The organism is Pseudomonas sputi, from assembly GCF_021603585.1.
In the GTDB taxonomy this organism is placed as follows: domain Bacteria; phylum Pseudomonadota; class Gammaproteobacteria; order Pseudomonadales; family Pseudomonadaceae; genus Aquipseudomonas; species Aquipseudomonas sputi.
In genome coordinates, this window is the sequence record NZ_BQHI01000002.1 from 281,774 (window position 1) to 337,889 (window position 56,116).

At 61.3% G+C, this 56,116-nt stretch carries 56 protein-coding genes and 2 pseudogenes (2 of these 58 cut by a window edge); 43 read left to right on the forward strand and 15 right to left on the reverse strand.

Annotation, left to right across the window (positions count from 1 at the left end):
* The 14 genes from L6D81_RS03900 to L6D81_RS03965 form a co-directional block, all read left to right on the forward strand.
* Positions 1-489, forward strand: partial view of a TetR/AcrR family transcriptional regulator gene (locus L6D81_RS03900; protein WP_007950805.1) — the 3' portion only. It extends 150 nt beyond the left edge of the window; 489 of the gene's 639 nt are visible here — the last part of the coding sequence; its start codon lies beyond the left edge, outside the window; the stop codon is at positions 487-489.
* Positions 490-627: 138 nt separating this feature from the next.
* On the forward strand, positions 628-1,596 hold the full coding sequence (locus L6D81_RS03905) for a GTP 3',8-cyclase MoaA (RefSeq protein WP_236177964.1): 969 nt from the start codon (positions 628-630) through the stop codon (positions 1,594-1,596).
* Between the two features lie 122 nt (positions 1,597-1,718).
* Positions 1,719-2,324, forward strand: coding sequence for a DUF4823 domain-containing protein (locus tag L6D81_RS03910; RefSeq protein WP_007950810.1), 606 nt, complete (start codon positions 1,719-1,721; stop codon positions 2,322-2,324).
* 15 nt (positions 2,325-2,339) lie between these two features.
* The gene (locus tag L6D81_RS03915) at positions 2,340-2,900 is read left to right on the forward strand and encodes a DUF1285 domain-containing protein (protein WP_236177965.1); all 561 of its coding nucleotides are present in this window, start codon (positions 2,340-2,342) and stop codon (positions 2,898-2,900) included.
* 101 nt (positions 2,901-3,001) lie between these two features.
* On the forward strand, positions 3,002-3,718 hold the full coding sequence (locus L6D81_RS03920; RefSeq protein ID WP_236177966.1) for a FadR/GntR family transcriptional regulator: 717 nt from the start codon (positions 3,002-3,004) through the stop codon (positions 3,716-3,718).
* Between the two features lie 25 nt (positions 3,719-3,743).
* Positions 3,744-4,619, forward strand: coding sequence for an SMP-30/gluconolactonase/LRE family protein (locus L6D81_RS03925; protein ID WP_236177967.1), 876 nt, complete (start codon positions 3,744-3,746; stop codon positions 4,617-4,619).
* Positions 4,620-4,889: 270 nt separating this feature from the next.
* Positions 4,890-5,708, forward strand: a complete 819-nt coding sequence (locus tag L6D81_RS03930; RefSeq protein ID WP_236177968.1) for an SDR family oxidoreductase — start codon at positions 4,890-4,892, stop codon at positions 5,706-5,708.
* A gap of 143 nt (positions 5,709-5,851) precedes the next feature.
* A complete protein-coding gene (locus L6D81_RS03935) occupies positions 5,852-6,856 on the forward strand; it encodes a substrate-binding domain-containing protein (RefSeq protein ID WP_236177969.1) in 1,005 nt (334 codons plus the stop codon).
* Positions 6,857-6,912: 56 nt separating this feature from the next.
* Positions 6,913-8,457, forward strand: coding sequence for an L-arabinose ABC transporter ATP-binding protein AraG (gene araG, locus L6D81_RS03940; protein ID WP_236177970.1), 1,545 nt, complete (start codon positions 6,913-6,915; stop codon positions 8,455-8,457).
* Between the two features lie 12 nt (positions 8,458-8,469).
* Positions 8,470-9,438, forward strand: coding sequence for an L-arabinose ABC transporter permease AraH (araH, locus tag L6D81_RS03945; protein WP_236177971.1), 969 nt, complete (start codon positions 8,470-8,472; stop codon positions 9,436-9,438).
* A 118-nt stretch (positions 9,439-9,556) separates the two neighbouring features.
* A complete protein-coding gene (locus L6D81_RS03950) occupies positions 9,557-10,270 on the forward strand; it encodes a GntR family transcriptional regulator (RefSeq protein WP_236177972.1) in 714 nt (237 codons plus the stop codon).
* Positions 10,267-11,265, forward strand: coding sequence for an ADP-ribosylglycohydrolase family protein (locus L6D81_RS03955; RefSeq protein ID WP_236177973.1), 999 nt, complete (start codon positions 10,267-10,269; stop codon positions 11,263-11,265). Before L6D81_RS03950 ends, L6D81_RS03955 begins: the two co-directional genes overlap by 4 nt.
* Positions 11,266-11,500: 235 nt before the next feature.
* Entirely contained in the window at positions 11,501-12,967 is a 1,467-nt protein-coding gene (locus tag L6D81_RS03960) for a purine-cytosine permease family protein (RefSeq protein WP_236177974.1), read from the forward strand.
* Positions 12,960-13,889 (forward strand): PfkB family carbohydrate kinase, encoded by a 930-nt coding sequence (locus L6D81_RS03965; RefSeq protein ID WP_236177975.1) that lies wholly within the window; start codon positions 12,960-12,962, stop codon positions 13,887-13,889. The genes L6D81_RS03960 and L6D81_RS03965 overlap by 8 nt, the downstream gene beginning before the upstream one ends.
* Before the next feature lie 41 nt (positions 13,890-13,930).
* On the opposite strand, the pseudogene L6D81_RS03970 reads toward L6D81_RS03965, so the two are convergent.
* The 4 genes and pseudogenes from L6D81_RS03970 to L6D81_RS03985 form a co-directional block, all read right to left on the reverse strand.
* A pseudogene (locus tag L6D81_RS03970) lies at positions 13,931-14,020 on the reverse strand (Rho termination factor N-terminal domain-containing protein); the annotation flags it as partial.
* Between the two features lie 41 nt (positions 14,021-14,061).
* Entirely contained in the window at positions 14,062-14,316 is a 255-nt protein-coding gene (locus tag L6D81_RS03975) for a hypothetical protein (protein WP_011335416.1), read from the reverse strand.
* A gap of 52 nt (positions 14,317-14,368) precedes the next feature.
* Positions 14,369-14,713, reverse strand: coding sequence for a hypothetical protein (locus L6D81_RS03980; RefSeq protein WP_064598512.1), 345 nt, complete (start codon positions 14,711-14,713; stop codon positions 14,369-14,371).
* A gap of 82 nt (positions 14,714-14,795) precedes the next feature.
* Positions 14,796-15,464 (reverse strand): HD domain-containing protein, encoded by a 669-nt coding sequence (locus tag L6D81_RS03985; protein ID WP_236177977.1) that lies wholly within the window; start codon positions 15,462-15,464, stop codon positions 14,796-14,798.
* 110 nt (positions 15,465-15,574) lie between these two features.
* On the opposite strand from L6D81_RS03985, the gene L6D81_RS03990 reads away from it, so the two are divergent.
* From L6D81_RS03990 to L6D81_RS04015, 6 genes are all read left to right on the forward strand, one after another.
* A complete protein-coding gene (locus L6D81_RS03990) occupies positions 15,575-16,057 on the forward strand; it encodes a GNAT family N-acetyltransferase (RefSeq protein WP_236177978.1) in 483 nt (160 codons plus the stop codon).
* 192 nt (positions 16,058-16,249) lie between these two features.
* Positions 16,250-17,239: a 2-dehydro-3-deoxygalactonokinase gene (locus L6D81_RS03995; protein WP_236177979.1), complete on the forward strand. Its 990-nt coding sequence runs from the start codon at positions 16,250-16,252 to the stop codon at positions 17,237-17,239.
* Positions 17,240-17,258: 19 nt separating this feature from the next.
* On the forward strand, positions 17,259-17,879 hold the full coding sequence (locus L6D81_RS04000) for a 2-dehydro-3-deoxy-6-phosphogalactonate aldolase (RefSeq protein WP_236177980.1): 621 nt from the start codon (positions 17,259-17,261) through the stop codon (positions 17,877-17,879).
* A gap of 48 nt (positions 17,880-17,927) precedes the next feature.
* Entirely contained in the window at positions 17,928-19,076 is a 1,149-nt protein-coding gene (gene dgoD, locus L6D81_RS04005) for a galactonate dehydratase (protein ID WP_007950849.1), read from the forward strand.
* A gap of 105 nt (positions 19,077-19,181) precedes the next feature.
* Positions 19,182-20,492: an MFS transporter gene (locus L6D81_RS04010; RefSeq protein WP_236177981.1), complete on the forward strand. Its 1,311-nt coding sequence runs from the start codon at positions 19,182-19,184 to the stop codon at positions 20,490-20,492.
* Positions 20,493-20,552: 60 nt separating this feature from the next.
* On the forward strand, positions 20,553-21,356 hold the full coding sequence (locus tag L6D81_RS04015) for an IclR family transcriptional regulator (protein WP_007950852.1): 804 nt from the start codon (positions 20,553-20,555) through the stop codon (positions 21,354-21,356).
* 11 nt (positions 21,357-21,367) lie between these two features.
* Here L6D81_RS04015 and L6D81_RS04020 read toward each other — a convergent pair whose 3' ends face one another.
* Positions 21,368-22,420, reverse strand: a complete 1,053-nt coding sequence (locus L6D81_RS04020; RefSeq protein WP_236177982.1) for an NAD(P)-dependent alcohol dehydrogenase — start codon at positions 22,418-22,420, stop codon at positions 21,368-21,370.
* Positions 22,421-22,611: 191 nt separating this feature from the next.
* Between L6D81_RS04020 and L6D81_RS04025 the strand changes: the two genes are divergently transcribed.
* The gene (locus tag L6D81_RS04025) at positions 22,612-23,502 is read left to right on the forward strand and encodes an AraC family transcriptional regulator (protein WP_074688074.1); all 891 of its coding nucleotides are present in this window, start codon (positions 22,612-22,614) and stop codon (positions 23,500-23,502) included.
* Positions 23,503-23,568: 66 nt separating this feature from the next.
* Here the strand turns inward: L6D81_RS04025 and L6D81_RS04030 are convergent, their stop codons facing one another.
* Positions 23,569-25,233, reverse strand: coding sequence for an electron transfer flavoprotein-ubiquinone oxidoreductase (locus tag L6D81_RS04030; RefSeq protein WP_007950858.1), 1,665 nt, complete (start codon positions 25,231-25,233; stop codon positions 23,569-23,571).
* 525 nt (positions 25,234-25,758) lie between these two features.
* On the opposite strand from L6D81_RS04030, the gene L6D81_RS04035 reads away from it, so the two are divergent.
* The 10 genes from L6D81_RS04035 to L6D81_RS04080 all read left to right on the forward strand — a co-directional run bounded on the left by L6D81_RS04035 (position 25,759) and on the right by L6D81_RS04080 (position 35,199).
* Positions 25,759-26,508, forward strand: a complete 750-nt coding sequence (locus tag L6D81_RS04035) for an electron transfer flavoprotein subunit beta/FixA family protein (protein ID WP_007950859.1) — start codon at positions 25,759-25,761, stop codon at positions 26,506-26,508.
* On the forward strand, positions 26,509-27,438 hold the full coding sequence (locus tag L6D81_RS04040) for an electron transfer flavoprotein subunit alpha/FixB family protein (protein WP_236177983.1): 930 nt from the start codon (positions 26,509-26,511) through the stop codon (positions 27,436-27,438). It abuts the gene before it with no gap.
* An 80-nt stretch (positions 27,439-27,518) separates the two neighbouring features.
* The gene (locus L6D81_RS04045; protein ID WP_236177984.1) at positions 27,519-28,355 is read left to right on the forward strand and encodes a substrate-binding periplasmic protein; all 837 of its coding nucleotides are present in this window, start codon (positions 27,519-27,521) and stop codon (positions 28,353-28,355) included.
* Between the two features lie 9 nt (positions 28,356-28,364).
* Positions 28,365-28,721: a DUF4398 domain-containing protein gene (locus tag L6D81_RS04050; RefSeq protein ID WP_236177985.1), complete on the forward strand. Its 357-nt coding sequence runs from the start codon at positions 28,365-28,367 to the stop codon at positions 28,719-28,721.
* Positions 28,718-29,530, forward strand: coding sequence for an OmpA family protein (locus L6D81_RS04055; protein ID WP_236177986.1), 813 nt, complete (start codon positions 28,718-28,720; stop codon positions 29,528-29,530). The genes L6D81_RS04050 and L6D81_RS04055 overlap by 4 nt, the downstream gene beginning before the upstream one ends.
* Positions 29,531-29,730: 200 nt before the next feature.
* The gene (locus tag L6D81_RS04060; RefSeq protein WP_236177987.1) at positions 29,731-31,170 is read left to right on the forward strand and encodes an aminotransferase-like domain-containing protein; all 1,440 of its coding nucleotides are present in this window, start codon (positions 29,731-29,733) and stop codon (positions 31,168-31,170) included.
* Positions 31,171-31,244: 74 nt separating this feature from the next.
* Entirely contained in the window at positions 31,245-31,724 is a 480-nt protein-coding gene (locus tag L6D81_RS04065) for a translation initiation factor 2 (protein ID WP_236178107.1), read from the forward strand.
* Between the two features lie 166 nt (positions 31,725-31,890).
* The gene (locus L6D81_RS04070) at positions 31,891-32,145 is read left to right on the forward strand and encodes a YkgJ family cysteine cluster protein (protein WP_236177988.1); all 255 of its coding nucleotides are present in this window, start codon (positions 31,891-31,893) and stop codon (positions 32,143-32,145) included.
* Between the two features lie 41 nt (positions 32,146-32,186).
* Positions 32,187-32,792, forward strand: coding sequence for an START domain-containing protein (locus tag L6D81_RS04075; protein ID WP_236177989.1), 606 nt, complete (start codon positions 32,187-32,189; stop codon positions 32,790-32,792).
* Positions 32,793-33,105: 313 nt separating this feature from the next.
* Positions 33,106-35,199, forward strand: coding sequence for an LTA synthase family protein (locus tag L6D81_RS04080; protein WP_236177990.1), 2,094 nt, complete (start codon positions 33,106-33,108; stop codon positions 35,197-35,199).
* A gap of 61 nt (positions 35,200-35,260) precedes the next feature.
* Here the strand turns inward: L6D81_RS04080 and L6D81_RS04085 are convergent, their stop codons facing one another.
* On the reverse strand, positions 35,261-35,413 hold the full coding sequence (locus L6D81_RS04085) for a DUF3309 family protein (protein WP_003226960.1): 153 nt from the start codon (positions 35,411-35,413) through the stop codon (positions 35,261-35,263).
* 262 nt (positions 35,414-35,675) lie between these two features.
* Between L6D81_RS04085 and L6D81_RS04090 the strand changes: the two genes are divergently transcribed.
* From L6D81_RS04090 to csrA, 3 genes are all read left to right on the forward strand, one after another.
* Complete coding sequence (locus tag L6D81_RS04090) at positions 35,676-36,491, forward strand: SDR family oxidoreductase (protein WP_236177991.1); 816 nt, start codon at positions 35,676-35,678, stop codon at positions 36,489-36,491.
* Positions 36,492-36,555: 64 nt separating this feature from the next.
* Positions 36,556-36,888, forward strand: coding sequence for a YnfA family protein (locus L6D81_RS04095; protein ID WP_230732721.1), 333 nt, complete (start codon positions 36,556-36,558; stop codon positions 36,886-36,888).
* 138 nt (positions 36,889-37,026) lie between these two features.
* Positions 37,027-37,212 carry a carbon storage regulator CsrA gene (csrA, locus tag L6D81_RS04100; protein ID WP_039770603.1) on the forward strand — a complete coding sequence of 62 codons (186 nt, stop codon included), beginning with the start codon at positions 37,027-37,029 and terminating at the stop codon, positions 37,210-37,212.
* A gap of 6 nt (positions 37,213-37,218) precedes the next feature.
* Here csrA and L6D81_RS04105 read toward each other — a convergent pair whose 3' ends face one another.
* The 5 genes from L6D81_RS04105 to mnmC all read right to left on the reverse strand — a co-directional run bounded on the left by L6D81_RS04105 (position 37,219) and on the right by mnmC (position 44,504).
* Entirely contained in the window at positions 37,219-37,446 is a 228-nt protein-coding gene (locus tag L6D81_RS04105; RefSeq protein ID WP_003192759.1) for a YheU family protein, read from the reverse strand.
* 59 nt (positions 37,447-37,505) lie between these two features.
* The gene (locus tag L6D81_RS04110) at positions 37,506-38,696 is read right to left on the reverse strand and encodes an osmoprotectant NAGGN system M42 family peptidase (RefSeq protein ID WP_236177992.1); all 1,191 of its coding nucleotides are present in this window, start codon (positions 38,694-38,696) and stop codon (positions 37,506-37,508) included.
* Positions 38,697-38,757: 61 nt separating this feature from the next.
* Positions 38,758-40,503 (reverse strand): N-acetylglutaminylglutamine synthetase, encoded by a 1,746-nt coding sequence (ngg, locus tag L6D81_RS04115; protein ID WP_236177993.1) that lies wholly within the window; start codon positions 40,501-40,503, stop codon positions 38,758-38,760.
* A gap of 3 nt (positions 40,504-40,506) precedes the next feature.
* Positions 40,507-42,279, reverse strand: a complete 1,773-nt coding sequence (locus L6D81_RS04120; protein WP_236177994.1) for an N-acetylglutaminylglutamine amidotransferase — start codon at positions 42,277-42,279, stop codon at positions 40,507-40,509.
* Positions 42,280-42,524: 245 nt separating this feature from the next.
* Positions 42,525-44,504, reverse strand: a complete 1,980-nt coding sequence (mnmC, locus tag L6D81_RS04125; protein ID WP_236177995.1) for a bifunctional tRNA (5-methylaminomethyl-2-thiouridine)(34)-methyltransferase MnmC2/FAD-dependent 5-carboxymethylaminomethyl-2-thiouridine(34) oxidoreductase MnmC1 — start codon at positions 44,502-44,504, stop codon at positions 42,525-42,527.
* A 172-nt stretch (positions 44,505-44,676) separates the two neighbouring features.
* Between mnmC and pap the strand changes: the two genes are divergently transcribed.
* A complete protein-coding gene (pap, locus tag L6D81_RS04130; RefSeq protein ID WP_236177996.1) occupies positions 44,677-46,191 on the forward strand; it encodes a polyphosphate:AMP phosphotransferase in 1,515 nt (504 codons plus the stop codon).
* Between the two features lie 102 nt (positions 46,192-46,293).
* Positions 46,294-47,478: a thiolase family protein gene (locus L6D81_RS04135; protein ID WP_236177997.1), complete on the forward strand. Its 1,185-nt coding sequence runs from the start codon at positions 46,294-46,296 to the stop codon at positions 47,476-47,478.
* On the opposite strand, the gene L6D81_RS04140 is transcribed toward L6D81_RS04135, so the two are convergent.
* Positions 47,475-47,675, reverse strand: a complete 201-nt coding sequence (locus L6D81_RS04140) for a DUF6316 family protein (protein ID WP_236177998.1) — start codon at positions 47,673-47,675, stop codon at positions 47,475-47,477. The two genes, L6D81_RS04135 and L6D81_RS04140, sit on opposite strands and share 4 nt — an antisense overlap.
* A gap of 247 nt (positions 47,676-47,922) precedes the next feature.
* Here L6D81_RS04140 and L6D81_RS29805 point away from each other — a divergent pair.
* Together L6D81_RS29805 and L6D81_RS29810 are read left to right on the forward strand one after the other, a co-directional pair.
* Positions 47,923-48,260, forward strand: a pseudogene (locus L6D81_RS29805) (EamA family transporter); the annotation flags it as partial.
* Positions 48,261-48,383: 123 nt separating this feature from the next.
* The gene (locus L6D81_RS29810) at positions 48,384-48,848 is read left to right on the forward strand and encodes a DMT family transporter (protein ID WP_236178108.1); all 465 of its coding nucleotides are present in this window, start codon (positions 48,384-48,386) and stop codon (positions 48,846-48,848) included.
* Positions 48,849-48,885: 37 nt separating this feature from the next.
* Here the strand turns inward: L6D81_RS29810 and L6D81_RS04155 are convergent, their stop codons facing one another.
* The gene (locus tag L6D81_RS04155; protein ID WP_085668121.1) at positions 48,886-50,280 is read right to left on the reverse strand and encodes a class II fumarate hydratase; all 1,395 of its coding nucleotides are present in this window, start codon (positions 50,278-50,280) and stop codon (positions 48,886-48,888) included.
* Positions 50,281-50,473: 193 nt separating this feature from the next.
* Here L6D81_RS04155 and L6D81_RS04160 point away from each other — a divergent pair, with 193 nt between their 5' ends.
* The 5 genes from L6D81_RS04160 (at position 50,474) to L6D81_RS04180 (ending at position 54,811) form a co-directional block, all read left to right on the forward strand.
* Complete coding sequence (locus tag L6D81_RS04160; RefSeq protein WP_236177999.1) at positions 50,474-50,992, forward strand: DUF2059 domain-containing protein; 519 nt, start codon at positions 50,474-50,476, stop codon at positions 50,990-50,992.
* Between the two features lie 12 nt (positions 50,993-51,004).
* A complete protein-coding gene (locus tag L6D81_RS04165) occupies positions 51,005-51,304 on the forward strand; it encodes a BolA family protein (RefSeq protein ID WP_007950896.1) in 300 nt (99 codons plus the stop codon).
* A gap of 117 nt (positions 51,305-51,421) precedes the next feature.
* Positions 51,422-52,363, forward strand: a complete 942-nt coding sequence (gene trhO, locus L6D81_RS04170; protein ID WP_236178000.1) for an oxygen-dependent tRNA uridine(34) hydroxylase TrhO — start codon at positions 51,422-51,424, stop codon at positions 52,361-52,363.
* Between the two features lie 35 nt (positions 52,364-52,398).
* The gene (locus L6D81_RS04175) at positions 52,399-53,001 is read left to right on the forward strand and encodes a DsbA family protein (RefSeq protein ID WP_236178109.1); all 603 of its coding nucleotides are present in this window, start codon (positions 52,399-52,401) and stop codon (positions 52,999-53,001) included.
* Positions 52,994-54,811 carry an ABC transporter ATP-binding protein gene (locus tag L6D81_RS04180; RefSeq protein ID WP_236178001.1) on the forward strand — a complete coding sequence of 606 codons (1,818 nt, stop codon included), beginning with the start codon at positions 52,994-52,996 and terminating at the stop codon, positions 54,809-54,811. Before L6D81_RS04175 ends, L6D81_RS04180 begins: the two co-directional genes overlap by 8 nt.
* A gap of 1 nt (position 54,812) precedes the next feature.
* On the opposite strand, the gene L6D81_RS04185 is transcribed toward L6D81_RS04180, so the two are convergent.
* Positions 54,813-56,116: the final stretch of a hypothetical protein gene (locus L6D81_RS04185; protein ID WP_236178002.1), read on the reverse strand. The gene runs 3,169 nt beyond the window's last position; only the last 1,304 of its 4,473 coding nucleotides appear in the window; its start codon lies off the right edge, out of view — the gene reads right to left on this strand; the stop codon is at positions 54,813-54,815.

Here is a 56,116-nt window from a genome sequence, read left to right on the forward strand (position 1 = left end):
TACAAGCATTTCAAGTCCAAGGCCGAGATCTACCTGCGCCTGATGCTCGATTACGAGCGCGACTTGAACGAGCTGTTGCATTCGGCCGATGTCGACAAGGACAAGGAAGCGCTGTCCCGTGCCTACTTTGAATTCCGCATGCGCGACCCGCAGCGCTATCGTCTGTTCGATCGCCTGGAAGAGAAGGTGGTCAAGGGCAATCAGGTCCCGGAAATGGTCGAGGAGCTGCACAAGATCCGTGCCTCGAACTTCGAACGCCTGACCCTGCTCATCAAGGGCCGCATCAGCGAAGGCAAGCTCGAAGACGTGCCGCCATACTTCCACTACTGCGCATCCTGGGCGCTGGTGCATGGCGCGGTGGCGCTGTATCACTCGCCGTTCTGGAGCAACGTGCTGGAGGATCAGGAAGGTTTCTTCCAGTTCCTGATGGACATCGGCGTGCGCATGGGCAACAAGCGCAAGCGCGATCCTGAAACGCCAAGCAGCTGAATCATTCAGTTGCCTTATGCGCCGTGTTTTTCGCTACATGGCGCAGTACCGCAGGAATATACTCAGGCATAGGGCTTGCTAAAACTTGAATTGTGAGTCAAGTTTTAGCCGCTCGATTTTCCATCGCCGGAGTGCTTCATGATCGTTGACCGTCAAGGCAGGCGTTTTCGCAATTTGCGGATCAGTCTGACTTCAGCCTGCAATTACGCCTGTACCTACTGCGTGCCCAACGGCAAGCGGCTGGTGGCTGCGCAGGATGAACTGTCGGCCGAGGCCATGGCACGTGGCGTTGCCTACCTGATCGAAGCCGCCGGCATCGAACGCCTGCGCATCACCGGCGGCGAGCCGCTGGTCAGTCCCAAACTCGAATCTTTCATGAGCGCCGTCGGCAGGATGGGCCTGGAAGACATCAGCCTGACCACCAACGGCCAGCTCCTGGCGAAAAAACTCCCGTTGCTGGTCGATGCCGGCCTGCGACGCATCAACGTTTCCCTCGATACCCTGGACGCCGGCGCGTTCCGCAGCATTGCCCGTGGCGGCGATCTGGCCACCGTGCTGGATGGCATGGATCAGGCGGCAGCAGCGGGAATGAAGATCAAGGTCAACATGGTGCCGTTGCGCGGACAGAACCTCGACCAGGTGATGCCACTGCTCGACTACTGCCTCGAGCGTGGCTTCGAACTGCGTTTCATCGAGCTGATGCGCATGGGCCACCTGGCCACTGATTCCAACGCGTTTCTGCAACAGTTCGTCAGTCTGCAGCAGTTGCTCAGTCTGATTGGCGAACATTACGAGTACGCGCAAACCGACGCGCCGGTAGACGCCACGGCTGTTCGTTATGCGATTCCCGGTCTGGGCAACTTCGGCGTGATCGCCAACGAAAGTGTGCCGTTCTGCCGAACCTGTTCGCGTTTGCGCCTGTCGTCGACGGGATGGCTGCATGGCTGCCTGTCCTCGAGCAACCGCCACTATGTCGGTGACTTGCTCGACAAGCCGCGTCACGAGGCGCTGCCGGCGTTGCAACGATTGCTGGTCAAGGCGTTGGGTGACAAGCAGGAAGTCGCATTCTCCGGCGGCGCCACCGTCATGAAGATCATCGGCGGCTGAACCCGGTCTAGCCCCAAAGTCTTATTTCAAACCGGATACCTGCACATTTCCAAGGACTGGCGCAAAAGCTGCATCCTACGGCCATTCGCCGGTTTTCCGTCACCGGCTTCTGGAGGATTAGGATGCGTAGCCTGGTTTTGCTGCTGGCCGTTTTGGCGCTGGGCGGCTGTATGACTGTCAGTGACATGGCCGAAGGGACTCGCTACCAGATGAGCGACGCGGGTCTGCTGGACCACAGCGACAGCCGCCGCGTAAACAATTTCCGCATTCAGCCGGATTCGTTCATCTACATCGCGCAAGGTTCGTTCGCGCCGCCGGGTGGTTCCTACCCGCGTCCCAACGTAGTCGCTGAGGAGGCCTTCAAAGGCTTCGTCGAATATTTCCCGATGGTCCGCCGCGCCCGTGCGCCGGAAGGTCTCGACCAGGCGATGGGCGAAGCCCGCGACGCCGGCGCTCACTACCTGCTGTATACCCGTTTCGCCAAGGCCGACGACCGCATCGGCAACTCCGATGAATGGCTCGATCAGGAAGCCGTGGATCGCCTCGGTATCGACGGCGGCGTGATTCAGATCATGTTGATCGAGACCAGTACCCAGTATTTGATTGATACTGCACGGATCAAGAGTCGTGGCGGATTACTGACGTTCCACGACAACAAACCCGAAGACCTGATTGGCCCACCGCTTGCGCAGTACGCGCGCAGCCTGCTGGGCGTCGGGGACCAGTAATTCAAGGAGAACGCCATGAGTGGCCCGCAAAAAGCCAATGACCTGCTGGGGCAAATCCCCAAAACCAAAGGCTTGCCGCCGGTGCACTTGTGGAACCCGGATTTCTGCGGCGACATCGACATGCGCATCGCCCGCGACGGTACCTGGTATTACCTGGGTACGCCGATCGGGCGCAAGCCGATGGTCAAGCTGTTCTCCACCATCATCCGCCGCGATGGCGATGACTATTTTCTGATCACTCCGGTTGAGAAAGTCGGGATCAAGGTCGATGACGCGCCATTCGTGGCGATTGCCGTCGAGGTGGAAGGCGAGGGTGAGGCGCAGTTGCTACGTTTCACGACTAACGTCGATGAAACCACCGAGGCTGGCGCGGAACATCCGATCCGCGTGGAGATCGATCCGACGACGCAAGAACCCGCCCCCTACGTGCATGTGCGCACCAATCTTGAAGCGCTGATCCATCGCAACGTGTTTTACCAATTGGTCGAGCTGGCTGTCAGTCGTGAGATCGATGGCCAGCGCTGGCTCGGCGTCTGGAGCGGTGGCGAGTTCTTCCCCATCGGCCTCGAACCTTAAAAAACCGCAGTCTGTGAAAGCAGGCTGCGGTTTTTTGTCGTTGACTCTCAATCGTATGATGATTAGCGTAGGCACCCACAACGAACAGCTTCGGGGTGTCCATGTCGAGCAGTTTTCACGCATCAACGGTTGACTGGCTGGGCGCCTGGATTGCCGCCGGCCAGGTAAAACCGGGGCAGGCGATCAAGGTCGAGGCCGATCTGGGCGAGCAGCTCGGGGTCAGCCGTACCGTGATCCGCGAAGCCATCAAGACCCTCGTCGCCAAAGGCATGCTCGAAGTCGGGCCGAAGGTCGGCACGCGGGTATTGCCGATCAAGCGCTGGAACCTGTTCGACCCGCAAGTGGTGGGCTGGCTGTCACGCAGCGGCTTGCCGGAAAATTTCGTCGATGACTTGCTTGATCTGCGCCGTACCATCGAACCGATGGCGGTGCGCTGGGCCTGCGAGCGGGCGACCGTTGAACAGGTACAAGCCGTGCAGCAGGCCTACCACGCGCTGGAACGAGCCGTGGAAAGCGGCATCGACTACAACCGCGCCGACCAGTTCTTCCACGAATGCATTCTGGCCGCCAGCCATAACCAGTTCATCGAGCAAATGGTGCCTGCCCTCGGTGCGCTGCTCGCGGTGTCTTTCGAAGTCTCGGCGGCCGACCCCGACGAATTGCGCCGCACATTGCCCATTCACAAAGACATGGCTGACGCCATCGCCGCCCGGGATGCCGCGCGCGGGGTGTGGGCCTGCATGACCCTGATCGACAATGCCGACCTGGCCATCAAGCGGTTTTACCCGCAGGTGATGGCCGACAAGAAAGCCAGCTGACAAAAACAACAAGACAGGAGGTTGCATGACGTGGACTGCGGTGACAGAGCATCGGGCGCAACTGGGCGAAGGCCCGTTCTGGGACGCACCGACTCAGGCGCTGTACTGGGTCGACATTGCTGGCAGGCAGGCGCTGCGGTTGATCGGGCAGAACGTGCAGATCTGGCAGATGCCGGAACATGTCTCGGCGTTCATTCCCTGCGCCAGCGGTGACGCGCTGGTGACCCTGAGCAGCGGCGTCTACCGGCTCGATCTCGATTCCCCCGGACTCGAGCCGCGACTGACGCTGTTCTGCATCGCCGACCCGCAACCGGGCAATCGCGCCAACGAAGCACGTTGCGATGGCCTGGGCCGTTTGTGGCTCGGCACCATGCAAAACAACATCGGCGAGCAGGGCGAAGACCTGCCGATCACCCGTCGTTCCGGCGGCCTGTTCCGGGTTGATCCGGATAAACGCGTCACGCCATTGCTGCGCGGCCTGGGGATTCCCAACACGCTGCTCTGGAGCGACGACGGCACCACTTTGTTGTTCGGCGACAGCCTCGACAGCACCTTGTATCGCTATTTCATTCACACCGACGGCAACCTCGACCCCGCCCAGCCCTGGTACAGCGCCGATCAGCACGGTGGCCCGGACGGTTCGGCGATGGACGCCGAAGGCTACGTGTGGAACGCCCGCTGGGACGGCAGCTGCCTGCTGCGCCTGACGCCGGATGGCCAGCTCGACCGCAAGATCGACCTGCCAGTCAGTCGCCCCACCAGTTGCGTGTTCGGCGGCGAAGACTTGAAAACCCTTTACATCACCAGCGCCAGAAGTCCGCTGAACCACCCGCTGGACGGCGCCGTGCTATCGCTGCGGGTGGGTGTCACCGGAAAGCTGTGTACACGTTTTGCCGGTTAAATCCCAAAATATGGGATGCAAAATTATATATTGAGATTATTTGGTGGTCGGGTTTATAGTCGGCCTCAGCAGTAACACGCACTCACACTTAAAAAGAACAAAACAGGTGAAGTGATGCAGCGAATTTCCATCGCACTCCACAGCGGAGTCAGCGCTTCGGGCCGTTCCGGTACCGCGGCGTGCGCTCGCCTGTCTTGTTCCAGAAGCCATCCAGACCGGACATCGTCAGATGCCCGGTTTTTTTATGCTCTCGAACAGGAGTCCTGATTCATGGCTGAACCTCTGTCCCTGCCACCGGTGCCCGAGCCGCCGAAAGGCGAGCGTCTGAAAAACAAGGTCGTGCTGCTGACCGGCGCCGCTCAAGGCATCGGCGAAGCAATCGTCGCGACGTTCGCCTCCCAGCAGGCCAAGCTGGTGATCAGCGATATCCAGGCCGAAAAGGTCGAGAAAGTCGCCGCTCACTGGCGCGAGCAGGGCGCCGATGTGCAAGCGATCAAGGCTGACGTATCGCGCCAGCAGGACTTGCACGCCATGGCCAAACTGGCCATCGAACTGCACGGTCGTATCGATGTGCTGGTCAACTGCGCCGGGGTCAATGTGTTCCGCGATCCGCTGGAAATGACCGAGGAAGATTGGCACCGCTGTTTCGCCATCGACCTCGACGGCGCCTGGTATGGCTGCAAGGCCGTGTTGCCGCAGATGATCGAGCAGGGCATCGGCAGCATCATCAACATTGCCTCGACTCACTCCACCCATATCATTCCCGGCTGCTTCCCGTACCCGGTGGCCAAGCACGGCCTGCTCGGGCTGACCCGTGCACTGGGCATCGAATACGCGCCGAAGGGCATTCGCGTCAACGCGATTGCGCCGGGCTATATCGAAACCCAGCTCAACGTCGACTACTGGAACGGCTTCGCCGACCCGCACGCCGAACGCCAGCGCGCTTTCGATCTGCACCCACCGAAACGCATCGGCCAACCGATCGAAGTGGCAATGACTGCTGTATTCCTGGCCAGTGATGAAGCGCCGTTCATCAACGCCTCTTGCATCACTATCGATGGTGGTCGCTCGGTGATGTACCACGACTGAAAACTCGGATTTCAGGTGGAAAAGTCCGCCTGAAATTCAATCATCATACGATATGACTATTGTCGTCATGATTCGCGGTAAATGCTTCGACCGCTGTAACGCCTTTCAAATAACGCTCAAGAAAAATAACAAGGAGTCTGCTTATGAAACGTCGTTTCGGGATTCGTACCCTGTGCAGTACCGCGCTGGCGGTCACTGCGTTCAGCCTGAGCAGTGCGCTGCTGGCCGCTGACCCTGTGAAAATCGGTTTCCTGGTCAAGCAGGCCGAAGAGCCGTGGTTCCAGACTGAATGGGCCTTCGCCGAGAAAGCTGCCAAGGACAAAGGCTTCGAGCTGATCAAGATCGCCGTGCCGGACGGCGAGAAAACCCTTTCCGCCATCGACAGCCTCGCGGCCAACGGCGCCAAGGGCTTCGTGATTTGTCCGCCGGACGTCTCCCTCGGCCCTGCGATCATGGCCAAGGCCAAGCTCAATGACCTGAAAGTCATCGCCGTCGATGACCGCTTCGTCGATGCCAATGGCAAGTTCATGGAAGACGTGCCGTACCTCGGCATGGCTGCGTTCGAAGTTGGCCAGAAACAGGGCGCCGCTATGGCCGCCGAAGCGAAAAAGCGTAACTGGGACTGGAAAGACACCTACGCGGTGGTCAGCACCTACAACGAACTCGACACCGGCAAGAAGCGCACCGACGGCTCGATGAAGGCGCTCGAAGACGCCGGCATGCCGAAAGAGCACATCCTGACCGCTGCCCTGAAAACCCTCGACGTGCCGGGCAGCATGGACGCCATCAATTCGGCACTGGTCAAGCTGCCGGGCACGGCGAAGAACCTGATCATCGGCGGCATGAACGACAACACCGTGCTGGGCGGCGTGCGCGCCACCGAAGCCGCCGGGTTTGCCGCAGCCAATGTGATCGGCATCGGCATCAACGGCACCGACGCTATCGGCGAATTGAAAAAGCCTAACAGCGGCTTCTACGGTTCGATGCTGCCGAGCCCGCACATCGAAGGCTACAAGACCGCCGAGATGATGTACGAGTGGGTCACCACCGGCAAAGAACCGCCGAAGTACACCGCGATGGACGACGTCACCCTGATCACCCGCGACAACTTCAAGCAGGAGCTGGAGAAGATCGGCCTGTGGAACTGACGGCAGCGGCGGCCCGGGCAGCCGGGCCGCTTGAACGGTGTGATGAGGTGGTTTAAATGCACGCGCAAGTACAGACACAAGAACACAGCGCCAGCGGCAGCCTGCGTTTCAACGGGATCGGCAAGACCTTTCCGGGCGTGAAAGCACTGGACGGCATCAGTTTCGTCGCCCACCCCGGGCAGGTTCACGCCCTGATGGGCGAGAACGGCGCCGGCAAATCGACGCTGCTGAAAATCCTCGGCGGCGCCTACATTCCGAGCAGCGGCGAGCTGCAGATCGGCGAGCGGAGCATGGCCTTCAAGTGCACTGCCGACAGCATCGGCAGCGGCGTCGCGGTGATTCACCAGGAGCTGCATCTGGTGCCGGAAATGACCGTGGCCGAGAACCTGTTCCTCGGTCACCTGCCGGCCAGCTTCGGCCTGATCAATCGCGGCGCGCTGCGTCAGCAGGCGTTGGCTTGCCTCAAAGGCCTGGCCGATGAAATCGACCCGCAGACCAAGGTCGGCCGCTTGTCTCTCGGTCAGCGGCAACTGGTGGAAATCGCCAAGGCGTTGTCCCGTGGCGCCCATGTGATCGCGTTTGACGAACCGACCAGCAGCCTCTCGGCGCGGGAAATCGACCGCTTGATGGCGATCATCGGCCGGCTGCGCGACGAGGGCAAAGTGGTGCTCTACGTTTCCCATCGCATGGAAGAAGTGTTCCGCATCTGCGACGCGGTGACGGTGTTCAAGGACGGTCGCTACGTGCGCACCTTCGATGACATGAGCCAGTTGACCCACGATCAACTGGTGACCTGCATGGTCGGGCGCGACATTCAGGACATCTACGATTATCGCGGTCGCCCGCGCGGTGCCGTGGCGCTGAGAGTCGATGGACTGCTTGGCCCGGGCCTGCGCGAGCCGATCAGTTTCGATGCGCACAAAGGCGAGATTCTGGGCCTGTTCGGACTGGTCGGGGCAGGGCGCACCGAGCTGTTCCGGCTGCTCAGCGGTCTGGAGCGCAACACCGCCGGACGCCTGGAATTGCGCGGTCACGAACTGAAGCTGCGTTCGCCCCGCGATGCGATTGCTGCCGGCATTTTGCTGTGCCCGGAGGACCGCAAGAAGGAAGGCATCATCCCGCTGGCCAGTGTCGCCGAGAACATCAACATCAGTGCGCGCGGTGCGCATTCCGGGCTCGGTTGCCTGCTGCGCGGTATCTGGGAAAAGGGCAACGCCGAGAAACAGATCAAGGCCCTGAAAGTGAAAACGCCTCACGCCGGGCAACCGATCAAATTCCTGTCCGGTGGCAATCAACAAAAAGCCATTCTCGGCCGCTGGCTGTCGATGCCGATGAAAGTCCTGTTGCTCGACGAGCCGACCCGGGGCATCGACATCGGCGCCAAGGCCGAGATCTACCAGATCATCCACAACCTGGCCGCCGACGGTATTTCGGTGATCGTGGTGTCCAGCGACCTGATGGAAGTGATGGGTATTTCCGACCGCATTCTGGTGCTGTGCGAGGGCGCCCTGCGTGGCGAAGTCAGCCGCGACCAGGCCAACGAATCCAACCTGCTGCAACTGGCTTTGCCGCGCCAACGCGCTGACGGCGTGGCGAACTGAGAGGTGACTATGATGACAACCCAAAACGAAACCCTGCCGACCGAGCGCAAACCTTTGGACATGCGGCGCTTCCTCGATGACTGGGTGATGCTGCTGGCGGCGGTGGGCATTTTTGTCGCCTGCACCTTGCTGATCGATAACTTCCTCTCGCCGCTGAACATGCGTGGTCTGGGCCTGGCGATTTCCACCACCGGGATCGCTGCGTGCACCATGTTGTATTGCCTGGCGTCCGGGCATTTCGACTTGTCGGTAGGCTCGGTGATCGCTTGCGCCGGGGTGGTGGCGGCGGTGGTGATGCGCGATACCAACAGCGTGTTTCTCGGCATCAGCGCCGCGCTGGTGATGGGGCTGATCGTCGGATTGATCAACGGCATCGTGATCGCCAAGTTGCGGGTCAATGCGCTGATCACGACGCTGGCGACCATGCAGATCGTCCGCGGCCTGGCTTACATCTTTGCCAATGGCAAAGCGGTGGGCGTTTCCCAGGAGTCGTTCTTCGTCTTTGGCAATGGCCAGTTGTTCGGCGTGCCGGTGCCGATCCTGATCACCATCGTCTGCTTCCTGTTTTTCGGTTGGCTGCTGAACTACACGACCTACGGGCGCAACACCATGGCCATCGGCGGCAACCAGGAGGCGGCGTTGCTGGCGGGGGTGAATGTTGATCGAACCAAGATCATCATCTTCGCGGTGCATGGCGTGATTGGTGCGTTGGCCGGGGTGATTCTGGCGTCGCGGATGACTTCGGGTCAGCCGATGATTGGCCAGGGTTTTGAGCTGACGGTGATTTCGGCCTGCGTGCTGGGCGGGGTGTCGTTGAGCGGCGGGATCGGGATGATCCGGCATGTGATTGCCGGGGTTTTGATTCTGGCGATTATCGAGAATGCGATGAATCTGAAGAATATCGACACGTTTTATCAGTACGTGATTCGAGGGTCGATTTTGCTGTTGGCTGTTGTCATTGACCGTCTGAAACAGCGCTGAGATCAAAGCTCTTGTGACCCTCTCCTTTGGGAGAGGGTGTTCTGAGCGAAACGCCTTCTGTCTCCTTCCCCAAAATATCCCTTGCCCGCCCCAACCCGTTTCGGTTATCAATTTGTACATGATTAGACAGGTACGATTTGACAAGAAACAACGGGTGGTCGACGAACTCGTCCGACGCATCGAAAGCGGCCTCATGGAGGACGGCTTTCTGTTGCCCGGCGAGCATCAGTTGGCTCAGGAATTCAACGTCAGCCGTGGCACGTTGCGCGAAGCGCTGGCCGAACTGAAGCGACGCAATTACATCGCCACGCAAAGCGGGGTGGGGTCCATCGTCACTTTCGACGGCGTGGCGCTCGACCAGCGCAGCGGCTGGGCCCAGGCCCTGGCCGACAGCGGCGCGCTGATCAACACCGACGTGTTGCGCCTGGAAGCCGTGACCCGCGAGGATCTGCTGCCGCGTTTCGGCTCCGATCAATTCATTCTTCTGGAACGTCGCCGCCGTTCCAATGACGGCACGGCGGTGTCCCTTGAACGCTCTCTGATGCCCGCCACGGGAGGCCTGGAAAGCCTGCCGCGGGTTGGCCTGATCGACAACTCTCTGACCATCACCCTGGCCGCCTACGGTTACATCGGCGAGCGCGGCGATCAGTGGATCGGTGCCGAACCGCTCAACGCCGTGGATGCCGAACTGCTCGGCCGCCCGCAAGGCACGGTGTTCCTCAAGGCATTGCGCACAACTTACGACCGGCATGACCGTTTCATGGAACAGGTCGAAAGCCTGCTCGACCCGGTGCATTTTCGTCTGCACCTGCAATTTGGAGAATCGAAATGACCGCCCTCGACCGTGCCCTGGGCGCGTTTTACGGCCTGGCCCTGGGCGACGCGCTGGGCATGCCGACCCAATCCCTGAATCGCGAAACCATCAAGCAGCGCTTCGGCCAGATCACCGATCTGCAAGACGCCGGTCCCTTGCAGCCGATTGCCGCGAACATGCCCAAGGGCTCGATCACCGATGACACCGAACAGGCGATTCTGGTCGGCGAGTTATTGGTCGAGGGGCGTGGCCGGATCGAACCGGCGGTGCTCGCGCAACGGCTGATCGAATGGGAAGCCCGGATGCAGGCCAAAGGTTCGCAGGACCTGCTCGGCCCGTCGACCAAACGCGCAATCGAAATGATCCTCGCTGGCCACTCGCCGGAAGAGGCCGGCCGCTACGGCACCACCAATGGCGCCGCGATGCGCATCACCCCGGTGGGGATCGCGGCGGATGTCGCCGACCCCGAGCGCTTTATCGCGGCGGTGGTGCAGGCCTGTCAGGTCACTCACAACACCACGCTGGGGATTTCCAGCGCGGCGGCGGTGGCGGCGGTGGTCTCGGCCGGCATCAACGGCCTGGACCTGGGCGAGGCGCTGAACCTCGGTCAGCAGATCGCCCAGCAAGCGGAATCCCACGGGCACTGGGTGGCCGGCGGGCGCATCGCTTCGCGGATCAGTTGGGCGCGCAGCATCAGTGTCGAAAGCGACCCGGTGTTGCTCGCGGATCTGCTGTACGACGTGATCGGCACCTCTGTGGCTTCGCAGGAATCGGTGGTGGTGTCATTCGCCCTCGCGCAGCACGTCGCGGTCGGTGAAATGTCGCCGTTCGATGCGCTGTGCATGGCCGCGAGCCTCGGTGGCGACACTGACACCATCGCCGCGATTCTCGGCGCCATGCTTGGGGCCTGCCTGGGCCTGCAGAGCTGGCCGGCGCCGATGATCGAGACGGTGAAAGCCGTCAATGGTCTGGAGCTGGAACCGTTGGTGCAGGGTCTTTTGGCCTTGCGCTGATTGAGCTGACGCCTTCGCTGGCAAGCCAGCTTCCATAGGGAGAGTGCCAACATCAAGGTTCACTTTGAACCCGTGGGAGCGAGCTTGCTCCGGGCGGCGATCCGACAAAGGCCGCGCCGCAAATCCTGAATATTCACCCGCAATGGATCGCGCAGACAGGCCCAGGAAGGGCGGGATGTCTTGTCGTTCTGCGTCATTGCCACAACCACAATAAAGGCAAACAGGAGCATTTTTCATGAGTTCATCGAACGCCGGGCAAAGCGCCGGGCAACTGGAAACCCGGGGCATCGAACCGGTGCCGGAAGGCGAGTGCAATGGCCATCCGCTGCAACTGTTCTGGGTCTGGTTCGCGGCCAACATTTCCATCCTCGGCCTGCCGCTGGGCGCCACGCTGGTGGCGTTTCGCGGGCTGGCGATCTGGCAGGCGATCATCGTCGCCATTCTCGGCGCTGCCGGTTCGTTCGCGGTGGTGGGGATCATCTCGATTGCCGGCCGTCGCGGTCGCGCGCCGAGCCTGACGTTGTCCCGGGCGATCTTCGGTGTACGCGGCAATATCGGCCCGACGCTGGTGTCGCTGATGTCACGCCTGGGCTGGGAAACCGTCAACACCACCACCGCCGCGTTCGTGCTGCTGTCGCTGTGTTCGATCCTGTTCGGCTCGCCGGTAGAGGCCAAAAGTGCCCCGGTGTTGACCCTGATCTTCATCGCGATCTTCGTGCTGCTGACCCTGTCGGTGTCCGGCCTCGGCCACGCCACGTTGCTGGTGATCCAGAAGTGGGCGACCTATGTGTTCGGCGCGCTGAACATTCTGGTGGGCGGCTTTCTCTGCGCCACCATCGACTGGAGCGCGGTATTCAACGCCACGCCGGCGCCGATCAGCGCGATGATTATCGGTATCGGCACCATGGCGGCCGGCACCGGGATCGGCTGGGCGAATGCTGGCGCCGACATGTCGCGCTATCAGCATCGCAGCGTCAAAGCCGTACGCCTGGTGGCTTCGGCGGCGTTCGGCGCGGGGATCCCGCTGGTGCTGCTGATCACCCTCGGCGGTCTGCTGTCGGTGGGCAACAACGATCTGGCGTCGGCAACTGACCCGATCGTGGCGATCCGCGACATGCTGCCGACCTGGATGGCCGTGCCGTACCTGATCACCGCATTCGGCGGCCTGCTGCTGTCGAACAACCTGTCGGTGTACTCCGCCGGTTTGACCACACTGACCCTCGGCCTGAAGGTCAAACGCGTGTACGCGGTGGTGGTCGACATCGTGGCGATCTTCGCCGGTTCGATCTACTTCATGCTGATCGCCGACAGTTTCTACGGCCCGTTTATTACCTTCATTTCGCTGCTGGCGGTGCCGATCACGGCGTGGGTCGGGATCTTCGTCGTCGACCTGATTCACCGTCACTACTACAGCCCCAAAGACCTGCTCGACGTCAGCCCGAGCAGCGCCTACTGGTACAGCGGCGGCATCGAGTGGCGCGCATTCGGCGCGTGGGCGATTGCCATTGTGCTGGGCTTCAGCTTCACCACCATCGGCACCACCGCTGAAAACGTCTGGTTCAAGGGCTTCCTGTCCGACTCCTGGCTGGGCCACAACGGCCTTGGCTGGATCGTGACGTTCGTGGTCGCCGGCGGCATTTACTTCGTACTCGGCGGGGCGAGAGATCGTCGCGCCGCGCAAACCGAGAATGCTCATGCCTAAGATGTTGCACACCGGCCAGGTCATCATCGACCTGGTCATGGCCGTGGACGCGCTACCGCAGATCGGCGGTGACGTGCTGGCGCAGTCCGCCAGTTTCGAAGCCGGCGGCGGCTTCAATGTAATGGCCGCTGCTGCGCGCAACGGCTTGCCGGTGGTTTACCTCGGTCGCCACGGCAACGGCCGTTTCGGTGATCTGGCGCGCCAGGCGATGAACGCCGAAGGCATCCGCATCGGCATCGAACAGCCTGCAGAACGTGACACCGGCATCTGCGTGGCGCTGACCGATGCGTCGGCCGAGCGCAGCTTTATTTCCTGCATTGGCGCCGAAGGCGAGGTCACGACGGCGGAGCTGAATAGCGTCGCCGTCGAGGCCGGGGACTACGTCTACGTCAGCGGCTACAGCCTGCTGCACAGCGGCAAGGCCCAGGCGCTGCTGGACTGGACGCTGGCGCTGCCGAAGACGATCAACGTGGTGTTCGACCCGGGCCCGCTGGTGGAATCGCCGGACTCACCGATGATGCAGGCGTTGCTGCCGCGCATCGATGTGTGGACCAGCAACAGCGTCGAGGCGTTGCGTTTCACTGGCGCGGCGGACATCGAAACCGCGCTGGACCGGTTGGCCGTGCACTTGCCGCAGGAGGTGCTGATGGTGGTACGCGACGGCCCGCAGGGTTGCTGGATTCATCAGCGCGGCGAGCGTCAGCATGTGCCGGGTTTCAAGGTGCAGGCGGTGGACAGCAACGGCGCGGGTGATGCGCATGCCGGCGTGTTCGTGGCTGGATTGGCGCAAGGGCTGTTGGCACATGAGGCCGCCCGGCGGGCGAACGCTGCGGCCGCATTGGCTGTCACCCGCTGGGGGCCGGCAACAGCGCCGGGCCCTTGCGAAGTCGATGCATTGATGCGTGAGACTTGCGATCACTGATCGGTTGCGAAGAGGCCAGAAGACACAGCACAAAGCTTGATTCAACTGGCCTTGCGCAATACCGCAATCAACTCATCCTTGCGCATCGACGAACGCCCGGGAATCTTCCGCTCCCGGGCCTCCTTGCGCAGGCAGCGCATTCAACCCCTGCTTGCGCCAGCGGCCGGAGGCGTCAGGTATCGAGTTTACGCGCCGCTTCCACGCCTGCAGCGCTGAGTTTGATCGGCAGATTCAGCGAATGCTCCCCCGCTTCATTGCAAGTGATGTGTCCGTGGTGAATCAGTCCACGCTCCTGCAGGGCGGCGAGGGCACTGGCCACGACTTTCTCGCCGCGATAGTTGTCCAGTACCTCTTTGCCGAGGCCGCTCGGGTGGGCATGCAACAGGCGGGTGAGGACTTCTTTTTCCAGGTTTTTATCGACGTTCATGGTTACCTCTTCAGAGAAGTGGATTAGACACGTTGCGTGGATGAAGCGCGGATCACTGTCCTGCGCCTTCGGAGCCCGAACCCCCCGTGGTGGTTTTCGAACCGACGCCGGGACCGGCATTGTCGGGGGCGGCTGGAGAGTCGGGGGTGTTCATGCCGCCTTGGCGCCCGGGGTCGCTGCCCTGGGTGCGAGGATCGGTTCCCGTGGCGGGTGGCTGATTGATCAGCGGTACACCCGAACCGTCGGTATTCATACCGGGGGCACTGTTGATGGCGGGGGCCCTGGGCTGGGTGACCGGATCGGTCGGCCCGGTACCGGCGGCGGTGGTCGAGGCGGCGAAGACCGCCGGGCTGAGGAGGGTAGCGAATACGAGCGCAGTCAACCTTGACGAGATCATAGGGTGTCTCCAGTGATTGAAATCCTTACCTCCTTTTGGTCTGCCCTCGTGAAAGATTGGTGCCTGATGAGCGACGAACGGTTCAAACCGGCTGAATGCTTTCGAGGCCGATCTCTTCCTTGAATTGCTCCATAAAACCTTTCAGGCGCTGATGACGGAGCTGTGCCAGACGTTGACCGGCAGCGGTCTGAAAACCGTCGGCAAGGTGCAGCAGCTTGGTCTGGAAGTGGTCGAGGCAAAATCGCTTGTCGTCGTAGTCCCTTTCCCGGGCCTCGGGATCGTGCGGGTCATACAGCGCGCTGCCCATCCGTCCGGCTGTATAGAAGGTGCGGGCGACGCCGAGCATGCCGAGGGAATCGAGACGGTCGGCGTCCTGCATCAGTCGGGCCTCGAGGGTTAGCGGGGGGATGTTGGCGGAAAAGCTGTGGGCTTCGATGGCGTGGATGACGGCGTCGATTCTGGCTTCGGGCCAGTTCAGGTTTGCCAGCACCTTTGAGGCTTTTTCCGCTGCCAGGCGTGATGCCTGTGAACGCAGCGGCGAGTTCTTTTCCACCGCCACGCAATCGTGCAGCAACACCGCCGCAAGCAGCACCTCAAGGTCGCCACCTTCCTCGGCCTGCAAGGTGCGCGCGGTGTGCCAGACCCGTTGCAGGTGCGACAGATCGTGAGCGCCGTCCTCCGACGGTTCCAGCGCGTGGGGCAGCAGTTCGGCGGCGAGTCGGGCGAGTGGCGCAAAGGCGAGTGGATTCATGGGCATCCTTCTGAGTGATTGGCGCACTAGCCTAATCCGTGGATTGCCATGTGACGAGCGCCGCGTGCCGCCTTAGTATGGCGTTTTCCTTTTTCCGACAAGGCCCGTCCATGACGATCGAAATACGCCCGGCGACCCCCAGCGATGCACCGCAAATCCTCGCGTTCATCACTGAACTTGCAGACTTCGAAAAGGCCCGTCACGAAGTCATCGCCAGCGTCGCCGACATCGAACGCAGCCTGTTCAGCGAAGGCGCCACGGCCCACGGCCTGATCTGCCTGCGCGATGGCGTGCCGATCGGTTTTGCGGTGTTCTTCTTCAGCTATTCGACCTGGCTGGGCAGCAACTGCCTGTACCTCGAAGACCTCTACATCACCCCCGAACAACGGGGCGGCGGCGCCGGCAAAACCCTGCTGCGCCACCTCGCGAAAATCGCCTGCGCCAACGACTGCGGCCGCTTCGAATGGAGCGTGCTGGACTGGAACACCCCGGCTATCGACTTCTACAAATCCCTCGGCGCCCAGCCGCAGGAAGAGTGGGTGCGTTACCGCATGGATGGCAAGGTGTTGCGCGAGTTCGCCGAGGGCAACTGAGCCGACGTAAAAGATCGCAGTCTTCGGCAGCTACTGCAGAGAAAGTCGATACCCCTGCAGGAGCTGTCGAAGGCTGCGATCTTTTTTTGTCTTCGTCCCACAATATGGGAGTGATATTTATATATTGAGATTTATCCGCGCTCAGGTTTATAGTCCAGCTCACTCACTGCCAATAACAAAACAGGTGAAGCGATGCTGGCGCAATTGATCGCGCTCGATTGGGGGACGACCTCATTACGTGCTTACAAACTCGCGGCGGGCGGGCAGGTACTGGCGCAGCGCTCGCTGTCGTTCGGGATCATGCAGTTGCCGAAGACGCCGCGGGTCATCAACGGTCGTGAATGCTCCGACGGTTTTGAACTGGCGTTCGACGAGGCGTGTGGGGACTGGCTCGACGCGCAGCCCGATTTGCCGGTGATTGCCTGTGGCATGGTCGGCAGCGCCCAGGGCTGGCGCGAAGCGTCCTACCGCGATACGCCGGCCAACGTGGCCGATCTCGGAAAATCCCTGCAAACCGTTCGCAGCCTTCGCGGTGTCGATGTGCACATCGTGCCGGGTGTGATTCAGCGTTCGACGCTGCCAAACGTGATGCGCGGCGAGGAAACCCAAGTCCTCGGCGTGCTGCAGAACCTGCCGGTCGAGGCGGGCAATGATCTGCTGATCGGCCTGCCCGGCAGTCATTCGAAATGGGTGGAAGTGGCCGACGGCTGCATCACCCGTTTCGACACCTTCATGACCGGCGAAGTGTTCGCCGTGCTCAGCGAACACAGCATCCTCGGCCGTACCCAACAGCACAGCGCGACGTTCGACGCCGAAGCTTTCGATCGCGGCGTGCAGGTGGCGTTGTCGGCAGAAGGTGAGATCGGCGTGCTGTCGACCCTGTTCAGCGCCCGCAGCCTGGGCCTGACCGGCGAACTCAGCGCCACCGCGCAACCGGACTATCTGTCCGGCCTGCTGATCGGCCACGAGCTGACGGCGTTGGCCAACGTGCAACGGCGCCGGCGCAACAGCGCACAACTTCCTTCGATCATCCTTATCGGCAACGCACAGTTGTGCGCCCGTTACAGCCGGGCCCTCGATGCCTGTGGTTTCGCCCGGGTGACGGTGGCCGAACAGGCCACCGAGCGTGGTCTGTGGCAATTGGCGCTCGCCGCCGGACTGATTGATTCCTCATCCCGTTAACCCTGACTGGAGGCCTGACATGCTCAAGCAAGCACTGGCGCAAAACGGTCTGATCGCAATCCTGCGCGGCCTGCATCCGCAGGAAGCCGCCGCTGTCGGAGAAGTCCTGTATGCGGCCGGATTTCGCGTCATCGAAGTACCGCTCAATTCCCCCGCGCCGTACGAAAGTATTCGCATCCTGCGTAAGACCCTGGCCGCTGATTGCCTGATCGGTGCCGGCACGGTGCTGACCCCGCAACAGGTCGAATCGGTGAAGGAGGCCGGTGGTCAGGTGATCGTCATGCCCCACAGCGATGCCAAGGTGTTGCGGGCGGCAAAGGCAGCCGGGCTGTACCTGTCGCCGGGCGTCGCCACGCCGACCGAAGCCTTTGCGGCGCTGGAGGAGGGGGCGGACATTCTCAAGCTGTTCCCGGCCGAGCAGATGGGCCCGGCAGTGGTGAAAGCCTGGCTGGCGGTGTTGCCGGTCGGGACGATTCTGGCGCCGGTCGGCGGCATCACGCCGGACAACATGCAGGCGTTCATCGATGCCGGCGTCAAAGGCTTCGGCCTCGGTTCCGGGCTGTTCAAACCGGGCATGACGACTGAACAAGTGGCGGCCAATGCCAAGGCCTATGTGGCGGCCTGGAAAGCCCTTCGCTAAGACTTTTCCGGCGCTGCGTGCGCTGCATCTAACAAGAGAGACAAACAGATGAAAATCACCAAACTCACCACCTTCATCGTCCCGCCGCGCTGGTGTTTTCTGAAAGTCGAAACCGACGAGGGTGTGACCGGTTGGGGCGAGCCCGTGGTCGAGGGCCGCGCCCACACGGTTGCTGCAGCGGTTGAGGAATTGTCCGACTACCTGATCGGCAAAGACCCACGCAATATCGAAGACATCTGGACCGTGCTGTATCGCGGTGGCTTTTACCGGGGGGGCGCGATCCACATGAGCGCGCTGGCCGGCATCGATCAGGCGCTGTGGGACATCAAGGGCAAGGCCCTCGGCGTGTCGGTCAGCGATCTGCTCGGCGGTCAGGTGCGGGACAAGATCCGCGTGTATTCGTGGATCGGCGGCGACCGTCCGGCGGACACCGCGCGGGCGGCGAAAGAAGCGGTGGGCCGTGGTTTCACCGCGGTGAAAATGAACGGCACCGAGGAGCTGCAATTTCTCGATACCTTCGAAAAAGTCGATCTGGCGCTGGCCAACGTTGCCGCTGTACGCGATGCGGTGGGGCCGAACGTCGGCATCGGCGTCGACTTTCATGGCCGGGTGCATAAACCCATGGCCAAGGTGCTGATGAAGGAACTCGACCCGTACAAACTGATGTTCATCGAAGAGCCGGTGCTCAGCGAAAACTATGAAGCGCTGAAGGAGCTGGCGCCGCTGACCAGCACGCCGATTGCCCTCGGTGAGCGACTGTTTTCGCGGTGGGACTTTAAACGGGTGTTGAGCGAAGGTTACGTCGACATCATCCAGCCGGATGCGTCCCACGCCGGTGGCATCACCGAGACTCGCAAGATCGCCAACATGGCCGAAGCCTACGACGTGGCGCTGGCACTGCACTGCCCGCTGGGGCCGATTGCGCTGGCGGCGTGTCTGCAGCTGGACGCCGCTTGTTACAACGCGTTTATCCAGGAGCAGAGCCTGGGCATCCATTACAACGAGAGCAATGACCTGCTCGATTATGTGAAGGATCCACGGGTGTTCGACTACGACAAAGGCTTCGTGAAAATCCCCAACGGCCCGGGGCTGGGGATCGAGATCAACGAGGAGTACGTGATCGAACGCGCAGCGGTCGGCCACCGTTGGCGCAACCCGATCTGGCGGCATGCCGATGGCAGTTTTGCCGAGTGGTGATTCCCTTCTGATTCACCCAATGAGATCGTTCCCACGCGGAGCGTGGGAACGATCAGATGCAAGGCCTCAGGCCGACCTCAATAAACATAAAAAGAGGCGCTCCCCATGCAACCGCAAACCCTCACCGGGCAAGCGACGTTAGTCACGCCCAGCCGCAAGCGATTTTTCATCATGGTGTTGCTGTTCATCACCGTGGTCATCAACTACCTCGACCGCAGCAACCTGTCGATTGCCGCTCCGGCACTGACGACGGATCTGGGCATCGATCCGGTGCACGTCGGGCTGATCTTCTCGGCGTTCGGCTGGACCTACGCCGCCATGCAGATCCCCGGCGGCTGGCTGGTAGACCGCGTGCCGCCGCGTATCCTTTATAGCGTCGCGCTGCTGCTGTGGTCGCTGGCCACGGTGATGCTCGGTTTTGCCGCCAGTTTCATCGCGCTGTTCGTCCTGCGCATGGCGGTCGGGGCGCTGGAAGCACCGGCGTATCCGATCAACAGTCGTGTGGTGACGACCTGGTTCCCCGAGTGTGAGCGGGCCACGGCCATTGGTTTCTATACCTCCGGACAGTTTGTCGGGCTGGCGTTTCTGACCCCGGTGCTGGCGTGGCTGCAACATGAATTTGGCTGGCACATGGTGTTTGTCGCGACCGGCGCGGTGGGCATCATCTGGGCGGCGATCTGGTACGCGGTGTATCGCGAACCGCGTGATTTCAAAGGCGCCAACCAAGGCGAAATCGACCTGATCCGCGAGGGCGGCGGGCTGGTGGACATTGCGGCCGACACCGCCAAAGTGAAAGCGAAATTCAGTTGGACCGATCTCGGCATCGTCCTGAGCAAACGCAAGTTGTGGGGGATCTACCTCGGCCAGTTCTGCCTGAACTCGACGCTGTGGTTTTTCCTGACGTGGTTTCCGACCTATCTGGTGAAATATCGCGGCATGGACTTCATCAAGTCCGGCCTGCTGGCGTCGCTGCCGTTTCTTGCCGCGTTCATCGGCGTGCTGTGCTCCGGGTTCTTTTCCGACTTCCTGATTCGCCGTGGTTGCACCGTCGGCTTCGCGCGCAAGTTGCCGATCATTGGCGGGCTGTTGATTTCCACTTCGATCATCGGGGCCAACTTCGTTGAATCGACACCGCTGGTGATTGCCTTCCTGGCGCTGGCGTTTTTCGGCAACGGGCTGGCGTCGATCACCTGGTCGCTGGTCTCGACATTGGCGCCGGCGCGGTTGCTGGGCTTGACCGGTGGGGTGTTCAACTTCATTGGCAATCTGTCGGCGATTGCCACGCCGATTGTCATCGGCTTCCTGGCCAGCGGTGACTCGTTCGCGCCGGCGATCACCTACATCGCGGTTCTGGCATTGATCGGTGCTTTGTCCTACGTGCTGCTGGTGGGCAAGGTCGAGCGCATCGAGTTGTAGTCGTCCCGGTCGGGCGACCATAATGCCGCCCGTTCCCTCGCTCATCGCTAAAGGCTGGATATGCAGGAAGACGCCCCAAAAACCGCCAAGGACGCCGCGCCGACCGGCACCCAGACCCTGCTTCGCGGGTTGGGTGTGGTGCAGGCCGTCGCCAGCGGTGCCCGCGATCTCAAAGAGATTGCCCGCCTGATCGGCACCACGCGCAGCACCACCCATCGGCTGGCCAGTTGTCTGGTGGACGAGCGCTACCTGCGCGTCGTGCCGCAAGTCGGTTATCTGCTGGGGCCGAAGCTGATCGAACTGGGTTTTCAGGCGCGCGAAGAATTGCCGCTGGTGACCCTGGCCGGGCCGTATCTGGACGAGTTGTCGGCGCTGACCGGTGACACCGTTCACCTGGGCATTCGTGAAGGTGACGAAGTGCTGTACCTGTTGAAGAATCCGGGGCGCAACGGCCCGGAAATGCGCTCGCGGGTCGGCCATCGCATGCCGCTGGCGCGGACCGGGATCGGCAAGGCCTTGATGCTCGATGACGCGCCGCAGGATTGGCAGCGTCTGTACGACATCAGTCTGCCGGCGGGTGGGAAAAGTCAGTTCTGGCCGCAGCACCCCCAACAGTCGTGGGAGCAGTTGGAGCAACGGATGACCGAGTACGTGGCCGGTGGCTACGCGTTCGATCTGGAAGACAACGAGCCGTCGATCCGCTGCGTGGCGGCGCCGATCCGCGACGCGAGCAAGCGCATCGTCGCGGCCATCAGCATTGCCAGCACCGTGCCGTACATGCCGCTGGAAAAAATGGCCGAGCTGATTCCCCTGATCAAAGGGGTCACCGCCCGGCTCTCGGCAGAACTTGGCTTGAAGGTGTAAGCCCTGAAGATTTAAAGCTTCAACGTCGCCATGTCGATCACGAAGCGGTACTTCACATCGCCGGCGATCATGCGGGCGTAGGCTTCGTTGATCTGGCGGATGTCGAGCATTTCGATGTCGCAGCTGATGTTGTGCTCGGCGCAGAAATCCAGCACTTCCTGGGTTTCGGCGACGCCACCGATCAGCGAGCCGGCCAAGACACGACGCCCCAGCACCAGTTTCGCGGCGTGGACCGGCGGATCGATCGGTTCGATCAGGCCCACCAGAATGTGCACGCCGTCGAAGCGCAGGGTGTCGAGGTACGGGTTGAGGTCGTGCTGCACCGGAATGGTGTCCAGCAGGAAGTCGAAGCGACCGGCCGCCGCTTTCATCTGTTCTTCGTCGGTGGAGACGATCACATGGTCGGCGCCCTGACGACGACCTTCCTCGGCCTTGCTCGCCGAACGGGTGAACAACGTCACCTCAGCGCCCATGGCCTTGGCGAACTTGATGCCCATGTGACCGAGGCCGCCCATGCCGAGAATCCCGACCTTGTCGCCGGCCTTCACGCCGTAGTGCTTGAGCGGTGAGTAGGTGGTGATGCCGGCGCAGAGAATCGGCGCGGCGGCGGCCAGATCCAGCTTCTCGGGAATGCGCACCACGAAGTGTTCGCTGACCACGATGCTGTCCGAATAACCGCCCATGGTGTTGCTGCCATCGACCCGGTCCGGGGTGGCATAGGTCATGGTCGGGCCTTCGAGGCAGTATTGCTCGAGGTTTGCCTGGCAGGCTTCGCAGGTGCGGCAGGAGTCGACCATGCAACCGACGCCGACCAGATCGCCTACCTTGTGTTGAGTGACGTTCGCACCGACGGCGGTGACTTTTCCGACGATCTCGTGGCCGGGCATCAACGGGTAAACGGCGATGCCCCATTCGTTGCGCGCCTGGTGGATGTCGGAGTGGCAGACGCCGCAGTACAGAATCTCGATGGCAACGTCGTCGGCCCGAGGGCTGCGGCGTTCGAACTTCATCGGGGCGAGGGGCGTGGTGGCCGTTTGAGCGGCATAGCCGATGGCGGTGTACATATGAAACCTCGCAAAAGCAGTGACAAGTGAGGCGGCGCATTCTGGGCGCCGTCCGGTCGTCCGGCCATGGCGATTCCTCCGGGTGTCATGCCTAATCCTCCGGCATGCGGGGTTGATCGGTCGCATTGGCAAAAGGATCTGCGATGATGCTTTCATCCCGTTTTCCGTGATTTTTTCTGAAGAGCCGCCCGATGCAATTGACCCGTCATCTTGATGCCAACGCCACCCTGGTTTCGCTGATCGAACCGCTGGCGCTGCGCGATGGTTACAGCCAGACCGGGCTGCCGGGCGTGCAGGTGTTGCGCGCCAGTTGCGACGTCGCCCGTGGCCCGCACATTTATGAGCCGAGCCTGATGATCATCGCCCAGGGCAGCAAACTGGCGTATCTGGGGCCGCGCACCATGGAGTATGGCGCCGGGCATTACCTGATCCAGGCGTTGCCGGTGCCGTTCGAGTGCGAAACCTACGCGTTGCCGGACGCGCCGTTGCTCGGCGTGTCGGTGGCGATCGACCGGGTATTGCTCGGTGAACTGGTGCTGGCCATGGGGCTGGCGCCGGGGCGGCATATTCCGGCGCAGACCCCGGAGTCGATGACCTCGGTGGTGCTCGACGATGACATGCGCGGTTGCGTCGAGCGCTTGCTGCGCTGTCTGCACGATCCGCTGGAATGCCAGATTCTCGGACCGGCGCGGGTGCGTGAATTGTTGTTCGTCGCGTTGCGCGGCCCTCAGGCTGATGTGTTGCGGGCGTTGGTCGAACAGCAGGGGCAGTTCGCCCGGGTCGCGGCGTCGATCAGTCATCTGCATGCGCATTACACCGAGCCGTTGAATGTCGAGACCTTGGCTGGCTGCGCGAACATGAGTGTTTCGACCTTTCACGAACACTTCAAACGCAGCACGTTGCTGTCGCCGGTGCAGTACTTGAAGCGTTTACGTTTGTTGAAGGCGCAGACGTTGTTGATCGCTGAAGGGCTGGGTGTGGCGCAGGTGGCGCATCGAGTGGGGTATCAGAGCACGTCGCAGTTCAGTCGCGAGTACAAGCGCTATTTCGAACGCAGCCCGGGAGATGAGCGCGCGGCCTGATCCTGCACAAATTGCAGGCAACAAAAAGGCCCCCGTTTCGGGAGCCTTGATGTTCAGCGGATCGACTTACATGTTCGGATAGGTCGGGCCACCGGCGCCTTCCGGCGTCACCCAGGTGATGTTCTGCGAAGGGTCCTTGATGTCACAGGTCTTGCAGTGCACGCAGTTCTGGGCGTTGATCTGGAAGCGCTTCTCGCCGTCTTCCTTGGTGATCACTTCATACACGCCGGCCGGGCAGTAACGCTGCGCCGGTTCGTCGTACAGCGGCAGGTTCTTGCTCAGCGGGATGGTCGGGTCGGTCAGTTTCAGGTGGCACGGCTGTTCTTCTTCGTGGTTGGTACCGGAGATGAACACCGAACTCAGCTTGTCGAAGCTGATTTTGCCGTCGGGTTTCGGGTAGTCGATCTTCTTGCAGTCGGCCGCGAGCTTGAGGCAGGCGTAGTCCGGCTTGGTGTCGTGCAGGGTGAACGGCAGTTTACCGCCGAAGATGTTCTGGTCCAGCCAGTTGAAACCGCCGCCGACGATGGCGCCGAACTTGTGGATCGCCGGGCCGAAGTTGCGGCTGGCGAACAGTTCTTCGTAGAGCCAGCTCTTCTTGAAGGCGTCGACGTAGGTGGTCAGCTCTTCAGTGCCATCCTTTTCAGCGAACAGCGCATCGGCCACGGATTCAGCGGCGAGCATGCCGGACTTCATCGCAGTGTGGCTGCCCTTGATCTTGGCGAAGTTCAGGGTGCCGAGATCGCAACCGATCAGCGCGCCGCCCTTGAAGACCATTTTCGGCAGCGAGTTCAGGCCACCCTTGCAGATCGCGCGCGCGCCGTAGCTGATGCGCTTGCCGCCTTCCAGATATTGCTTGAGCACCGGGTGATGCTTGAGGCGCTGGAATTCGTCGAACGGCGACAGGTAGGTGTTGCTATAGGAAAGATCGACGATCAGACCGACCACCACCTGGTTGTTTTCCAGGTGATAAAGGAAGGAGCCACCGGTGTTCTCGGTGCCCATGATGTCCATCGGCCAACCGGCGGTGTGCACCACCAGGCCTGGCTGGTGTTTGGCCGGGTCGATTTCCCAGATTTCCTTCAGGCCGATGCCGTAGTGCTGGGCGTCGGCATCGCTGTCGAGGTTGTAGCGCTTGATCAGTTGTTTGCCGATGTGGCCACGGCAGCCTTCGGCGAACAGCGTGTATTTGCCACGCAGTTCCATGCCCGGGGTGTACAGGCCTTCTTTCGGGTGACCTTCGCGGTCGACACCGAGGTCACCGGTGATGATCCCGCGCACCACGCCGTTTTCATCGATCAGCGCTTCCTGAGCGGCGAAGCCCGGGTAGATTTCCACGCCCAGGTTCTCGGCCTGCTGAGCGAGCCAGCGGCACAGATTGCCGAGGGAAATAATGTAGTTGCCTTCGTTGTGCATGGTCTTGGGCACAAAGAAGTCAGGGATTTTCTGCGCGCTTTCGGCGTTTTTCAGCACGAAGATGTCATCGCGGGTGACGGGCGTGTTCAGCGGGGCGCCGAGTTCTTTCCAGTCCGGAAACAGTTCGTTCAGGGCCCGTGGTTCGAATACGGCACCGGACAGGATGTGTGCGCCGACTTCGGAGCCTTTTTCGACCACGCAGACGCTGATTTCCTTACCGGCTTCGGCGGCCTTCTGCTTCAGACGGCAGGCGGCGGACAGGCCAGCGGGGCCGGCACCGACGATGACCACGTCGAATTCCATGTATTCGCGTTCCACAGGCTATCTCCTACTCAAGGCTCAACAGTTTTTTTTCTAATTTGGAGGTTCGGTGTCGCATCCGTTATTGCCTTTACGTTAACGTCAAGGGTAATAATGGGCAAACCACCTTTCTCTCTAGGCGGCGCATTATATCTACACCACTCTTAGCGTCCAATACAAACGTTTGTTTGAATCGGCTCCAGCCCAGAGAAATCAAAGAAGCGCGGCTTATGACGGGGCATTTTGGCGTATTGACCAGAATGGGCGTTCCGGTCAAGATACGGGCGGTTTTGCGCTCGCCGTAGGCTGAATGGTGGTTTCAAGAGCACCTCTAAAGACAGGGCGCAGGCGGTAAACGGTGATGCGCAGCGCAGGTTCGGCGCGCAGTTTACACACCGCGAGGCGACATGACTCATCGGTCACGACTGACGAACGGTCATCCCGCTCAGCCGGCGTTTTTAGAGGTGCCCTTGTGCCCGATGAGCATCAACCGCCAGGTTCGCCTAGGCGACTTTCTTTTCACCGGAGAGTAACGAGGAATCCATGAAGGTTCTTGTAGCTGTCAAACGCGTTGTGGATTACAACGTCAAGGTCCGCGTCAAGGCGGACAATTCCGGCGTAGACCTCGCCAACGTCAAGATGTCGATGAACCCGTTCTGCGAAATCGCAGTGGAAGAAGCCGTACGCCTGAAAGAAAAAGGCGTTGCGACTGAAATCGTCGTCGTCTCCATCGGCCCGTCCACCGCTCAGGAACAGCTGCGTACCGCACTGGCTCTGGGTGCCGACCGCGCCATCCTCGTCGAATCCGCTGAAGACCTGACCTCTCTGGCTGTGGCCAAGCTGCTCAAGGCCGTGGTCGACAAGGAACAGCCTCAGCTGGTGATCCTGGGCAAACAGGCCATCGACAGCGACAACAACCAGACCGGCCAGATGCTTGCTGCACTGAGCGGCTACGGTCAGGGCACTTTCGCTTCGAAAGTCGAAGTCTCCGGCGACAGCGTTGCCGTGACCCGCGAAATCGATGGCGGCGCGCAGACCGTTTCCCTGAAACTGCCAGCGATCGTCACCACCGACCTGCGTTTGAACGAGCCGCGCTACGCGTCCCTGCCAAACATCATGAAAGCCAAGAAGAAGCCTCTCGAGACGCTGACTCCGGACGCTTTGGGCGTTTCCACCGCCTCCACCAACAAGACCCTGAAAGTCGAAGCGCCGGCTGCACGCAGCGCGGGCATCAAGGTCAAGTCGGTGGCTGAACTGGTCGAGAAACTGAAAAACGAAGCGAAGGTAATCTAAATGACTATCTTGGTTATTGCTGAACACGACAACAAAGTGCTGGCCCCGGCCACTCTGAACACCGTGGCTGCCGCTGCCAAAATCGGCGGTGACATCCACGTTCTGGTTGCCGGTCAAGGCGCTGGCGCCGTGGCTGAAGCCGCTGCAAAAATCGCTGGCGTGAGCAAAGTCCTGAACGCTGACAACGCTGCCTACGCGCATCAGCTCCCGGAAAACATCGCTCCGCTGGTCGCCGAGCTGGGCGCTGGCTACAGCCACATCCTGGCTGCCGCCACTTCCAACGGCAAAAACATCCTGCCGCGCGTTGCCGCCCAGCTGGACGTTGACCAGATCTCCGAGATCATCTCGGTAGAAAGTGCTGACACCTTCAAGCGTCCGATCTACGCCGGTAACGCCATCGCTACCGTGCAATCGACCGCTGCGATCAAAGTGATCACTGTGCGTGCCACCGGTTTCGACCCGGTTGCCGCCGAAGGTGGTTCGGCTGCTGTTGAAGCGGTTGCTGCTGCTCACAATGCTGGCACTTCCAGCTTCGTCAGTGAAGAACTGGCCAAGTCCGATCGTCCTGAGCTGACCGCTGCCAAGATCGTCGTTTCCGGCGGCCGCGGCATGCAGAACGGTGACAACTTCAAACACCTGTACGCCCTGGCCGACAAGCTGGGCGCCGCTGTTGGTGCTTCCCGCGCCGCGGTCGACGCAGGTTTCGTACCGAACGACATGCAGGTCGGTCAGACCGGCAAGATCGTTGCGCCACAGCTGTACATCGCCGTCGGTATCTCCGGCGCGATCCAGCACCTGGCCGGCATGAAAGACTCCAAAGTGATCGTAGCGATCAACAAGGACGAAGAAGCGCCGATCTTCCAGGTGGCCGATTACGGCTTGGTGGCGGATCTGTTCGAAGCCGTACCTGAGCTGGAGAAGCTGGTCTAATCCGGCCGCTTCACTTATAAAGAGCCCGACCTTTTGGTCGGGCTTTTTTTTGTCCGGGATTTGAGTGGGAGCGTTTCGCCATGGATCTGTATCGTCGGTTGGGCTGCTCGTGGTTGCTGGTCCTGGCATTGTTGCCGGGCCTGTCGGTCGCGGCGGGCAAGTGCGAGCGGCTTGTTGTCACCGGCAGCCCGGATGCTCCGCCGTACCTCTGGCAGGATCCGCAGAACCCCAAGCAACTGATCGGTGCCAGTGCCGACCTGTTGCAACAGGTGGCCAAAGAGCTGGGGATCAAAGTCGATCTGTTGTATGCCGGCAAGCGTTCCCAGGCCCTCGAAGAGGTGCGCAGCGGGCGCATGGACATACTGGCCGACGCGCCGCTGACCTTCAATGAACTGGAAAACCTCGACTACATTCACCCGCCGTTGCTGGAAAACGACTACCTGGTGTGGACGCGCAAGGGCTCAACCCTGGTTTACAGCGAAGCTAAAGACCTGCACGGGCACACCGGCGGCCTGTCGGAAAAGTCTCGAATGACCCCGGCATTTGCCACTTTCGCCGATCAGCAATTGGCCCTGATCCGTACGGCAAACCTGACCCAGGCGTTTCAGAAGCTTCTGCTGGGCGAGGTGGAATATGTACTTGCCGGTCGCTATTCGGGCATGGCGGCCGCTCAGGCATTGGGCATGGCCAATGATCTGCTGGCCTTCGAACAACCCATCGATCGGCCCGGTCTGTTCCTCGCGGTTTCGCACAACTCGGCCTGCAACGATCCGTGGTTGCGCGGACAGCTGGCCAAAAAGATGACAGAATTGCCCGCGTCCGGCCTGACGGAAGCCGCGCTGCAACGCAACATCGAGCGCTGGAAGGCGCAGCAGCAACAGCCACCGCAACCACCTGTCAGCGCCCCAAAACAGTAGGGATTCTTAGTGAGTAATCGACTTCTTTTCGCGGCCATGGCCGTCCTGGCCATGGCCGGTTGCGCCAGCGATCCGGCCCCCAACGAACAAATGCGTCTGACCGAGCAGGCCCTTGAGCAAGCCAAAGCCGTGGGCGCCACCGCCGAAGACGTGCCGGAAATGAAACTGGCAGAAGACAAATTCAACCGGGCCAAAGGCAGCATGGCGGGTGAGTCCTACAAGAATGCGCGGATGCGCTTCGAACAGGCCGAACTCGACGCACGCCTGGCGGAAGCCAAAGTGCTGACCCAGAAGAGCGAAGAGCAAGTGAATGTGCTCAACACCCGCATCGTCCGACTGCGCAAGCAACTGGGAGATGCCCAATGAGCCTGACGTCCAAAGCCCTCGGCGCTCTGATCCTTGCCGGTTGCGCCAGCCTCTACGGCTGCGCCGGTCAGCACAGCGAATCCGCATTGCAGCAGGCCAGCAGTGACTTCCAGAAGGTCAAGGAAGATTCCAATGTGCTGCGTATCGCGCCGAAGGACGTGATCCGCGCCGGTGAGTCCCTGGCCCGCGCCGATCGCCTGTCGACGTACTGGGGCAGCGGCTCGGATGTAGTGCATTATGCCTACCTGAGTCAGCGCTACAGCGAAATCGCCCGCGAGCACACCAATCAGGTGCTCAACCAAGAACGTGTGGCGAAGCTGGAACTTGAGCGCCAGCGCCTGCAACTGGCCCTGCGCGAGTCCAAACTGCTGAGCGTGCAGCAGCAGGGCAAATGGCTGGAGGAGCAGATCGTCGCACTGGCCACCACCCAGACCGACCGTGGCCTGGTGATGACCCTGGGTGATGTGTTGTTCGACACCGGCGAAGCCGAACTGAAAAACTCGGCCAACCGCGTGGTGTTGAAGATTGTGCAATTCCTGCAACTGAACCCGAAACGTATCGTGCGGATCGAGGGTTACACCGACAGCACCGGCGGCAAGCAGGAAAACCTCAAGCTGTCCCGCGACCGCGCGCAGTCGGTGGCCGATGTGCTGACTGACCTGGGCATCGACGAAAAGCGCATTCAGGTCGAAGGCTACGGCGACGAATACCCGGTGGACGCCAACGCTTCCGAACGTGGTCGTGCGCAGAACCGTCGGGTGGAAATCGTGTTCTCCGACGAAAAAGGCCAGCTCGGCGCCGCCCGCTGAGGGGGCGTTACTGGAAAGCCCGGGCTGTCAGGCAGCACCGGGCTTTTTTTCGTCTGTCGATTCCCTCACAAAGCGGTACAGATTTAACCGACACAGCACTGTATGGTTGACTAATATGGCAACTGTCCCAGTACACTTCCAAACTGTTCCGGTATTGTTTCACACAAGAATAAAACGCCCGTGAAATCGAGTGCTGCGTCATGACCAATCTCTTGCTCTACCAACGTATTGCTCAACAGCTGGCCGAAGATATCCGCCGCGGCGTCTATCAACCGGGCGAGCGCGTGCCTTCGGTGCGCAAGATGAGTTCGCAGCTCAACGTCAGTCATGCGACGGTGTTGCAGGCTTACGCCAACCTTGAGGATCAGGGCCTGATCCGTGCGCGGCCGCAATCCGGCTACTACGTGCACCAGACCCCGGCACTGACGGCGCCCACGCCGGACATCGCCCGGGTCGAACGGCCAGGCCTGGTCACCCGCAGCAGCATCATTCAGCAAGTATTGGTCGAATCCCGTCGTGAAGGCGTGTTCCCGCTGGGGGCGGCGGTGCCGAGTGTCGATTATCTGCCGGTGCGTGCCCTGCATCAGCAACTGGCCAAGGTCACCCGCTTTCACAGCCCTCGGGCGTTCAGCTACATGTTCAGCCCCGGTTTCGAACCGCTGCGCCGGCAGGTGGCGATTCGCATGCGTGATGCAGGCGTGGTGGTCGACCCTTCGGAAGTGGTGATCACCCACGGTTGCGTCGACGCCTTGCAGATGTCGTTGCGGGTGCTGACCCGGCCTGGCGATCTGATCGCCGCCGAGTCGCCGACCTATTACGGACTGCTGCAACTGGCCGATCTACTGGGGCTGAAAGTCATCGAGATCCCCAGCGACCCCGCCACCGGCATGAGCCTCGAAGCCCTGCAACTGGCGGCCAACCAATGGTCGATCAAGGCCCTGGTGCTGACCACTCGCCTGAGCAATCCACTGGGCGGCACCATGCCCGAAGAGCGCCAGAAACAGCTGTTGCGGCTGGCCTCGGACTTCGACATCCAGATCGTCGAAGACGACATCTATGGCGAGTTGATGTTCGAGCAGGGCCGTACCAAGTCGCTCAAGGCTTACGACCGGCTCGACCGGGTGATTTATTGCTCGAGTTTTTCCAAGACGTTATCGCCCGGTGTACGCATCGGCTGGATGATCGCCGGCAAGTACCAGCAGGAAATCCAGCGTCTGCAGACCTTCAGCACCCATTCGGCGTGCAGCGTCACGCAAATGGCCATCGCGGCGTATCTGGAAAACGGCGGCTATGACCGGCATTTACGGTACATCCGTCAGGAATACCGAAAAAATCTCAGTGCTTTCCAGCTGGCGGTTCAGCAGTACTTTCCCGAAGGCACGCAGATGACCCGGCCCACCGGTGGATTCATTCTGTGGGTCAGTCTGCCGGGACGGGTCAACACCCAGGAGCTGCATGTGCGGGCGCTGCAACAGGGCATCAGCATTGCGCCGGGCCTGATCTTCAGCAACACCGAACAGTTCAATCACTGCATCCGGTTGAACTGCGGCACTCCGTGGAATCGTGAGGCGGAACGGGCACTGATGACCCTGGGCATGTTGGCGACCCAGCTCTGCCAGGAGATGGCCGGCGGATTTTGAAACAATGGCGGAGCTTGTCAGGTGGCGCCCAACAGGCGAGCATATGGTCCTCTGCCGTTAGCTTCGTTGGGTTCATGAAAGCGACATTTTCTGCTGCCTGGGTTGTGCTCTGCCTGTTGATGATGGGTCATGTGCCTGGCGTTTTGGCGGCTGCGGTTCAGGAAAAGGCGCCGGCCAGTGCCACCGCGAAAAAACCGGTCACGGCCAGGAAAAACGTTCCAGCGAAGCAATCACCGCAGAAAAAGGCTGTTCCCACCACGAGGCGCGCCCCGGTCGCCTCCAAGTCCAAGTCGGCGAAAGAAGTGGCCAAGATGCCGCTGCCGCCGGCGAAGCTCGATTTGAGTCTGCCAAAGGACATGGTGCAGGAATTGAAACCTCCCGGCTCCGTGACAATGCCCAAGCGTGAGCCGATCCTGCCGCAAATGTTCGGCGACAAAAACAGCGGGTTCCAGCTCAACGGCCGTCTGCTCAGCAACGAAATGCAGTTGCAACTGCGCAATGAGGAGCGCCGGGAAGTCGAAGGTGCGGCGCTGGATTTCGAGTTCAAGCAGTAAATCGCTTCCGTCGGTGACCCGCAGACCAGACGCTTTGTCGGAGACTGGTCAGTCACTTTCGTTTCTGCGTAAAAACCCCGGTTCAGGCAATTTAAAACAGCCGTTTAAGCGGTTACCCTGTTCCGCGTCCCTTTAATACATTACCCGCTGCGAGGAACGCGTCGTCATGAAATGCCGTGAAGGCTGTGGCGCCTGCTGTATTGCCCCTTCCATCAGTTCGCCGATTCCAGGCATGCCCGATGGCAAACCTGCCGGTGAACGCTGCGTTCAGTTGTCGGTCGATAACCTGTGCAACATTTTCGGCCGACCCGAGCGTCCGGCGGTGTGCTCAGGATTCAAGGCCGATCCGGAAGTCTGCGGCAGCAGCCAGGCAGACGCGATCAGGCTGCTCGGCTGGTGGGAGCAGATGACGGCCGCGTGATGTGTCAAACGAACGGAACTTCAACAATAAGGAACAAGACTATGGGTTCGCTGCATCGTATCGCTGTGTTGTGTGGTTTGACTGCCGTGCTGGCCACGTCGGCCGCCCAGGCTGAAGACTGGAAAGTCGCCAGGAACGAGGACGGCATCAAGGTCTCCCTGAGCGAAGTGCCGGGTTCGGACTACAAGTCTTATCAGGGCGTGACCGTGATGAAGACTACCATCGCCAAATTGCGCGCCTTGCAGGAAGACGTTTCCGGTGCCTGCGCCTGGATTCACGAGTGCAAGACCCAGAAACTGCTCAAGCACGAAGGCGACCAGAGCTGGACCTACACCCAGTTCAACACGCCATGGCCGGTGACTCCGCGCGATTCGATCCTGCATGTCACCACCGTCGAAGGCGCCGATGGCAGCCTGACCCGTAATCTGGAAGGTGTGCCGAAGTACCTGCCTGAAGAAAAGGGCTTTGTGCGGGTCGCTCAGGTCAAAGGTTTCTGGAAGTTCGTGCCGAAAGGCGATCAGGTTGAAGTGACCTATCAGGTTCACACCGAGCCGGGTGGCAGCGTGCCGTCGATGATCGCGAACAAGTTTGTGGTCGACGCACCGTTCAACACCCTGAAAGCCTTGAAGGAACGCGCCGAGCAGTAAACATCGCGTTCATTTGCAAGCGCCCCGAAGAATTCGGGGCGTTTTGTTTTGCAGGTTTATTGTGTTTCCGGACATGCGTTGAACGAAATTTTCACAAAGTCTCCAAGACAATTCGCCCGCGCTGTTTGCACCTGTCCCGCTGCGCTGTGCCTTTAATGAAAGCCTGCGGCAGCGGGTACGAATCAATGGCAATGCCGCCGGTGATCGTGCAACATTTGCGCTCCGCGCAAGCCCCGGGGCCTGGAATGGCCAACAGAGGGCAGGGCGCAGCTGAATTTTTGCAACTTCAACTTCCAATGGGTCCTAAAACGACATGGCAAACCCGGACGCCCTGAGTCAGCAGCGATCTTCCAGTCGCCTGCTGCAACCGACCGTCAAATCGCATCTGGCCTACACGCTCCTGTGCGCGCTGGTCATGATGGTGATGTTTTCCGTGCTGCGCCTCGCGCTGCTGGTCTACAACCGCGAGATGATCCTCGACACCCCGGCCTCGACCTTCCTCGAAGCCTTCGCCAACGGCCTGCGCTTCGATGTGCGTCTGGTGGTGTATATCTGCATTCCGCTGGTGCTGGCGCTGTTCAGTGCCCAGGCCATGGCGGCGCGCGGGTTCTTCCGCCTGTGGCTGACCGTCGCTTCGAGCGTCGCGCTGTTCCTCGGCCTGATGGAGATGGACTTCTATCGCGAGTTCCACCAGCGCCTCAACGGCCTGGTGTTCCAGTATGTGAAGGAAGACCCGAAAACCGTGATGAGCATGCTCTGGTACGGTTTCCCGGTGGTGCGTTACCTGCTGGCGTGGGCCGTGGGCACGCTGATCCTGACTCTGGCGTTCAAGGGCGCCGACCGTCTGACCCGTCCGCGTGGCCCGTTCAGCGGTGGCAATGTCGGCACCCGTCAAGTGGCGCCATGGTATGCGCGTCTGACGGTGTTCGTGGTGTGCCTGCTGGTCTGTGTGGTGGCCGCTCGCGGCACCCTGCGCCAAGGCCCGCCGCTGCGTTGGGGTGACGTGTACACCACCGAATCGAACTTCGCCAACCAGCTCGGCCTCAACGGCACGCTGTCGCTGATCGCAGCGGCCAAGGATCGCATGGGCGAGGATCGCGACAACATCTGGAAAGCCACGCTGCCGCAGGATCAGGCGCAGAAAGTGGTGCGCGAGATGCTGGTGATGCCGGACGACAAACTGGTCGATGCCGATATTGCCGCCGTGCGTCGTGAATACACACCGCCTGCCGACAAGACCCTGCCGATCAAGAACGTCGTCGTGATCCTGATGGAAAGCATGGCCGGTCACTCGGTCGGTGCTCTGGGCGCGCCGGGCAACATCACGCCGTACCTCGACAAGCTGTCGAAGGAAGGCCTGCTGTTCGACCGCTTCTTCTCCAACGGCACCCATACCCACCAGGGCATGTTCGCCACCATGGCCTGCTTCCCGAACCTGCCGGGTTTCGAATACCTGATGCAGACCCCGGAAGGCAGCCACAAACTGTCCGGTCTGCCGCAGTTGCTCAGCGCCCGCAACTATGACGACGTGTACGTCTATAACGGTGACTTCGCCTGGGACAACCAGTCCGGGTTCTTCAGCAACCAGGGCATGACCAACTTCGTTGGCCGCAACGATTTCGTCAACCCGGTGTTCTCCGATCCGACCTGGGGCGTGTCCGACCAGGACATGTTCGACCGTGGCCTGGTGGAGCTCAAGGCGCGGGAAAACGGCAAGCCGTTCTACGCGCTGCTGCAGACCCTGTCCAACCATACGCCTTACGCCTTGCCGACGCCGTTGCCGGTCGAGCGCGTCACGGATCGTGGCCCGCTCAACGAGCACCTGACCGCCATGCGTTATTCGGACTGGGCGTTGGGCCAGTTCTTCGAGAAGGCCCGCAAGGAGCCGTACTTCAAGGAAACCCTGTTCGTCATCGTCGGCGACCACGGTTTCGGCAACGAACGTCAGATCACTGAAATGGACCTGGGCCGCTTCAACGTGCCGATGCTGATGATCGCGCCGGGCATCCAGGAAAAATTCGGTACCCGTGACCACACCGTGGGCACGCAAATCGACATCGTGCCAACCATCATGGGTCGCCTCGGTGGCGAAGTGCGCCATCAGTGCTGGGGCCGCGATCTGCTGAACCTGCCGCAGGGTGACACCGGTTTCGGTGTGATCAAGCCGTCGGGCAGCGAGCAGACCACTGCCATCGTCACCGCCGACCAGATCCTGGTGCTGCCGAAAGAGAAGGAAATGGCACCGAAGATCTATCAGTACGAACTGGGCGCCAACCCGCACGCCGAAGTGGTACCGGATGCACCGCGCACAGCCGAGCTGAAACTCAAGCTCGAAGCGTTCCTGCAAACGGCGACCAAGAGCCTGATCGACAATACCGCCGGTGTGGTTAACGGCAAGCCGGACTGATCAGTCGGCACAATAAAAAAGAGGCCTTTTGAAAGGCCTCTTTTTTTTGTCGGTCAAACCGTCATATCCGACCCAGTAACAACAACACCAACAGGACTACCAGCACGACACCGATAATGCCCGACGGGCCATAACCCCAACTTCTGGAGTGCGGGAAGACCGGCAGACCACCGATCAGCAACAGGATCAGGATAATGATAAGAATTGTGCCCATGTCGAATTCCTTGTTGATAGTGTCTGAGATGTCTTGGTGTTCAAGGGCAGCTGGAAGTTGAATTAAATCCAGCCGGCTTACAAATTCCGACTGGTGCGCAAGAAAGAAAATTCAATGTTTTTTTAAGGTATTTGGCTCGCGTGCTTATTTCGTTTGTTGTCGCGGTTTGCCCTCGCCATTCAGCAATCTGATGGAGCGTGGGTCGCTGGGGATCCTTCGCTACACTCCGCGCATCTTCCCCGGAACAACAAGGCTGTCTGCTATGCAAAATCGCATGATGATCACTGGCGCGGGCTCTGGCCTGGGTCGCGAAATCGCGCTGCGCTGGGCGCGTGAAGGCTGGCAACTGGCCTTGTCCGACGTCAGCGAGCCCGGTTTGCAAGAGACCCTGAAACTCGTTCGCGAGGCCGGCGGCGACGGCTTCATCCAGCGCTGCGACGTGCGCGATTACAGCCAGCTAACGGCGTTCGCCCAGGCCTGCGAAGTGAAACTTGGCGGCATCGACATCATCGTCAACAACGCCGGTGTGGCGTCGGGCGGGTTCTTCAGCGAGTTGTCGCTGGAGGACTGGGACTGGCAGATCGCGATCAACCTGATGGGCGTGGTCAAGGGCTGCAAGGCGTTTCTGCCGCTGCTGGAACAGAGCAAGGGCAAGATCATCAACATCGCCTCGATGGCCGCGCTGATGCAGGGCCCCGCGATGAGCAACTACAACGTGGCCAAGGCCGGGGTGGTGGCACTGTCGGAAAGCCTGTTGATCGAACTGGCCCAGCAGGAAGTCGGGGTGCATGTGGTCTGCCCGTCGTTCTTCCAGACCAATCTGCTGGATTCTTTCCGTGGGCCTACGCCGGCGATGAAAGCCCAGGTCGGCAAGTTGCTGGAAAGTTCGCCGATCACTGCCAGCGATATTGCCGACTACATCTACAGGCAGGTCGCGGCCGGCGAGTTCATGATCCTGCCCCACGAACAAGGACGCATGGCCTGGGCGCTCAAACAGAAGAATCCGCAGCTGCTGTACAACGAAATGACCGCGATGGCCGAAAAGATGCGCGCCAAGGCCAGACAGAACAACGGCTGAACTTGCCCGGGGTTCGCCGCATCGTTAGGGTGGCCGCAACAGTCACCCTGACGAGATGCCTTGCATGCTCAACTACCTGTGGTTTTTCCTGGCCGCGTTGTTCGAAATCGCCGGCTGTTTCGCGTTCTGGATGTGGTTGCGCCAGGGCAAGAGCGCGTTGTGGGTGATCCCGGCGCTGATCAGCCTGACCCTGTTCGCGCTGCTGTTGACGCGCATCGAAGCGACCTACGCCGGTCGCGCCTACGCCGCCTACGGTGGCATCTACATCATTGCTTCGATTGGCTGGCTGGCAGTGGTCGAGCGTATCCGTCCGCTGGGTTCGGACTGGATCGGTGTGGCGCTGTGTGTGATCGGGGCAAGCGTGATCCTGTTCGGGCCACGGTTTTCCGCGAGCTGAATCTCGCAGGCGTGAAGGAAATGTCTGAAGGCCGGCGCGACTTGGCGCGTAGGGAATGACTGAATTGCCCGGCATGCATTGTAGGGCGGTCGAAAGCCGCGCATCTTCAAGGCTCGCAAACCTTGAAGGACACCTCCCATGCTTGTACTCAGCCGTGTTGTCGGGGAACTGATTTCCATCGGCGACAACATCACTCTGCGCGTTCTGGCGGTCAACGGATCCAGCGTGCGGTTCGGCGTCGAAGCGCCGGAGCAGATCGGCGTGCATCGCGCCGAGGTCTACGAACGGATCCAGCGCAAACAGGCCAGCGGCAAGGGCCGCTGACCGTTTTCAGTCGAACAGGTGCTTGGGTACGTCGTGCTTGAGCATCAACTGGCATTGCTCGCTTTCCGGATCGAAGACAATCAGCGCCTGACCCTTGGTCAATGCCTGGCGAACCCGCAGCACGCGGGTTTCCAGCGGGGTGTCGTCACCGTTGTCGGTACCGTCGCGGGTGACGAAATCCTCGATCAGGCGGGTGAGCGTGTCGACTTCGAGCGCATCGTAGGGAATCAGCATGGGCACCTCGGCTAAATCAATGTCGGGATGCTACGGCGAATGACCGCCGAGGGCCAGACTCAACTGTCCGAGCGTTGCCCCACCAGGCTGTCCACCGACGGTACACGGGTGTCGCTCTCCATCTGCGTCTCGTGTTCGATCTGATGACTGAAGCGGTCCAGTGACCCGGTGGCCGGTTGTGCGTCACTGGCGAACACCGGCGGACTCAGAATGTACGCCCCCAGCAAGCGACTGAGTGCGGCCAGGCTGTCGATGTGCGTGCGTTCGTAACCGTGGGTGGCGTCGCAGCCGAAGGCGAGCAGGGCGGTGCGGATGTCGTGACCGGCGGTGACCGCCGAGTGGGCATCGCTGAAGTAATAGCGAAACAGGTCGCGGCGCACCGGCAGTTCGTGCTCACCCGCCAGACGCAACAGGTGCCGCGACAGGTGATAGTCGTACGGCCCGCCGGAATCCTGCATCGCCACGCTCACGGCATGTTCGCTGGAGTGCTGGCCGGGTGCGACCGGAGCGATGTCGATGCCGACGAATTCGCTGACATCCCACGGCAGGGCCGCCGCCGCGCCGCTGCCGGTTTCTTCGGTGATGGTGAACAGCGGATGGCAGTCGATCATCAGCTCCTGACCGCTGTCGACGATGGCTTTCAGCGCTGCCAGCAACGCGGCGACGCCGGCCTTGTCGTCCAGATGCCGGGCGCTGATGTGGCCGCTTTCGGTGAACTCCGGCAGCGGGTCGAAGGCCACCACATCGCCGACGCTGATGCCCAGCGAATCGCAGTCGGCGCGGGTTGCGCAGTAGGCGTCCAGACGCAGTTCGACGTGGTCCCAGCTGATCGGCATCTCGTCCACGGCGGTGTTGAAGGCATGCCCGGACGCCATCAACGGCAACACGCTGCCGCGAATCACGCCATTGTCGGTGAACAGGCTGACGCGGCTGCCCTCGGCGAATCGGCTCGACCAGCAGCCGACCGGGGCGAGGGTCAGTCGGCCGTTGTCTTTCACCGCGCGCACAGCGGCGCCGATCGTGTCCAGATGCGCCGACACTGCGCGATCGGGGCTGTTTTTCTTGCCCTTGAGGGTGGCGCGGATCGTGCCGCGACGGGTCATTTCGAAGGGGATGCCGAGTTCTTCCAGACGCTCGGCGACGTAACGCACGATGGTGTCGGTGAACCCGGTGGGGCTTGGAATGGCGAGCATTTCCAGCAGGACTTTCTGCAGGTAATTCAGATCCGGTTGGGGAATTTGGGTGGTCATGGAAACTCCTGTTGCGGGGCGTCATTCGCGCGTTCAACGCGGGAATGACGCCGAAGAGAGATCAAACGGCCGGCTGACTGTGCGGAAACAGCAGATCGACGAACCGCTCGGCCGTCGGTTGCGGCTCATGATTGGCCAGACCCGCTCGCTCGTTGGCTTCGATGAACACGTATGCGGGTTGATCCGCCGCCGGCACCATCAGGTCGAGGCCGACCATCGGGATCTCCAGCGCCCTGGCCGCACGCACGGCGGCCTCGGCCAAGGTCGGATGCAGAATCGCCGTGACGTCTTCCAGCGTGCCGCCGGTGTGCAGGTTGGCCGTGCGCCGCACGAACAGATGCTCACCGGCCGGCAGTATGCTGCTGTAGTCGTAACCGGCCGCGTGCAGGGTGCGTTGGGTTTCGTTATCCAGCGGAATCTTGCTTTCGCCGCTGGTGGCCGCTTGCCGGCGCCGGCTCTGGGCTTCGATCAGTGCGCCGATAGAATGATGGCCGTCGCCGACCACCTCCGCCGGCCGACGGATCGCCGCCGCCACTACCTCGAAACCGATCACCAGAATCCGCAGGTCGAAGCCTTCGTGGAAGCTTTCGAGCAGCACGCGAGTGTCGAATTGCCTGGCCGCTTCGATGGCCTGCTGCACCTCCTCGATGCTCTGCAGATCCACCGCTACGCCCTGACCCTGTTCGCCATCCAGCGGTTTGACCACCACTCTGTGGTGCTCATCAAGGAACGCCAGATTGTCGTCCGCATTCCCTGCCAACTGCTGCGACGGCACATTCAACCCGGCGGCTTTCAACACTTTGTGGGTCAGGCTTTTGTCCTGGCACAGGTTCATGCTGATGGCGCTGGTCAGGTCGCTCAGGGATTCGCGGCAACGGACCCGGCGCCCGCCGTGACTGAGGGTGAACAGCCCGGCATCGGCGTCATCCACTTGCACGTCGATGCCGCGTCGATGGGCCTCCTCGACGATGATCCGCGCATAAGGGTTGAACTGCGCCTCCGGCCCGGGCCCGAGAAACAAGGGCTGGTTGATGCCGTTCTTGCGCTTGATGGCGAACGTCGGCAGGTTGCGAAAACCGAGTTTGGCGTAGAGGTTTTTTGCCTGCCGATTGTCATGCAGCACCGACAGATCGAGGTAGCTCAGGCCGCGACTCATGAAGTGTTCAATCAGATGCCGTACCAGCACTTCGCCGACACCGGGACGCGAACACTGCGGATCGACCGCCAGGCACCACAAACTGCTGCCGTTTTCCGGGTCGTTGTAGGCCTTCTGGTGATTGAGGCCCATGACGCTGCCGATCACCGCGCCGCTGTCATCGTCTTCGGCCAGCCAGTACACCGGCCCCCCCTCTTGGTGTGGGGTGAGCAGGGTGGCGTCGATCGGCAACATGCCGCGCGCCTGATACAGCTGATTGATCGCCTGCCAGTCTGCGTCACTTTGCGCACGACGAATGCGAAAGCCACGAAACACGCGGGTGGCCTGACGATAATCGCTGAACCACAGGCGCAGGGTGTCGGACGGGTCGAGAAACAGTTGGGTCGGTTCCAGGCCGAGAATCTGCTGCGGCGCGGCGACGTACAAGGCGATGTCGCGCTCGCCCGGTTGTTCATTGAGCAACTCCCGGGCGAGACTCGCCGGATCGGGAAACGTGTGGCCGATCAGCAACCGGCCCCAACCGCAATGCACCGCAATCGGCTTGGCGGCAGGCTCGCTGCCGTCTTCGGCCAGACGCGCCTGCAAGCGCTCATAGGACGGCGTCTGACCGCGCAGCAGGCGTTGGCTGTAAGCCGTGGCGTGAGGTTTCATCGATCAGATTCCTTGTTCGCTGAGCCACAGGTTCAGGGCTGCCAGTTGCCACAGTTTGGAACCGCGCAGAGGCGTCAGTTGACCTTGTGGATCAGTGAGTAGCTTGTCGAGCATCGCCGGGTTGAACAGGCCGCGATCCTGACTCGGATCGAGCAGCAGTTCGCGGACCCAGCTCAGCGTATCGCCCTGCAGATGCTTGAGGCCCGGCACCGGGAAGTAACCTTTCTTGCGGTCGATCACTTCGCTTGGGATGACCTGTCGCGCGGCTTCTTTCAACACCTGCTTGCCGCCGTCCGGCAGCTTGAACCGGCCCGGAATGCGGGCCGACAATTCCACCAGTCGATAGTCGAGAAACGGTGTGCGCGCCTCCAGGCCCCAGGCCATGGTCATGTTGTCGACGCGTTTGACCGGGTCGTCCACCAGCATCACCGTGCTGTCCAGACGCAGGGCCTTGTCGACCGCGGCATCGGCGCCGGGCTGTGCGAAATGTTCCTTCACGAAGTCGCCGGCAGCGTCATTGGCAGTCAGCCATTTCGGCTGCACCGTGGCGGCGTAATCGTCGTAGCTGCGGTCGAAAAACGCCTGGCGATAGGCCGCATACGGATCGGCCGCGCCATCGACTTGCGGATACCAGTGATAACCGGCGAACAACTCGTCGGCACCCTGGCCGCTCTGCACCACTTTGCAGTGCTTGGCCACTTCGCGGGACAACAGATAGAAAGCGATGCAGTCGTGGCTGACCATCGGTTCGCTCATGGCGCGGAAGGCGGCGGGCAGTTGCTCGATGATCTCTTTTTCATCAATGCGCAGTTGATGGTGCTGAGTGCCGTAGTGCCTGGCGATCAGGTCGGAATACTGGAATTCGTCGCCGCGCTCGCCGCCGGCATCCTGGAAGCCGATGGAAAAGGTCGACAGGTTCTCCACGCCGACTTCGCGCAGCAGGCCCACCAGCATGCTCGAATCGACACCGCCGGACAGCAGCACGCCGACATCCACCGCCGCCCGTTGACGGATCGCCACGGCTTCGCGAGTGCTGTCGAGCACGCGGTCGCGCCAGTCTTCCAGGGTCAGGTTTTGCTCATCGTCGTGAGGGCCGTAGGGCAGCGTCCACCAGGTTTTCTGCTCGGTGGTGCCGTCCGCTTCAATGCGCATCCAGCTCGCTGGCGGCAGTTTTTCGATGCCGGCCAGCAGGGTGCGCGGCGCGGGCACCACGGCGTGGAAGTTCAGGTAGTGGTTGAGCGCCACCGGATCGAGGATCGGGTTGATGTCACCGCCCTTGAGCAGCGCCGGCAGGGCCGAGGCAAAACGCAAACGCTGGCCGGTGCGCGACAGGTACAGCGGCTTGACGCCGAGACGGTCACGGGCGATGAACAGGCGCTGGGCATCACGCTCCCAGATGGCGAAGGCAAACATGCCGTTGAGTTTCGGCAGCAGCGCTTCGCCCCAGGCGTGATAACCCTTGAGCAGCACTTCGGTGTCGCCGCCGGAATAAAACGCGTAACCCAGCGCTTCAAGTTCGGCGCGCAGTTCCGGGAAGTTGTAAATCGCCCCGTTGAAGGCCAGGGACAGACCCAGTTGGCTGTCGATCATCGGCTGCGCCGAACCGTCCGACAGGTCCATGATTTTCAGGCGTCGATGACCCAGGGCTATCGGCCCCTGGGCATGGAAGCCCCACGCGTCGGGGCCGCGAGGCGCCAGGTGATGGGTGATTCGCTCGATGGCTGCAAGGTCTGCAGGTTGTTGATCAAAACGTAACTCGCCAGCTAATCCGCACATAAAGTCCTTACCGGTTTTTCCGTTGGGGAGGGTGTCGCTGCACCGTGCCGAAATGGCCGGTACCCAGAAACTGACCCGGCTGGGATGTGGGAGTTTTAGAACGATCAGTTATAAGTGGATTGGCTGGATAGATGGTCCCTCAACGTCCGGCAAAGCGCTTGCCCCACCACTCGACCAAGCATCGGCTGAAAACTGATCGAGAGAGGAGCCAGCGTGTTGCCTGACGCAGGGTGGCTGACCGATCGTCATTTGCCCCGAATCAGACGGCGCAGGGCAAAGCGATTTGGATGACAGGCTTGCGCCACGCTGCCGGGCAGCGGCAAGGGTTCGTTGTCCAGCCAGGCGGCCAGCAGTTCACCCGATAGGGGGGCGGTGATCAATCCGCGTGAGCCATGGCCGCTGTTGACGTACAAACCCTCCAGCCACGGGCAGGCGACATCCGGTACCTGCCGGGCGTCCTTGCCCAGTGCCGCGTAGGCCTGGTCGAAGGCTTCGCGATCGGCGAGCGGGCCGACGATCGGCAGGTAATCGGGGCTGGTGCAACGGAAGGCTGCCCGGCCCTGAAGGCTGTCGGCGTCGAGTTCGCTGATGTTCAGGCGCGTGACCAGATCCGTGGAGATCTCTTCGAGCATCGCCAGATTGCCCAGGTGTTCGGCGGTGGTCGGGGTCAGGTCGTGGTTGTTGAAATCGAAACTGGCACCGAGCGTGTGTTCGCCCAGGCGTGCCGGTGCGACATAGCCTTCGGCGCACACGACGGTGGCCAGCGCCTGGCTAGGCGCGGTCTGCGCCAGGCGAGTGATCTGCCCGCGAATGCGCTTGAGAGGCAGGTCGGCGCTCTGGGGGAAACGCTTGATGTCGGCGGCGCCGGCCAGCACCACGACGGGGGCTGTTGCGAGCCGTTTTTCACCGTCGAAGGCTTGCCACTGGCCGTCGAACTTGCGCAGTTCCACGGCTTCCCGATGGGACAGCAGCGTGATGCCCGGCCTTGCGGCTTGCGCCTGACACAACGCCGGCGGATGCACCCAGCCGCCCTCGGGATAATACAAACCGCCGTGGGCCAGACCGATCCCGGCGCGGGCCTGCGCTTGGGGCTGATCGAGCCATTGCAGCAGGTCTTCGGGAAACGCGGCCGCCAGTTGCGCCTGACGCTCGCGTTCCTTTTCATTGAACGCCAGTTGCAGCACGCCGCAGTCGTCCCAGTCGGTACCGCGTTGCAGGTTTTCCAGCAGGCGCCGGGTGTAGCCGAAACCGCTGACGATCAACTGCGACAGTGCCGTGCCATGGGCGGACAGTTTCAGATACAGCACGCCTTGGGGGTTGCCTGAAGCTTCCTGCGCCACCGCGTCATGTCGTTCCAGCAGGCTGACCTGCCAACCCCTTGCTGCGAGGCTGGCCGCCGTGGCGCAACCCGCCAGGCCGGCACCGATCACCAGGGCATGACGTTCTCCCGCGACCGGAGCAGGGCGGGCGAACCAGGGTTTTTCCGCTGCGGGAGGCGCAACGCCCTCGGGCCAGCCGAGAAACTCACCGCGCAGGATTTCCCATTTGTGGCCGATGCCCGGCGTGCGTTTCATCTTGAAGCCGGCGGCGTTGAGCAGGCGGCGCACCCAACCGGTGCTGGTAAAGGTGCTGATGGTCGAGCCGGGTGCCGCCAGCCGCGCCAGTTCGGCGAACAGTTCGGCGGTCCACATCTCGGGGTTTTTCGCTGGCGCAAAACCGTCGAGAAACCACGCGTCGATCTGCCCGTCCAGTTGCGGCAACTGCTCCAGCGCGTCACCGATCAACAGCGTCAGGGTCACCCGACCGTTATCCAGCACAATGCGCTGAAAGCCTTGATGGATGGCGACGTAATGCTTGAGAAGCTGATTGGAGAACGGCTGCAGGTCGGGCCACAACGCCAGCGCCCGTTGCAGATCGACGGGGCTCAACGGAAATTTTTCGACACTGACAAAGTGCAGCCGCGCACCGGCCACCGCGTGTTGTTCGAACAACTGCCAGGCGCAGAGAAAATTCAGCCCGGTGCCGAAGCCGGTTTCACCGATCACCAGGCGCCCATTCGCCGGCAGTGCGGCAAAACGCTCGGCCAGACGGTTCTGTTCGAGGAACACGTAGCGGGTTTCATCCAGCCCCGACTGGTCGGAAAAATACACATCGTCGAACACTCGCGAACGCGGGCGTCCCTGGTCATCCCAGTCGAGTTGGGCGTGGGGCATTACAGGTTTCATGGCAGGCTCGGCAGCGGCAAGGCGGCCATTCTAGCCGATCACGCAGGCGGCGCTTGATCCATGGCAAGCCTTGCCGCCGATCACTCAAGGACAATCCGCCACCCGCGGGAATTTCTGTGCTGCGCCTGTGCCCAATCCGCTAGTCTTGCTGAATCCTGGAAGGAGCCGTCCCATGTTCGAATCCGCTGAAATCGGTCACGCCGTCGACAAAGACACCTACGAAGCCGCCGTGCCCGCCCTGCGTGAAGCCTTGCTTGAAGCCCAGTTCGAGTTGCAGCAGCAAAAGCGTTTTCCGGTGATCATTTTGATCAACGGCATCGAAGGCGCCGGCAAGGGCGAGACGGTGAAGCTGCTCAACGAATGGATGGACCCGCGCCTGATCGAAGTGCGCACCTTCGATCAGCAGACCGACGAAGAGCTGGCGCGACCACCGGCCTGGCGTTACTGGCGGATGCTGCCGGCCAAGGGGCGGATGGGGATTTTCTTCGGCAACTGGTACAGCCAGATGCTGCAGGGCCGGGTGCACGGTCTGTTCAAGGACCCGCGACTGGATCAGGCGATTGCCGGCGCCGAGCGCATGGAAAAGATGTTCTGCGATGAAGGTGCGCTGATCTTCAAGTTCTGGTTCCACCTGTCCAAGAAACAGATGAAGGCGCGACTCAAGGCCCTGGCCGATGACCCGCTGCACAGCTGGCGCATCAGCCCGCTGGACTGGCAGCAGTCGCAGACCTACGACAAGTTCGTCAAATATGGCGAGCGCGTGTTGCGCCGCACCAGTCGTGATTACGCGCCGTGGCATGTCATCGAGGGGGGCGACCCGTACTACCGCAGCCTGACGGTCGGCAAGATTCTGCTCGAAGGTCTGCAAAACGCCTTGAAGCGTCCCGATGTGCATCCCCATGAAGTCAACGCTGCCCCGCTGGGGACTTCCGTCGACCAGTTGAACCTGCTCGACAGCCTCGACCTGACCCAGCGTCTGGAGAAGAAAGACTACGAAGAACAATTGATTACCGAGCAGGCGCGGCTGTCCGGCCTGATGCGTGACAAACGCATGCGCCGGCATGCGCTGGTGGCAGTGTTCGAAGGTAACGATGCGGCGGGCAAGGGCGGTTCGATTCGCCGGGTGGCGGCGGCGCTCGATCCACGTCAGTACAACATCGTGCCGATTGCCGCGCCGACCGAAGAGGAGCGGGCGCAGCCGTATCTGTGGCGGTTCTGGCGGCATATTCCGGCGCGGGGGAAATTCACCGTGTTCGACCGCTCATGGTACGGCCGGGTGCTGGTGGAGCGGGTCGAGGGTTTTTGCAGCACCGCCGACTGGATGCGCGCCTATGGCGAGATCAATGACTTCGAGGAGCAACTGGCCGACGCCGGGGTGATCGTGGTCAAGTTCTGGCTGGCGATCGACAAGGACACGCAGATGGAGCGCTTCCAGGCGCGCGAAGAAATCCCGTTCAAGCGCTTCAAGATCACCGAAGACGACTGGCGCAACCGCGACAAGTGGGACACCTATCGCGCCGCTGTGGGCGACATGGTCGACCGCACCAGCACCGAAATCGCTCCGTGGACTCTGGTCGAGGCCAACGACAAGCGCTGGGCCCGGGTCAAGGTGCTGCGCACGATCAACCGGGCGCTGGAAGAAGCGTTCGAGAAGTCCGACAAGCGAGCCAGGAAACACAAGGACTGAACCGATGGGCCCGCATACGCGAGGTGAATGATTGTCGCGGTCGGCGATTGGGTGGACTTATGCTCGGTCCACTCCCAACCGACTGCAACAATGAGGTATGCCATGCGTGAAGTGGTGATCGTCGACAGCGTACGGACCGGCCTGGCCAAGTCCTTTCGCGGCAAGTTCAACCAGACCCGTCCCGATGACATGGCGGCCCATTGCGTCAATGCGTTGCTCTCGCGCAACGACATCGACCCGGCCAGCGTCGAGGATTGCATCGTGGGCGCCGGTTCCAATGAAGGCGCCCAGGGCTACAACATCGGCCGTAACGTGGCAGTGCTCTCGCAATTGGGCACCGGCACCGCCGGCATGACCCTCAACCGTTTCTGTTCTTCGGGGTTGCAGGCGATCGCGATTGCCGCCAACCAGATCGCGTCGGGTTGCAGCGACATCATCGTCGCCGGTGGCGTCGAGTCGATCAGCCTGACGCTGAAGAGCGTCAATACCGATCACCTGATCAACCCGCTGCTCAAGCAACAGACGCCGGGCATCTACTACACCATGGGCCAGACCGCCGAAGTGGTGGCGCGCCGTTATGGCGTCAGCCGCGAGGCGCAGGATCGCTACTCGCTGCAGAGTCAGATCCGCACCGCTCAAGCGCAGGCAGCCGGCCTGTTCAACGATGAAATCGTGCCGATGACGGTGAAGTACCGGGTTGAAGACAAGAGCAGCGGCGAAGTGCAGATCCTTGACGGCATCGTTGATCGCGACGATTGCAACCGTCCGGACACCACCTATGAAAGCCTTGCCGGCTTGAAACCGGTGTTCGCCGAGGACGGTTCGGTGACCGCCGGCAACTCCTCGCAGTTGTCCGATGGCGCTTCGATGACCTTGGTGATGAGCCTGGAAAAAGCCCTGCAACTGGGGCTCAAACCGAAAGCGTTTTTCCGTGGGTTCACCGTGGCCGGTTGCGAGCCTGACGAAATGGGCATCGGCCCGGTGTACTCGGTGCCGAAACTGCTCAAGGCCAAAGGCCTGCAGGTGGCGGATATCGATCTGTGGGAATTGAACGAAGCATTCGCCTCGCAATGCCTGTACGCCCGTGACCGGCTGGAAATCGACAACGAGAAGTACAACGTCAACGGCGGCTCGATTTCCATTGGTCACCCGTTCGGCATGACCGGATCACGGCAGGTCGGGCATCTGGTGCGCGAGTTGCAGCGGCGCAATCTGCGCTACGGGATCGTGACCATGTGCGTGGGCGGCGGGATGGGCGCGACGGGCCTGTTTGAGGCGGTGCGCTAAGCCGGTCTGCCGGAGTCCATCAATTGCATCCGCGCGATGTACGCGCGGATTTCCTCCTCGGCTTTCTCGAGGCTGTCGAACGGCCCTTCGAGGGTGTTCTCCCGGGTGCTGAAATACAGTTCCCCGTTGACCCGGCATACGCGGTCGCTGCGAAAGTGCGTGGCGGGGGCGGTGTCCTGGGCGCGCATGCCTAACATGACGGGTCTCCTTGGTGAATGATGTCCCGGGCCGGATCCAATCAGCTTATGCCTGAACCACTTGGCTTGCCCGGGCAGCCGATCAACGGCCCATCGTCAATTTTCCGCTGCGACCTGCACCGTTTCATTTACGGCTGGAGCGCAACTGATCCTGTGTCACGCAGGGTCTGTGCGCCTAGAATGAACGCTCCTGTTTCTGGCGCTTGGGGTGCTCATGCACGTTTCATCGGGTCGTTGGGTGTACGGCATGTTCCTGGCGCTGTTGACGGCATTTCTGTGGGGAATCCTGCCGATCAAGCTCAAGCAGGTGCTGGTGGTGATGGACCCGGTCACGGTGACCTGGTTTCGCCTGCTGGTGTCCGGCGGCTGCCTGTTCATCTATCTGGCGGCCACCAAGCGTTTGCCGAGTCGCAAGGTGCTTGGGCCGAAGGGTGCTGGCTGGTGCTGATGGCGGTGCTCGGGCTGGTGGGCAACTACGTGCTGTACCTGATGGGCCTGAACCTGCTCAGCCCCGGCACCGCGCAACTGGTGGTGCAGATGGGGCCGATCATGTTGCTGATCGCCAGTCTGTTCGTGTTCAAGGAACGCTTCAGTATCGGTCAGGGCATTGGCCTGGCGGTGCTGCTGATCGGTTTTGCGTTGTTCTTCAATCAGCGCCTGGCGGAATTGCTCACGTCTTTGTCTGACTACACCGCCGGCGTGTTGCTGGTGCTGCTGGCGTCGACCGTCTGGACCTTCTATGCGCTGGGGCAGAAGCAATTGCTGACGGTGTGGAATTCGCTGCAGGTGATGATGGTGATCTACCTGTTCTGCGCCTTGTTGCTGACGCCTTGGGTGCATCCGCTTGAAGCGCTGTCACTGAGCCCGTTGCAGGGCTGGCTGCTGCTGGCGTGCTGCATGAACACCCTGATCGCCTACGGCGCGTTTGCCGAAGCGCTGGCGCACTGGGAGGCTTCGCGGGTCAGCGCGACACTCGCGATCACACCATTGGTGACGTTCGGTGCGGTTGCAGTGGCGGCGAGGGTGTGGCCTGAGTATGTGCATGCCGAGCAAATCAATCTGCTGGGGTATGGCGGGGCGGTGCTGGTGGTGCTGGGGTCGGCGCTGGTGGTGCTGGGGCCTTCGCTGATTGCCGGGCTCAAGGCGCGGCGGGCGAAACTGTTGGTCGGATGACCCTTCCCGCGCCGGGCACGGGAAGGATCGGCATGACTCAGCCCTTGGCACCGGCCTCGATCATGTTTTCCGGCCGCACCCAGGCATCGAACTCCTCATCGGTCAGATAGCCCAGCTCCAGCGCCGCTTCACGCAAGGTTTTGCCTTCGCTGTAAGCCTTCTTGGCGATTTCCGCCGATTTGTCGTAGCCGATGTGCGGGTTCAGCGCCGTCACCAGCATCAGTCCGCGCTCCAGATGTTTCGCCATGACTTCGGCATCCGGCTCAAGCCCGGCGATGCAGTGCTGCTGGAAGTTGCTGCAGCCATCGGCCAGCAGGCGGATCGATTGCAGCAGGTTGTGGATGATCACCGGTTTGAACACGTTCAGTTGCAGGTGACCCTGACTGGCGGCGAAACCGATCGCCACGTCGTTGCCCAGCACCTGGCAGGCGAGCATCGACAGCGCCTCGCACTGGGTCGGGTTGACCTTGCCGGGCATGATCGAGCTGCCCGGCTCGTTGGCCGGCAGGCGCACTTCGGCAAACCCTGCGCGGGGACCGGAGCCCAGAAGACGCAGGTCATTGGCAATTTTCATCAGCGCCACGGCGAGGGTTTTCAGGGCACCGGACAGGGTGGTCAGCGGCTCGTGGCCGGCGAGGGCGGCAAACTTGTTCGGCGCGGTGACGAACGGCAAGCCGGACAGCGCCGCCAGCTCGGCAGCAATCGCTTCGCCGAAACCGTGGGGCGAGTTGAGCCCGGTGCCGACGGCCGTGCCGCCCTGCGCCAGTTCGCAGACCGCCGGTAACGCCGCGCGAATCGCCCGTTCGGCGTAATCCAGCTGCGCTATGAAACCGGAGATCTCCTGACCGAAGGTGATCGGCGTGGCGTCCATCATGTGGGTGCGACCGGTCTTCACCAGTTTCATGTGCCGCGCCGACAGTTCGGCCAGGCCGCCCGACAGCTCGGCGATGGCCGGCAGCAGTTGGGTCTGCACCGCTTGTGCGGTGGCGATGCTCATGGCGGTGGGGAAGCAGTCGTTGGAGCTCTGCGAGCGATTGACGTGATCGTTGGGATGCACCGGCGTCTTGCCGCCGCGCGGGTTGCCGGCCAGTTCGTTGGCACGGCCGGCAATCACTTCGTTGGCGTTCATGTTGCTTTGTGTGCCGCTGCCGGTCTGCCAGACCACCAGCGGGAACTGGTCGTCGTGCTGGCCGTCGAGCACTTCGTCGGCGGCCTGTTCGATCAGGCGGGCGATATCGGCAGGCAGGTCGCCGTTGCGGTCGTTGACCCGGGCCGCGGCTTTCTTGATCAGGGCCAGGGCGTGCAGTACCGGCAATGGCATGCGTTCCTGGCCGATGGCGAAGTTGATCAGCGAGCGTTGCGTCTGAGCGCCCCAGTAAGCGTCGTCCGGGACCTCGATCTGGCCCAGGCTGTCGGTTTCGATACGGCTCATCGTGCACACTCCTGTTGGTCTGTTTGCGCAGTTTAGGCCCGGTTCGCTCCGGGTGGTTCCATCCGGTCGATTGTTGACCCGCCGGCCCCCGCCAATCAAGCGCGGCAAGGGCCGGGGCTTGAGCCGCAGCGTTATTCAGGCGCAGAATGGTCGCCCTTGGGGTTTTACCTCGCCTAGCTGAAAAGGAAACTCGATGACTCGTCTTCGTGCCATCTGTACCGCGGTTGCCCTGGTTTGCGCCAGCGGCCAGGTGCTTGCCGATACCGCCAGCCACAACGCCAGTGCCGAAGCTTTCCTGACCCTGGCACACGCTGACAAGCTGGGCACTCCGGTGTATATGCAGGTTCAGCAGATGTTCGCCCAGCGTTTTGAACAGACCAAGGCGCCGGAATCCAAGAAAGCCGTACTGGATACCTACCAGGCCAAGGCCAACGCCGCTCTGGACCAGGCCATCGGCTGGAAGAAACTGAAGCCGGACATGGTCAAGCTCTACACCAGCAACTTCAGCGAGTCCGAGTTGAAAGACCTGGTCGCGTTCTACCAGTCGCCACTGGGCAAGAAAGTCCTGGAAAAAATGCCGCAGCTGACCCAGCAATCGGCCCAGATGACTCAGGCCAAGCTGGAAAGCGCCGTGCCGGTGGTCAACAAGCTGCTGGACGACATGACCAACGAGCTGGCGCCGAAAGGCGCGCCTGCGGCCAAGAAGAAGTAAGCGGAGTTCGTGATGACCATGCAACAACGCATCGAATCGACGCTTGCACTGCTTCAGCCTGAGCATTTGCAAGTGCTGGACGAAAGCCACATGCACAGTCGCGGGTTGCAGACCCACTTCAAGGCAGTGGTGGTCAGCGCGCAGTTCGAAGGCCTGAACCGGGTCAAGCGCCACCAGAAAGTCTACGGCACGCTCGGCGAGCTGATGGGCGAGTTCCATGCGTTGGCGCTGCACACCTACACCCCGCAGGAATGGGCAGAGACAGGCGTCGCTCCGGCGTCGCCGACCTGTGCCGGCGGCAGCAAGCATTGAGCCTTGCAGCAATGAACTGAGGTTTTTTGCTAGAATCCGCAACGCGCCGCTGACCCGGCGCGTTTTTTTTCGCATCCGGTTCACCCTTTACGAGGGTAGCCACCTGGAGAAATACCCATGACACAACCGATTGTCGTGGCGGCACTGTACAAGTTCGTCACCCTCGAAGATTACGTCAACCTGCGCGAGCCGCTGCTGCAAGCGATGGTCGACAACGGCATCAAAGGCACCTTGCTGATCGCCGAAGAAGGCATCAACGGCACGGTGTCCGGCAGCCGCGAAGGCATCGACGGCCTGCTGGCCTGGCTGCGCAACGATCCGCGCATGGTCGATATCGATCACAAGGAATCGTACTGCGACGAGCAGCCGTTCTATCGCACCAAGGTCAAGCTCAAGAAAGAGATCGTGACCCTGGGCGTCGAAGGCGTCGACCCGAACAAGCAGGTCGGCACCTACGTCGAGCCAAAGGACTGGAATGCGCTGATCAGCGACCCGGAAGTGCTGCTGATCGACACCCGCAACGATTACGAAGTCTCGATCGGCACCTTCGAAGGCGCCATCGATCCGAAAACCACCAGTTTTCGCGAATTCCCCGACTACATCAAAGAACACTTCGATCCGGCCGTGCACAAGAAGGTCGCGATGTTCTGCACCGGCGGCATCCGCTGCGAGAAGGCCTCGAGCTACATGCTCGGCGAAGGCTTCGAAGAGGTTTACCACCTCAAGGGCGGCATCCTGAAGTACCTCGAAGAAGTGCCACAGGAAGAGACCAAATGGCAGGGCGACTGCTTCGTCTTCGACAACCGCGTGACCGTGCGTCATGACCTGAGCGAAGGCGACTACGATCAGTGCCATGCCTGCCGCACCCCGGTCAGTGTCGAGGATCGTGCTTCCGAGCATTACGTGGCCGGCATCAGTTGCCCGCACTGCTGGAATTCCCTGAGCGAGAAGACCCGCCGCAGTGCCATCGACCGGCAGAAACAGATCGAACTGGCCAAGGCGCGCAACATGCCGCACCCGATCGGCTACAACTATAAGCAAGCATCCACCGAGGCTTAATCATGTCTGCACGCCTGCTCTATGTGATGGATCCGATGTGTTCGTGGTGCTGGGGATTTGCCCCGGTGGCCAAGGCCTTGGTGGAGCAGGCGCAGGCAGCCGGGGTGGAACTGCACCTGGTGGTCGGCGGGTTGCGTACCGGCAGTGGTGCGGCGCTGGAGCCGACCACCCGGCGCTACATTCTCGAACACTGGCAGGCGGTCAACGAGGCCACCGGCCAGCCGTTCAAATTTGAAGGCGCGTTGCCGGACGGTTTTGTCTACGACACCGAGCCTGCCTGCCGGGCCATCGTCACCGCCCGCAGCCTGGCGCCGGATTGCGCGTGGAAACTGGTCGGGTTGATCCAGCAGGCGTTTTACGCGGAAGGTCGCGATGTCACCCAGGCCAGCGTTCTGGTGGAGCTGGCAGAGAAGGCTGGCGTGCCGCGCATCGAATTTGCTGCCCTGTTCGATCATGCCGATCAACACAAGTCGACCCAGGCCGATTTCAGTTGGGTTCAGGATCTGGGCATTGCCGGATTTCCGACCCTGCTCGCCGAACGCAACGGCCATCTGGCGTTGCTGACCAACGGTTACCAGCCGCTCAGTGAACTGTCACCGTTGCTCGGTCGATGGCTGGAGCGCGCCGCCTGTGTCTGACCCGGCCGATGACACGCCAGCCGTCAAGCGTGTCGACCGGCTGAGCTGGGCTGAAGTCCGGCGCCTGGCGCTTCATCACAAAAAATCCCTGTGGATCGCCAACGGCGTGGCCGTTCTGGCGACGCTGTGCAGCGTGCCGATTCCGTTGCTGCTGCCGTTGCTGGTGGACGAAGTCCTGCTCGGCCACGGCGATGCCGCGCTGAAAGTGATGAACCATGTGCTGCCCTCGATGTGGCAGCAGGCGGCGGGCTACATCGGCCTGATGCTGGTGGTGACGCTGACCCTGCGTTGCAGCGCGCTGTGTTTTGGTGTGTTGCAGGCGCGACTGTTTGCGCGGCTGGCCAAGGACATCGTTTATCGCATTCGCGTGCGGTTGATCGAGCGTCTGAAGCGCATTTCCCTCGGCGAATACGAAAGCCTGGGCAGCGGCACAGTCACCACGCACCTGGTCACTGACCTCGACACCCTCGACAAGTTTGTCGGCGAAACCCTCAGCCGTTTTCTGGTGGCGATGCTGACCCTGGTCGGCACCGCCAGCATCCTGATGTGGATGCACTGGAAACTGGCATTGCTGATCCTGCTGTTCAACCCGCTGGTGATCTACGCCACGGTGCAGTTGGGCAAACGGGTCAAACACCTGAAAAAACTGGAGAACGACAGCACCTCGCGCTTCACCCAGGCGCTGAGCGAAACCCTTGATGCAATTCAGGAAGTGCGTGCCGGCAACCGGCAGGGCTTCTTCCTCGGACGTCTCGGCCTGCGGGCTCAGGAAGTGCGCAATTACGCGGTCAACTCGCAGTGGAAGACCGACGCCTCGAACCGCGCCAGTGGGCTGCTGTTCCAGTTCGGTATCGACATCTTCCGCGCGGCGGCGATGCTCACGGTGCTGTTTTCCGACCTGTCGATCGGGCAGATGCTCGCGGTGTTCAGCTACCTGTGGTTCATGATCGGTCCGGTCGAACAACTGCTGAACCTGCAATACGCCTATTACGCGGCAGGTGGCGCGCTGGCGCGGATCAACGAACTGCTGGCCCGCGCCGACGAGCCGCAATACCCCGGCGGCGTTGACCCGTTCAAGGGCCGCGATACCGTCGGGATTCAGGTGCAGGGTTTGAGCTTCGGTTACGGCGACGAACTGGTGCTGGATCAGTTGAACCTGTCCATCGCCCCCGGCGAGAAAGTGGCGATTGTCGGCGCCAGTGGCGGCGGCAAAAGTACCCTCGTGCAATTGCTGCTGGGCCTGTACACGCCACTGGCCGGGACGATCCGTTTCGGTGGCTCGACCCAACAGGAAATCGGCCTGGAAACGGTTCGGGAAAATGTCGCGGTGGTGCTGCAGCATCCGGCGCTGTTCAATGACACTGTGCGCGCCAACCTGACCATGGGCCGTACCCGCAGCGACGAAGCCTGCTGGCAGGCGCTGGAAATCGCCCAGCTCGAGCCCACTATCCGCGCCTTGCCGGATGGGCTGGACAGCATTGTCGGCCGCTCCGGCGTGCGTCTGTCCGGCGGTCAGCGCCAACGGCTGGCCATTGCGCGGATGATCCTCGCGGAACCCAAAGTGGTGATCCTCGACGAAGCGACATCGGCCCTCGACGCCGCCACCGAATACAACCTGCACCAGGCCATGGCGCGGTTCCTGAATGGCCGCACCACGCTGATCATTGCCCACCGCCTGTCAGCAGTGAAGCAGGCGGACCGGGTGTTGGTGTTCGACGGCGGGCAAGTGGCCGAAGATGGCGACCATCAGCAACTGATTGCCGAGGGTGGTTTGTACGCCAAGCTGTATGGGCATTTGCAGCGGTTGTAGGTTATCTCCAGATGACGTTAAGCCAATCATTAGCGCCTGTATGACCGAACGCCTTTACGATCACCGCACAAGCTTCGCAGGGCGGCATGGTGGTTGCGATGTTGACTGAGCGGATGGCCTGTTTATCGGGATATTTCCGGTGGATGAAACTGATCAACTTGCTTTCACTGTCCAGTGAAGTGGGTACCGCTGGCAGTTCGGGATAGGTTTTCGGAATGGCCAGAAGATTCTCATGGCTATCCATCAGAAGGCCACTTCGGGTGGGTGGGCCGCTCAAGTCGACATTGAAGTAAGTTGCGTCGCCTCTCTGGACGTGCTCGGCTCCCAGATAGGTTTTGAACAGAGGCAGTTTTCCTGTTGTGCCCTGTGCCCCGGAAACACTGACATAGACCTCCCTGACTCCATCGGTCTTGATGACTTCTGCATACGCGATGTTTCTGGGGTTGGAACGTCGTTGTGATTTAGGCAACAGGTCATTGAGCTTTTTCATCGTGCGATCGATCCTGAACAGACTTTCTGTGTTCTGAGGGATCGTCTGCTCCATGAACAATGTGTCGAAAATTTCGGCTGTTCGTTGGCGCAACGTTTCCGAAGCTTCATGGCTGCGTGACCATGTTGTTGCGCCTTCGGACGATTGTGTGACGATCATTCTCGTCCTTTGATCGAACATCAGGGCTTCGCCGGGGCTGGTATCGAGTTTGATCCATTGCATATTGGCGGGTGGGTTTGGGGGGGTGCCCAAGGGGATAGCGATTCGCTCCATGGTTTTCATTGCACGCTCGACTGCATCTGTACCGTAGATCGCCGCGAGGTTGTTGGCGGTCAGTGAGCCTTCATACGTTCGCAACAGCTCGGCACCCCGTGTGCCTTCCATGAGATCGTCTTGAGATAGTTGTTTCATAGTGAGCGTCTGCAGCTCGCTCAGGTCTTTATCTGCAGGAAACGTCGCCAGGTAATATTTATCGGTATTTACACGAGTAAAGAGGAGATTGTCGGAGGTAACGAGAGACGGTACGACAATCGCGCCTATGCGGTGCAGTTCATTGCTGTCTTGATAGCTTCCCTGGATTTCTATGCGTACATAAATGCCCTTTTGAAATTGCACGTCGGCCAGGATTACGTCTTTGGGTACCGGCTTTTTTTGGGCGAAACCCAATTGTGTGAAATCGCCCTTCCACCTCTTCGGTTCGCCATTCAACAAATGATAGAGGCGGCCATCGCGCAGGAAATACTCCCCCTCTACTGAATGCCGCGCTTGTGGTGTGCACAACCGTTCACCAAACCAGGGGGCATAACCTTTGTTCG

Coding starts and splice junctions, on each gene's coding strand:
- L6D81_RS03985 (WP_236177977.1), bottom strand. CDS start 15,464: ATGAATCCACTCGCCTTTGCGCCACTCGCCCGACTCGCCGCCGAACTG.
- L6D81_RS04140 (WP_236177998.1), bottom strand. CDS start 47,675: ATGTTAGGCATGCGCGCCCAGGACACCGCCCCCGCCACGCACTTTCGC.
- L6D81_RS04020 (WP_236177982.1), bottom strand. CDS start 22,420: ATGTACACCGCCATCGGCTATGCCGCTCAAACGGCCACCACGCCCCTC.
- L6D81_RS03965 (WP_236177975.1), top strand. CDS start 12,960: ATGCCTAAGATGTTGCACACCGGCCAGGTCATCATCGACCTGGTCATG.
- mnmC (WP_236177995.1), bottom strand. CDS start 44,504: ATGAAACCTGTAATGCCCCACGCCCAACTCGACTGGGATGACCAGGGA.
- L6D81_RS04010 (WP_236177981.1), top strand. CDS start 19,182: ATGCAACCGCAAACCCTCACCGGGCAAGCGACGTTAGTCACGCCCAGC.
- L6D81_RS03955 (WP_236177973.1), top strand. CDS start 10,267: ATGACCGCCCTCGACCGTGCCCTGGGCGCGTTTTACGGCCTGGCCCTG.
- L6D81_RS04040 (WP_236177983.1), top strand. CDS start 26,509: ATGACTATCTTGGTTATTGCTGAACACGACAACAAAGTGCTGGCCCCG.
- L6D81_RS03905 (WP_236177964.1), top strand. CDS start 628: ATGATCGTTGACCGTCAAGGCAGGCGTTTTCGCAATTTGCGGATCAGT.
- L6D81_RS04000 (WP_236177980.1), top strand. CDS start 17,259: ATGCTCAAGCAAGCACTGGCGCAAAACGGTCTGATCGCAATCCTGCGC.
- L6D81_RS04095 (WP_230732721.1), top strand. CDS start 36,556: ATGCTCAACTACCTGTGGTTTTTCCTGGCCGCGTTGTTCGAAATCGCC.
- L6D81_RS04035 (WP_007950859.1), top strand. CDS start 25,759: ATGAAGGTTCTTGTAGCTGTCAAACGCGTTGTGGATTACAACGTCAAG.
- L6D81_RS04045 (WP_236177984.1), top strand. CDS start 27,519: ATGGATCTGTATCGTCGGTTGGGCTGCTCGTGGTTGCTGGTCCTGGCA.
- L6D81_RS04120 (WP_236177994.1), bottom strand. CDS start 42,279: ATGTGCGGATTAGCTGGCGAGTTACGTTTTGATCAACAACCTGCAGAC.
- L6D81_RS04105 (WP_003192759.1), bottom strand. CDS start 37,446: ATGCTGATTCCCTACGATGCGCTCGAAGTCGACACGCTCACCCGCCTG.
- L6D81_RS04155 (WP_085668121.1), bottom strand. CDS start 50,280: ATGAGCCGTATCGAAACCGACAGCCTGGGCCAGATCGAGGTCCCGGAC.
- L6D81_RS03925 (WP_236177967.1), top strand. CDS start 3,744: ATGACGTGGACTGCGGTGACAGAGCATCGGGCGCAACTGGGCGAAGGC.
- L6D81_RS04015 (WP_007950852.1), top strand. CDS start 20,553: ATGCAGGAAGACGCCCCAAAAACCGCCAAGGACGCCGCGCCGACCGGC.
- L6D81_RS03950 (WP_236177972.1), top strand. CDS start 9,557: ATGATTAGACAGGTACGATTTGACAAGAAACAACGGGTGGTCGACGAA.
- L6D81_RS03920 (WP_236177966.1), top strand. CDS start 3,002: ATGTCGAGCAGTTTTCACGCATCAACGGTTGACTGGCTGGGCGCCTGG.
- csrA (WP_039770603.1), top strand. CDS start 37,027: ATGCTTGTACTCAGCCGTGTTGTCGGGGAACTGATTTCCATCGGCGAC.
- L6D81_RS03990 (WP_236177978.1), top strand. CDS start 15,575: ATGACGATCGAAATACGCCCGGCGACCCCCAGCGATGCACCGCAAATC.
- L6D81_RS03980 (WP_064598512.1), bottom strand. CDS start 14,713: ATGATCTCGTCAAGGTTGACTGCGCTCGTATTCGCTACCCTCCTCAGC.
- L6D81_RS03910 (WP_007950810.1), top strand. CDS start 1,719: ATGCGTAGCCTGGTTTTGCTGCTGGCCGTTTTGGCGCTGGGCGGCTGT.
- L6D81_RS04065 (WP_236178107.1), top strand. CDS start 31,245: ATGAAAGCGACATTTTCTGCTGCCTGGGTTGTGCTCTGCCTGTTGATG.
- L6D81_RS03935 (WP_236177969.1), top strand. CDS start 5,852: ATGAAACGTCGTTTCGGGATTCGTACCCTGTGCAGTACCGCGCTGGCG.
- L6D81_RS04090 (WP_236177991.1), top strand. CDS start 35,676: ATGCAAAATCGCATGATGATCACTGGCGCGGGCTCTGGCCTGGGTCGC.
- L6D81_RS03930 (WP_236177968.1), top strand. CDS start 4,890: ATGGCTGAACCTCTGTCCCTGCCACCGGTGCCCGAGCCGCCGAAAGGC.
- L6D81_RS04110 (WP_236177992.1), bottom strand. CDS start 38,696: ATGACCACCCAAATTCCCCAACCGGATCTGAATTACCTGCAGAAAGTC.
- L6D81_RS04160 (WP_236177999.1), top strand. CDS start 50,474: ATGACTCGTCTTCGTGCCATCTGTACCGCGGTTGCCCTGGTTTGCGCC.
- L6D81_RS04175 (WP_236178109.1), top strand. CDS start 52,399: ATGTGTTCGTGGTGCTGGGGATTTGCCCCGGTGGCCAAGGCCTTGGTG.
- L6D81_RS04070 (WP_236177988.1), top strand. CDS start 31,891: ATGAAATGCCGTGAAGGCTGTGGCGCCTGCTGTATTGCCCCTTCCATC.
- araG (WP_236177970.1), top strand. CDS start 6,913: ATGCACGCGCAAGTACAGACACAAGAACACAGCGCCAGCGGCAGCCTG.
- trhO (WP_236178000.1), top strand. CDS start 51,422: ATGACACAACCGATTGTCGTGGCGGCACTGTACAAGTTCGTCACCCTC.
- L6D81_RS03960 (WP_236177974.1), top strand. CDS start 11,501: ATGAGTTCATCGAACGCCGGGCAAAGCGCCGGGCAACTGGAAACCCGG.
- L6D81_RS03915 (WP_236177965.1), top strand. CDS start 2,340: ATGAGTGGCCCGCAAAAAGCCAATGACCTGCTGGGGCAAATCCCCAAA.
- L6D81_RS04060 (WP_236177987.1), top strand. CDS start 29,731: ATGACCAATCTCTTGCTCTACCAACGTATTGCTCAACAGCTGGCCGAA.
- L6D81_RS04075 (WP_236177989.1), top strand. CDS start 32,187: ATGGGTTCGCTGCATCGTATCGCTGTGTTGTGTGGTTTGACTGCCGTG.
- araH (WP_236177971.1), top strand. CDS start 8,470: ATGACAACCCAAAACGAAACCCTGCCGACCGAGCGCAAACCTTTGGAC.
- dgoD (WP_007950849.1), top strand. CDS start 17,928: ATGAAAATCACCAAACTCACCACCTTCATCGTCCCGCCGCGCTGGTGT.
- L6D81_RS04025 (WP_074688074.1), top strand. CDS start 22,612: ATGCAATTGACCCGTCATCTTGATGCCAACGCCACCCTGGTTTCGCTG.
- L6D81_RS04085 (WP_003226960.1), bottom strand. CDS start 35,413: ATGGGCACAATTCTTATCATTATCCTGATCCTGTTGCTGATCGGTGGT.
- L6D81_RS03975 (WP_011335416.1), bottom strand. CDS start 14,316: ATGAACGTCGATAAAAACCTGGAAAAAGAAGTCCTCACCCGCCTGTTG.
- L6D81_RS04135 (WP_236177997.1), top strand. CDS start 46,294: ATGCGTGAAGTGGTGATCGTCGACAGCGTACGGACCGGCCTGGCCAAG.
- pap (WP_236177996.1), top strand. CDS start 44,677: ATGTTCGAATCCGCTGAAATCGGTCACGCCGTCGACAAAGACACCTAC.
- L6D81_RS04080 (WP_236177990.1), top strand. CDS start 33,106: ATGGCAAACCCGGACGCCCTGAGTCAGCAGCGATCTTCCAGTCGCCTG.
- L6D81_RS04055 (WP_236177986.1), top strand. CDS start 28,718: ATGAGCCTGACGTCCAAAGCCCTCGGCGCTCTGATCCTTGCCGGTTGC.
- ngg (WP_236177993.1), bottom strand. CDS start 40,503: ATGAAACCTCACGCCACGGCTTACAGCCAACGCCTGCTGCGCGGTCAG.
- L6D81_RS04165 (WP_007950896.1), top strand. CDS start 51,005: ATGACCATGCAACAACGCATCGAATCGACGCTTGCACTGCTTCAGCCT.
- L6D81_RS03995 (WP_236177979.1), top strand. CDS start 16,250: ATGCTGGCGCAATTGATCGCGCTCGATTGGGGGACGACCTCATTACGT.